The following is a 55,864-nucleotide window of genomic DNA, read 5'->3' on the forward strand; positions in this document are numbered from 1 at the left end:
TGGGCAGGCGGCGAACCGCGGTTCCCAGAGGATCGCTCACTCCAGTACTTCCCGGTACGCTGGTGGGCTTAACTTCCGTGTTCGGAATGGGTACGGGTGTTCCCCCACCGCTCTGGCCGCCTTTATGCCGACGCTCGGATTCGAACCGAGCCTCTCCGCTGAGAGACGCCTGTGTCGGTGGTTCCGATCTCGCGATCGGCCGACCGTGTATACGTGCGATCCAGTTACCGCCTGAACTCATGCGAGTGTGGTGTCAGTGCCGTATGATTGTGGCTTCGGTCTGTTAGTGCTCGTGGACTCAACACCTCGTTGCCTCGGTGCGTACATCCCGAGTCTATCGAACTCGTCTTCTACGAGTGACCTCAACGGTACTTCTTTTCCATGTGGGTTTCGAGCTTAGATGCGTTCAGCTCTTACCCCGTGTCGCGTGGCTACCCGGCATTGCGTTCTCACACAACCGGTACACCAGTGGCGACCAAACGTAGTTCCTCTCGTACTATACGTTCGTTCACGTCAAGTACCTTGACACCCCCAATAGATAGCAGCCGACCTGTCTCACGACGGTCTAAACCCAGCTCACGACCTCCTTTAATAGGCGAACAACCTCACCCTTGCCCGCTTCTGCACGGGCAGGATGGAGGGAACCGACATCGAGGTAGCAAGCCACCCGGTCGATATGTGCTCTTGCGGGTGACGACTCTGTTATCCCTAAGGTAGCTTTTCTGTCATCTACGGGCCCCATTCCGGAGCCTCGTAGGTTCGCTAGACCACGCTTTCGCGTCAGCGTCACTCGTTGGGAATGACACTGTCAGACCATCTTGTGCTCTTGCGCTCTTCGCCGGATTCCCGACCCGGCTGAGATGATCTTCGGGCGCGCTCGATATCTTTTCGAGCGCGTACCGCCCCAGTCAAACTGCCCGGCTACCGGTGTACTCCTCCCGGAGTGAGAGTCGCAGTCACCGACGGGTAGTATTTCAATGCTGACTCGGTGACCCGCTGGCGCGGGTACCTGTGTAACGTCTCCTACCTATGCTGCACATCGGCGACCACGTCTCAGCGACAGCCTGCAGTAAAGCTCTATAGGGTCTTCGCTTCCCCTTGGGGGTCTCCAGACTCCGCACTGGAACGTACAGTTCACCGGGTCCAACGTTGGGACAGTGGCGCTCTCGTTTATCCATTCATGCAAGCCGCTACTGAAGCGGCAAGGTACTACGCTACCTTAAGAGGGTCATAGTTACCCCCGCCGTTGACGGGTCCTTCGTCCTCTTGTACGAGGTGTTCAGATACCCGCACTGGGCAGGATTCAGTGACCGTACGAGTCCTTGCGGATTTGCGGTCACCTGTGTTGTTATTAGACAGTCGGAGCGCCCGAGTCACTGCGACCTGCTCCGTAGAGAGCAGGCATCCCTTCTTCCGAAGGTACGGGACTAACTTGCCGAATTCCCTAACGTCGGTTCTCCCGACAGGCCGTGGCTTTCGCTGCCAGAGCACCTGTGTCGGATCTCGGTACGGACATCGTGCTTGTCTTTTCACGGGCCCTATGTACGGCTGACTTGCGCTATCTCACGGTTCGCTCGCTTCGTGCCATGACGGCTTCCACGAGTTTCCATGATTCGACCGGGCGAAGGCCCGGCTCAGCGTTCCACACGGCGTCGACGTTTACTGCACGATGGCACTGGAATATTAACCAGTTTCCCGTTGATGCAGTCGAGTTGCGGTGCATCTTAGGACCGGCTGACCCTCGGCTGAGTGGCAGTGCCGAGGAACCCTTGCTCATCAGGCCGTCGAGGTTCTCACCCGACTATCGCTGCTACTGTGACCAGGATTGTCGTTTCTGAACGGTCCACGCGAGCTCTCGCCCGGGCTTCCATCCGAACAGAACGCCAACCTACGCGGTTGCCCTGTGACGGGCACGGCCAGGTCTCGGTGGTAGATTTGAGCCCCGATCATTTTGGGCGCCTCAAACCTCGGCCGGTAAGCTGTTACGCTTTTCTTAGAGGGTAGCTGCTTCTAAGCTCACCTCCCGGCTGTTTAGGGCTTGAGACCACCTTCGAATCGCACTTAATCTACACTTTGGGACCTTAACCCGGCTCTGGGTTGTTCCCCTCATGGTGCACAGGCTTACCCCGCACACCGGACTCCCTTCGTCTACGGCGCCTGCGGGTTTGGAGTTTGACAGGATGGCCGACTCCTCTCGGAGGCGGGTCATCCAATCGGTAGCTCTACCCCGCGGGCTACCTCGGAAGAGGTCATGCTTCGACATGTTTCGGTTGGAACCAGCTGTTGCCAGGCTCGATGGGCCTTTCACCCCTATGCGCAGATCACGAGAGGATATTGTAGAATACCACCTCTAACGGGCCTCCACGTGGCTTTCGCCACGCTTCACCCTGCCTGCGTATAGATCGCCTGGTTTCGGGTCGCACCCAATTGACTCCCCGCGCTTGAACACGGTGGCCCTCGCACGTATGTGCTGCGGCCGTATCGGTTTCCCTGCGCCTTCCTCGGTTCACGAGTTAGACTTGCCAATCAAGTGCACTCCCTGGGTCGTTTTTCAAAACGCACGACACGACGTCGGCTCGTCTCTCTTCCTACTGGAGGATCGCTCCTCGGTCGTTTTGAGAGACGCCTTGTACGCCCTGTCGCTCGATCGCCAGCTGATTTCAGGCCCTATTGCACCGCCCTTCTCGGGGTGCTTTTCAGCGTTCGCTCACGCTACTTGTTCGCTATCGGTCTCGAGGAGTGTTTAGCCTTCTCAGGGGATGCCTGAGTTGTTCACAGAGGATATCCGACCCCTGCTACTCTGGTATTGACGCCAACGGTACTGCACTCTCGTACGGGGTTGTCACCCTGTTTCACGCTCCGTTCCAGGAGACTTCTGAGAGTGGGTCGCGTTTTGGTTGTCAACCCGAACACCACATTGGTCCGAAGACCTTCGGTTTGGGCTGTGTCGCGTTCACTCGCGGTTACTGACGACATCGCGGTTGCGTTCTTTTCCTTCCCTTACTGAGATGTTTCAATTCAGGGAGTTCCCTATTGCGCAAAGCAATTGTAAACGGATTCCGATTCGGAAATCTCGTGTTCTTTCCCTCCATGCGGGTCCCACGAGCTTTTCGCAGCTTGGCACGTCCTTCGTCGGCTCTCGAGCCGAGCCATTCACCAGCTGGCACAGTAGCCAGTAGTGTTGTTGGACGGTTCCGAAAGGAACCTCCAACGGTGTCAAGTGACATAGTGTCACCCGACTGTATATGGTTCACTGACGTTCCACGAACTCGTATGAGTTCAGTGGACGTCTGGATCGCACGTATACACGGTCGTCATCGAATCTCCCTGGCGGGGAGTTCGTCGAACCCTTCCCATCCGCGGTTTCCCGGGATGGTGCATCGGTCGTCGTAACCCAACGGAATCGCGTCTCCCACTTAAGGGGACGGATTCACGCTGGGGGACATGGACTCACTGGGATTCGAACCCAGGGCATCCTCCTTGCAAGGGAGGCACTCTACCGCTGAGCTATGAGCCCACCTTCCCGTGTGGGAAGGCTCTGCGCTTGTGGTGTGTGAACCGTGGTAGTTCGTCGGTGTCCAGATCGGTGTCTGAACGGACACGTGACCATGCATGAGTAGTGACCGTCTTGAGAGACGGTCGAAAGGTGAGCTCGCCCAGAGGGCGAGTCTCGGGTCTGTGGAGGTGATCCAGCCGCAGATTCCCCTACGGCTACCTTGTTACGACTTAAGCCCCCTTGCGAAGCCCAGATTCGACTCGTGAAACGAGCCTCATCCGGACCTCACTCGGGTGCTTTGACGGGCGGTGTGTGCAAGGAGCAGGGACGTATTCACCGCGCGCTTATGACACGCGATTACTACCGAATCCAGCTTCATGTGGGCGAGTTGCAGCCCACAATCCGAACTACGATCGAGTTTCTGAGATTACCGTCTCCTTTCGGAGTAGGAACCCTTTGTCTCGACCATTGTAGCCCGCGTGTTGCCCAGCACATTCGGGGCATACTGACCTACCGTTGCCCGTTCCTTCCTCCGTGTTGGCCACGGCGGTCTCCCTACTGTCCCCAGCCACTTCGCAGTGCTGCTGGCAAGTAAGGATGCGGGTCTCGCTCGTTGCCTGACTTAACAGGACGCCTCACGGTACGAGCTGACGGCGGCCATGCACCTCCTCTCTGAAACTCGGATAAGGTCATCAACCTGATCGTCATTATTACAGTCGATGCTGGTGAGATGTCCGGCGTTGAGTCCAATTAAACCGCAGGCTCCTCCGGTTGTAGTGCTCCCCCGCCAATTCCTTTAAGTTTCATCCTTGCGGACGTACTTCCCAGGCGGCCTGCTTAGCGGCTTCCCTACGGCACAGCACCCACTCGTAGTGGGAGCCACACCTAGCAGGCATTGTTTACGGCTAGGACTACCCGGGTATCTAATCCGGTTCGAGACCCTAGCTTTCGTCCCTCACTGTCGGATCCGTTCTCGCGACGTGCTTTCGCCATCGGCGGTCCGTCCAGGATTACAGGATTTCACTCCTACCCCGGACGTACCCGTCGCGCCTTCCGGTCCCAAGCCACACAGTTTCCACCGGACGCCCACCCGTTGAGCGGGTGGATTTTCCGATGGACTTGTGCGGCCAGCTACGGACGCTTTAGGCCCAATAAGATCGGCCATCACTCGGGCTGCCGGTATTACCGCGGCGGCTGGCACCGGTCTTGCCCAGCCCTTATTCGTCCACCTCCCTACGGTGGACAAAAGCGTAGGCTCTATGCCTACGCACTTGGGATTCCCTTATCGCACTGTCGTGCAGTGTAAAGGTTTCGCGCCTGCTGCGCCCCGTAGGGCCCGGAATCTTGTCTCAGATTCCGTCTCCGGGTTCTCACTCTCATGACCCGTACCGATTATTGGCACGGTGGGCCGTTACCCCACCGTCTACCTAATCGGCCGCAGCCACATCCTTCGGCGCCGGAGCATTTAGCACAGTCCTCATTCCAGGTGGACTGTGGTATCTACTATTAGCCTCAGTTTCCCGAGGGTATTGTAGTCCGAAGGGTAGTTTGGCCACGTGTTACTGAGCTATTCGCCACGAGTCTGAACTCGTGCGACTAGCATGGCTAAATCGAATCCCAATAGCAATGGCCTCCGGCAGGATCAACCGGAATGTATAACCTCCGAACCTGGTTCCCGGCTCGGAGGGGGTGTTGGCGGGTTTTGACTCTCGGTGAGTCAAAACACCATTGCATGGTCTATGTGGTGTCCGGGTCAGCCAGCGATCTGGATGACACCGAACTACCACGGCTCACATCAGATTTCCTCTTACGCCGGAGCGCAGGGGGCGAAATCCTCATATCGGTGAGTCGGTCGAACCGACTCTGCGAAACCGGGCCGAATTGAACGGCCCGAATCCGCGGTGCGTTCTTTGCGTTTCAACCGAACGGGCTTATACACTTAAGCACGTCGGAACGCTTTGACCGGCCGCGGTGCGGCCGGCCGTTGTCCCCCACGCCGGGGGACCTTCGCATTCAACACGAACCCCGGCTTGTACTTAACCCCGTCGAACCATCGCCGCCACGTCATGCGGTTTCATTGAGAGAGGTTGCCACGACGGATCGCGAACTGAAGACATCCGGAGCCCGTCGAGGAGAGGTGGTTCGGTCGAACCGCAGGAACTGATTTGCGAGAAAGTGTTTTTTTTCTGTCACTGACTGAAGCGAGGCCGCGGGGGAGATTCAGCGACGGATCCCGTTGAGGTCGCTTCGCGAGCGTGGGGTTCGAGACGCCGTTTCGACCACGGATGAACGAGCGCTCCGACCGGGAAAAAGTAAAGTGAACTTCGACGGCGATAGTCCGCTCTCGGTGGAGAGATACTGCTCGTCTCGAACTGATTGCTAGTCACGTGCGTGCGCGAACAACGAAAGGAGTAGTAACACAGCAGCACAGTAGCAGTAACACGCAACTGTAATCGTCAGGACAGGGTTGAACCGCCCGGGCCCCGCGGATAAAAAGGAAAGTAGTGAGGAACACACCGCGAGCGAGCGGTTGTTTATACCACGGGCGTTTATAAGGGAGGGGGACGCATATAAAAGCGAACGATGACGAACCCTGCTGATTCGATCGAGATCCAGAACGTCGTTGCATCGACCGGTATCGGCCAAGAGCTCGACTTGGAAGCGCTCGCAGAGGACCTCCCGGGCGCCGATTTTAACCCGGACAACTTCCCCGGCCTCGTCTACCGGACTCAAGAGCCGAAGGCGGCCGCACTCATTTTCCGGTCGGGGAAGATAGTGTGCACGGGCGCAAAGAGCATCGATGACGTCCACGAAGCGCTCGGGATCATCTTCGAGAAGCTTCGCGGACTCCAGATCCCCGTTGAAGAGGATCCCGAAATAACGGTGCAGAACATCGTGTCAAGCGCCGACCTCGGTCACAACCTCAATCTCAACGCGCTGGCGATTGGGCTCGGCCTAGAGGACGTCGAGTACGAGCCGGAGCAGTTCCCTGGACTCGTCTATCGGATGGACGAGCCGGAAGTAGTCATCCTGTTGTTCGGCAGCGGGAAGATCGTCATCACCGGTGGGAAGCGAACAGACGACGCCGAGGAGGCCGTCGAGGAGATCGTCGAACGGATCGAGGGACTCGGCCTCCTCGGCTAAACGCTCGCTCGATCGGATCGGCTCGATCACGTCCAGACGATACGGCTCGATCACGCTCAAACGGCGAACGGAGGGCGGTAAGTCGTCGGATCCGCGGTGGTTACGCCGCGCTATCCTCTGTCAGTACCTCCTTGACGACGCTCGGATCCTCCAACAGTTGGTGTTTCGTGTAACTGCCCTCCGCGCTCCCGCCGCTGTGTTTCGACTGTTCGATGATGTCGAGGAACGCGTGTTCCTTGAGGAGGTCGCGGACGCGGCGGAGCGAGAGGCTGTCCGACCCCTCCTGCCGGCAGATGTTCTCGTAGATCTCGTACACGCGACTAGTTCGGAAGCCGTCCTGTCGCCCGTTCGAGAGAGACAGCAGCGCGAGCGCTTGGAGGACGTACCGGGAGTGCGGCGTCGATCCGCGTATGAGCTCGCGGAAGCGATCCGTTTCCGCGCGCTGGCGCGCCTGCGTGACGAACTCCTCGCGAACGGTGGGTTCGTCGTTCCCCTGTGCGATCTCGCCGGCGTATCTGAGGATGTCGATGGCCTTCCGTGCGTCTCCGTGCTCCCGTGCCGCGAGCGCAGCGGCGCGCGGAATGGTGGACGGATCCAGGACGTCGTCGTGGAAGGCGTCCGCCCGGGCTTGCATGATCTCTCGGAGTTGGTTCGCGTCGTACGGCGGAAACACGAACTCGCGTTCACAGAGGCTGGATTTGACTCGCTCGTCCATCCGGTCTTTGTACTGGATCTTGTTGCTGATCCCGACGACGCCGAGCTTGCAGTCGGTGATCTTCCCGGCCTCGCCCGCTCGGGAGAGCTGCATCAGGATCGCGTCGTCGTCGAGCTTGTCGATCTCGTCGAGGATGATGAGCACGACGTCGTATCGCTGGTCGAGGATGCGCCAGAGTCGCTTGTAGTAGGTCGACGTCGAGAGCCCCTTGTCGGGGACGTTGATCCCGGTCGCGTCGGGGTCGTTCACACCGTCGGCGATCGTCTGCACGGCCTGCGTCTCGGTCGTGTCCTGCGCGCAGTCGACGTACGCGAAGGTAGCGTTGACGCCCTCCTCGCCGGCGGTCGAAACGAGTCGCTTCGAGACGTACTTCGCGCAGAGAGACTTCCCCGTCCCCGTTTTCCCGTAAATGAGTACGTTGCTCGGGCTCTGGCCGAAGATGGCCGGATTGACAGCGTTCGCGAGATCGGCGATCTCGTCGTCCCGGCCGACGATACGACCCTCTCCGGGGAGATGACTGATCTCGAGGAGCTCCTTATTCGCGAATATCGGGTCCTCCCGAGTGAAGAGGTCGTCCGCTGCGTCCATGGGATCGACACCGGGTTTCCGGTGAAATGCGTTCCGCTTCGAGCGTGAGGCGAGAGGAGATCCATTGAGACACACACCGTGTTTCCGGTGAAATGCGGTAGGTGGGGTGGTGGTGTTGGGTGGGCGGGGAGCGGGGCGGTAACAGAGTGGGGGCAGCACGGTCGAAGGGGCTACCGCGGCGCTCGAATTCACCGGAAACGCGGTGTTCGATTTCTAACTCCCAGTGGCCGGAGACGAGCGGCTGGCCTTCGACGATAACGAGGGTATTCGACGATAGGACGCCGTTCGAGCCGACTGAGGTTTTGATGCCGAACTGGTTGCATTTCCGATGAAAGTCTCTCTACGATCGAGAGAATTCTCTCTACGATTGCTGCCAGTGGACTGTACTCAAAACGAGTTTATAATTCTTTATGGAAGTCGGTGGGTCTTTTTTCGAGCGAGGGATCGCTTTTCCGAGCGAGGGATCGCTTTTCCGAGCAGGGGTGGCAGAGGCTGGGAGTTGGGAGGACGGATCCGGACCCGCTCCGCCCCCACCCGCCAAGCCACCGTGTTTCACCGGAAACCCGGTGTGTCACTCCCTTCCTCGACGTGGTACCTCCGACTCGACCGAACCCACCAGTCGTCGATGTGACAACGCTCCCGAGACCGCGTCGTCGCGAACTCCTTCGAGTCCTCGTCGGTGAAGTCGAGAGGGCCGAGGGCTCGGCGACCAGAAGGATCAACGACTAGAGCGCCCAGCAGTCAGAGCGCTCAGCGATCAGAACGCTCAACGGTCGGAGGAATCGGCGCCGTCCGCCCCTGCCGGCCCGGAAGCCCGAGTACCGAGGTCGGGGTGAAGCAGCGCGAGGTCGGGATCCATCCCACCGAGCGTCGAGACCTCATAGGCGATGCGGTACGACTGGGTGAGAACCTGCACCGGCAACAGAAGCACGAGCAGGAGCGCAGACCCGGCGAGCACCGCGAGCGCGATTGCCGCCGCCCCGGCTGTGGTTCCAACCAGCGCGCCAAGTCCACCGAGAGCGACGGCCACGAGGAGGAGCACGAGGCCGGCGACCGTGGCCACGAGCGCGAAGGCGAACACGGCCGCGATCCCCGCGACGACCGAAAGCCCCAGCGAGACGACGAAGTGGACGAGAAGATAGACCACCAGTTCCGTCCACTCGGCGCGCAGCGTTGTCCAGAACCGACTCCATCCCCCGAGAACCCCGGTCTCCTCGACGATCATGGTCGGCACGACGAACTCGTAGGTGAAGCGAAGCGCGAGTACGGCGACTGCGACGAACGCGGCGCCGAGAACTCCCAGAACGACGGCCGTACCGACCGATAGCGACCCGAGCGTTCCGGCTACCGCGTCGACCGGCTCCCACCCGATCGGAGCGTCCCCAGCGACCGTAACGAACGCCGCGAGCGCGACGGGCGCCGCCGCTGCGATGCTCAGCGTCGCGGTAAACAGAAACAGCCCGATCGATTGGCGGAGCCGTGCGAGGAACGGCCGCCAGATCCGGACCTCGTTCGTGCGGATGGCGTCGTAGAAGACCAGCCGCAGTGACAGCGAGACGACCGAGACCGCGACGATCAGCAGGCCGATTCCGACCGCGACGACTGCGAGCGTCCCCGGATCGATCGACCCTACGGACCGCTCGATAGTCGCGGGGTTCGGACCGACGCCGCCGACGCCCGAATCCATCCCCCGAGGCGGCGCCACGTCGGTGTCGGAGACGAATGAAACCGGAACGTTCGCGCTCGCGCCGCTTCCGCCCATCAAGAGTACGAGGAGGGCGAGTTTCGCCCAGCGAACCAGGCTGAACGGGAACAGGAACCGACGCGTGGCGTCGACCGCGTCGTCGAGGGCGGCGACGGCGTGCCAACTCATGGCCGACAGTTCTCACGGATCTCTTATATAACGTGTTGCGAACCCTCGCCGAAGTGCCGCCGAAGCCCGGCCGGAACGCATGCGGAACGCCGCCGAGGCGTCGCCGACCACAGCCCTTTACGCCGGACGGTCCGAGGCTCCGAGTATGAAAGTCCGCGGCGAGCGAGAGTGCCAGGGGTGCGGCGCTCGGTGGTCGTACTACGAGACGGGAAGCGTCGAGTGCCCGGACTGCGGGAGCCTCCGAAGCGTCGGCGTCGACGACCGCACGGCCCACACTGACGCCCCCGCGTCCCTCGACCTCAGCCCACATAGTGCCCGGTTCGGAGACGCGAGCGGGACCCTGCCCGCGGAGGGGGTCGACGACCTCAAGTCGGATCTCCGCGAGTACGTCCGCAAGCGCGGGTTCGTTCGCGGCGGAGAGCTGCTCCCGCTCGACACCGTCTACCTCGCGGCCCGAGAGCTCCTGGAGGCGGTCGACTGCTACGACCGGCTCCGCGATCCGACCGACGCTGGCCGCGAGTACCTCCTCGATCTGCTGGCCGGAGCCGACGACGGCGACCGCCCCGCGACGGCGGACGTCCCCGAGCGACTGCGCGAGGCACGCGGGATGGCGGCGGCTCGCGCGGTCGACGAGTACCGGAGCGACCTCCTCGCGTTCCTCGACGAACTCGACGCCGATGGCGAAACGGACGACGCAGCCGTCGACGCCACCGAGGTCGAAACCGCCCCTGAGGTCGAAGCCGACTCCGAAATAATGAGCGACGAGGAAGCGCCCGCGCCGACGGTAACGGTCGCCGGCGACGACCCGCAGTCCCGGATCGCACCGGCCAGAGAGGTCCTCGGGCGCCTCCGCGACAGAGCGAAACGCGTCGAGGCGCTCAACGGCGACGTCCCCGCCGCGGACGCCGACGCGCTCGTCGACGCCGCCGACGCGCTCGGCGAGTACGTTCGGGTCGGGGACGCCGCGGCGCTCGAACGGGCTCGGTCGCAACTAGCCGACCGAGAGCCCTGACGCGCCGAACAGAGAGATCCGACGCGCCGAACAGAGAGACCCGACACGCCGAACAGAGAGACCCGACACGCCGAACACGTCGAAATCACGCGTGATACTCGCGGGGGCACATTCAACCGCCGCCCCATCGACTGCCGCTTATGACGCGGTTCGACGTCCACGACCACCGCCACGCGCTGAAACAGCTCAAGGACACGGGATCGACGCGACTCTGGAAGAATCGAAAGGACGTCCCGTGCCCGGTCTGTGACGCCCCGTTCGACCGACTGTTCACGACGCGGGAGATCGGAACGACATTCCCCGAGAACGACGGCGCTCGATTCTGTCTGCTCCGCGACGACCACGCGATCCACCTCTTCCGGCACTGAGCCCTCCGTCTCTCCCGGTACCGGCCCCTCAGTCGCTCGCGACCGGGTCGACGTCGGGTTCCGGCTCTTCGATGTAGCGTTCGGTCCACGTTCCTCGGGCGAACCAAGCGACCCCGATCACCGCGCCGAGGATGTTACCGAGTGCCATGCCGACCCAGACCCCCGTCTCGCCCCACCCGACGACGAAGACCAGGTAGCCCACGCTGGCGACGCGGCCGACCCAGAGCGTGAGGATCGAGATCACCATCGCGGTCTTCGTGTTACCGGCGCCGCGGAACGCGCCGAGGATCACCTGCGAGACGCCGATGAAGGCGAACTCGACCGAACGGATCCGAACGTACTCGCCGGCGTAGCCGACCGTCGCGGGCGCGTCCGGCACGTCGCCGAGGAAGGCGCCAACGATCGGTTCGGTGAACGCCACCGCGACGACCGCGACGAGGAACATCACGCCCGCACCGGTCCCGGCGGCGAGCTTGACCGACCGCGCGGCGCGATCAGCCCGGTCCGCACCGAGGTTCTGCCCCACCATCGTGTCGATCGCGCGCCCGAGCCCCATCGCGGGGAGGAACACGAGCGAGATGAGTCGGTTCCCGAGCCCGTAGGCCGCCACCACCGGCGGCGAGAACGTGACCACCATCGCCGTGAGGGTGATCATCGCGAGCGCGCTGGTCGTCTGCTCGACGCTGGAGGGGAGCCCGAGCCGGAAGATGTCGCGGATGAACCCCAGGTCGGGGACGAGGTGGCTCACCGTGACTGCGGGGCCCAGCCCGGTGCCGAACAGCAGCCAGATACCGATCGCGGTGGCGACTCCCCGAGAGAAGATCGTCGCTATCGCGGCTCCTTCGATCCCGTACCCGGTGAATCCGGTGGCCGCGAACAGCGTGGCCTCCAGCGCGACCGGGTCGACCGCGCCGACGACCGGGGCCCCCGCGAGCCATTCGAACAGCGGGTTGTCCGCGAACCCGAAGATGAGAAATGGGTCGAGAAGGACGTTCAGGACCACGGAGACGAGCATCACCGCCATCGGCGTCCGGGTGTCGCCGTAGCCGCGCATCAGCGCGGAGAAGACGAAGAAGCCGAACATCAGCGGGATGCCGGCGAAGATGACTTCCATGTAGTCGGCCGCGAGGGGGATCACCGTCGCCGCCGTGGCGGGGTCGCTCGGGAGGAGCTCCAGGGCCGGGCGCGTGTAGAAGTACCCCGCGACCCCGATGAACACCGAGAGCACGGAGACCGTGAAGATCGTCTGTCCCGCGACCAGCCCCGCCGACCGGTCGCCGTCTGCTCCCGTGTACTGCGCCACGAGAATGGCGCCCGCGGTGGTGAACCCGCCGGCGACGGCGATAAGCAGGAATATCAGCGGGAACGCGAGGCTGATCGCCCCGACCGCCTCCGCGGAGAGCCGGCCGAGGTAGAGCGTGTCGACCACGTTGTACGTCACCTGCAGCAGCTGGATGACGACGATGGGCCACGCCAGTTGGAACAGCGGCCGCACCAAGCTCCCCCCCGTGATCGATTCCTTGGGGACGCGTTCGTCGCCGTCGCCGGGCCCGTCACCGCCGGGGCTATCACTGCCGCCGGACCCGTCACCGCCGGGGCTATCACTGCCGCCGGGCCCGCCACCGTCAAGGCCGTCGCTGCCGCCAGAACCGTCGCCATCGGGGTCGTCGCCATTATGAGGGCCGTTTCCGTCGACCCCTGGAGGGGAATCCGGTCGGTCCTCGGAGGGCTCGTCGCTCACTGATTTATAAGTGAACGGCTCGGTCAATCAGGCTTCCGATTCCGGCGGTCCGCGTGGTGCGGTGGTCTCAGACGCCGTCGCCGCCCGTCGGCCGATCGCCTTCCGTGCTGTCGCTGACGGCTTTCTCACTGTCCGACCGGTCGTCTTCGAGGTCGTCGGCCGGGGAGTCGCCGTCGACTGTGCGGCCGCCCCGCGTGCCGTCGTCGACGGGGTTGTCACCCGCCCGCTCGCCGGCCGGGCGCCCGTCCTCCGGACCCCCCACCCGCGCGACGCCGGAGGTGTCGTCGAAGACGAGATGGCGGTGCGGGTACGCCATCTCGACGTCGGCGTCGGTGAGGCGCTCGCGGATCCGGGTGTTCACGTCCGACTGCACCTTCGCGAGCTTGTACGGCTTCTTCACCCAGTACCGGAGCCGGAGCAGGATCCCGTCGTCGCCGAACTCGTGGAGTCGGCAGTCCGGGCTGGCGACGTACCGCGCGACGCCGACGCGAATGTCCGGGCCGCCGTTGATGACGGCGTCGCAGTCTCGAGCCGCCCGCTCGATGAGCCGTCGAGCTTGTGGGATGTCGCTCTCGTATGTGACGAGCACGTCGATGGACCGCCGCGTGCGCTCGTCCTCCGCCGAGAAGTTGGTCACGTCGCGCTCGCGCATCGCCCCGTTGGGAACGACGAGGAACGTGTTGTCGAGGGTGAATATCTTGGTGTACCGGATCGTGATGTCCTCGACGAACCCCGTGGTCCCGTTCTCCAGCTCGATCATGTCGCCGATCTCGAACGGCTGGTCCGCGAGGATGAACACGCCGTTGATGAAGTTCCCGACGAGCGGAGCGAGGATGATACCGATCACGGCCGAGAACACCGCCGTCCCGACGAGCAGGTCGGTGAACTGGAAGCCGGCCGCTCGGAGCCCGAACAGCAGCGCGATGGCGATCGTCCCGACGCGGACACCGCGGACGATCGTCTGGGCGACGCTCTGTCTCGACACCCGCCGAGCCACCGGGCGGCCGATGAGCCGAACGAGGAACTTCGAGACGAGCACCCCCAGTCCGACCGAGAGGAGCACCAACGCCAGCCCCGAACCGGGGAGCGACGCCAAGCGGGAAACGACGTTCGTCACCGGGTCGAGGACCCGCCCCAGCATCGGACCGAGGAGCGTCCCCGATATCGACGCCGCGCCCGCGGGCTGTGCCATAGCAAGTCCGCCGTCGCCCACCGGAAAAAGGGTTTCTCCCTTCCTGCGGATTCGGGACGGCGTCGGGGAGACAAAGTCGGGACGGCGTCGGGGAGACAAAGTCGGGACAGTGTTCAGGAACTTGAGGTCGCGGACCGGGAAACCACTATCATCCCGCCGAGCGAACCCGGCACCATGTCCGAGACCCCGCCCGCGAACCCGTCGTTCAGCGTCGCGCACGATTCCGCGCCGAGCGACGTTCTCGTCGCCGGCTTCTCGTCGTTCGGCCTCGCCGGACTGACCGCCGTGGACTACCTCGTCAACGACCTCGACCTCGAGGAGACCGGACACGTCCGGATCGAGGGACTGCCGTCGATCACCCCGTTCGCGAAGGGGCGACCGCGCCATCCGATCCGACTGTACTCCGCGGACGACGTCGACGTCACCGTGCTCGTGGCCGAGCAGTTCGTTCCGCCCGCGCTCGGGAAACTACTCTCGACGGCGGTCCTCGACTGGACCGAGGGCGCCGGAGTCTCGGAGATCACGGTGTTGGCCGGGGTGCCGATCCCGCACGGTCCGGACGCTCACCGCACCTTCTACGTCGCGACGGACGACTACCGCGAGGCGCGCCTCGCGGACGAGACGGTCCCGCCGATGGAGGCGGGCTTCCTCGACGGGACGAACGCCTCGCTGCTCGAACGAGGGATGGACTCGTCGCTCGGCGTCGGCGTGCTCATCACGCCCGTCCACGCGCAGGCCCCGGACGTGGAGGCCACGGTGCGGCTCGTGGATACGGTGAACCAAACCTACGACCTCGGAGTCGACTCCGGGCCGCTGACGTCGTTCGCGGAGGAGGTTCGCAATCACTACGAGGGCCTCGCCGAGCGGATGGAGGAGCGCGAGCCGGAGGGCGGGTACGACCGGATGTACATGTGAGTGCGACCCAGCCGACCGGACGTACATGTGAGTGCGACCCAGCCGACCGGACGTACATGTGGGGGCGACCCAATCGACCGGATCGCCCAGGGGGATCCCGCTCTGAAAACGCGTGCAACTCGACTCATAGTAAAAACCTATATCGGAGGGGCGTATCGTACTCGATATGACCGACGACCTCCGCGACACCCTCGACCACGTCGGGGACCGGTTCAACCTCGGCGAGTACGAGATCGACGCCTACCTCGCGGTGTTGGAGCACGGCGAACTGACGGCGAGCGACATCGCCGACCGGACGGACATCCCGCAGCCGCGCGTGTACGACACGGTCCGGAGCCTCTCGGACCGCGGGCTCGTGGAGCTCCGCGAGTCGCGTCCGATGAAGATCGTCGCCGTCGACCCGGAAGACGCGTTCGGCGACCTCCGGTCGTCGTTCGCGGAGATGGTCGACGAACTCGAGGCGAGGTACACCGCTCCGACCCGGGAGACCGAGGCCGTCTCCCTCGTGAAGTCGCGCTCGACGATCCTGCGGTACCTGGAGGAGATAATCGCCGGCGCGGAGTTCGAGCTCGCCGTCTCGCTGACCCCCGGTCTGCTTCGCCGCTTCCGCGACGAACTCGCGGCGAAGGTGGCCGACGGCGTCAGCGTCGAACTCCTCGTCACTCCCGCCTCGAAGGCGCCGGACCCGGACGAGTTCGACTACCTCGAAGTGTCGACCATCGCACGGGCGCGACGCGGGATCACCACGCCCATCCTCGCGGTCGCCGACGGTGAGTACTCCGTTTACGCCACGCAGGACGCGCTCCGCGACGACCGCGAGCGATACGGGGTCATCTTCAACCGCTCAGCGCTCGGGTTCCTCGTCTCCGGCTTCTTCGGTACCGTGCTGTGGACGACGGCGGAGACTCTCGCCACCGACGGCGCAGCGCGCCCGTTCCCGCGCCGCTACGCGTCGATCCGCCGCGCCGTCAAGGACGTCAGGGAGTTCGGCGGCGAGGGGTTCTACGCCACCGTCGAGGGACGCGACATCGAGACCGGCGAGGCGGTCACCGTCAGCGGCCGCGTCGTCGACCTCGCGTTCGAGGAGTCCGAGGAGGTCGCCTCGCTGGTCGTCGAGACGACGTCCGGACGCGTCGAAATCGGGGGACGGGTCGCGTCTCTCGAAGACGTGGAGGGGCAGGAGATCGTCATCGGTCGCGGCGAGCCGCCGGCGCTGTAGGGCGGGATTCCTTTTTAACTCTCAGTCCGCGCAGTCGGTCCGATTTATTAATGATCCCGACGCCCGATCCGTATGGAGTACACGACGCTCGGCGACACGGGGACGACCGTCAGCGAACTGGCGCTCGGCTGTATGAGCTTCGGGAGCGAGCACGAGTGGATGCTCGACGAGGAGGAGGGCCGCGAGCTCGTCGAGCGCGCGATCGAGCTCGGGGTCACGTTCTTCGACACCGCGAACGTCTACTCGACCGGCGAGAGCGAGGCGATCCTCGGCGACGTCCTCGCGGAGTACGACCGCGACCGGTTCGTCGTCGCGACGAAGGTGTACGGCGAGATGGACGAGTCGAACCCGAACTCGGGCGGGCTCTCGCGGAAGGCGATCGAACAGGAGCTACAGCACAGCCTCGACCGGCTCGGGATGGACACGATAGATCTGTATCAGATCCACCGTTGGGACGACGACACGCCGATCGAGGAGACGCTGGCGACGCTCGACGACGCCGTCCGGCGCGGCGACGTGCGGTACGTCGGCGCCTCCTCGATGTGGGCCCACCAGTTCGCCGAGGCGCTCCACACGAGCGAGCGCGAGGGGTACGAACGCTTCGCCACGATGCAGAACCTCTACAACCTCGCGTACCGCGAGGAGGAGCGCGAGATGGTTCCCCTCTGCGAGAGGGAGGGGATCGGCATGATCCCGTGGAGCCCGGTCGGCGCCGGCTACCTCGCGCGGCCCTTCGAGCGCGACGACGCCACGCTCCGCGGGGAGCACGAGACCGAACTCGGGCGGCCGTACCGCGAGGGCGGCGGCGAGGAGATCAATCGGCGCGTCCAGGAGTTGGCCGACGAGAAGGGCGTGGAGATGGCGCAGATCGCGCTTCGGTGGGTGGCCGGCAAGGACATCGTCGACGCGCCGATCGTCGGCACGTCGAGCGTCGAACACCTAGAGGACGCGGTCGAGGCCCTCGACATCGACCTCTCCGGGTCGGACGTCGAGTGGCTGGAGGAGCCGTACGAGCCCGTCCGGGTCTCCGGCCACGAGTAGCTCGCGGCCGGAGTGGACTCCCGGCCGACGCCGAACGCCGATCCGCGGACCGCACCCCTGTGTCGGCGTAACACACTTAAGAGCCGACTCTGTACTGTCACTCAGTGGCATCCCGACAGGGCGGAGCGGGAGACGCGGAGTCATCCCGTTCCGGATCGACGGAGCGTCGGACTGCGTCCACGACCGCGCCGGCGGGGTCACGCCGGCGGGCGGGGAGGTCGGACACCCTTCCCTTCGACCCCGAGACGGGCGACTATCGACGGCAGTGCTCGCCGTCTCCGCGCCGGTCGTCCGTCGCGCGAACCGCGGAGGATCCGCCGGTCCGCGACCCCGGTCTCTACGCCCTCACCGATCACTTCCGCGACCGGCTGGAACAGCCGGGTCGCTACGTGTCGACCCGCACCGTGAGCGACGCGATCCGCCGCGGTCAGCTCCGCTGGAACCGGACCGACGGCTGGCGGTTCGCCCTCGTCGACGGGGGCATCCGGTTCGTCGTCGTCGTCGGCGACACGGAGACGAACTCTCCCGTCGTCGTCACCGGTTGGACCGAGGTGGCCAACCGCGAGGCGGCCCTCGACGCCCGCCGGTGGGACCCCGTGGACGTCGACACCATCGCCGTGCGGGCGGCGCTCAGCGAGTCGGCGTCGACGCCGATCCCCGACCGGATCCGCCCCCGGACCGTGACCCGACCGTTCGTGGTGGGCGATCACCGCCTGAAGACCGAGCCGGGCGAGCCGTACGTCCGGTGCGACGACTGCGGCTGCCGGTTCCGCTCGAAGGACGCGATCACCTCCCGCGGCTGTCACGGGCGCTCCGGTCGATAAGACCGCGCCCCGTCCGTCAGCCTCCTCGCTCCGAGCCGCGGACGCTACCCATTTCAGCGTCGCGGCCGAACCGTCGTCAATGACCGACGACCCCGAGGGGTCCGGCGCCGAGGACGGTTCCGCGGCCGCCGCCGACGTCTCGCTCGACCGCTTCCACGAGGCCCTCGAGGCCGAGGAGCGACCGATCGCGACCGCCAGCGAGGTCGCTCGTCGGCTCGGCACGACGCAGTCGGCCGCCCGCGACGCGCTGGCCGCGCTCGTCGACCGCGGCGACGTGGACCGGCTCGACGTCGAGAGCGACCCGGTCGTCTTCTACCCGACCGACTGGGGGCGGCTGGCGAGCCGCGAGCGCGTCGTCGCGTTTCCGAACCGCCGCGAGATCGTCGTCGACCGCCCGACGCAGTACACCCGCGCGCGGCTCTCGCAGTTCGCGTACCTCGTCGACACCACCGGGACGGAACCCGGCACCCGCGGGTACCTCTACCGGATCCGGCAGGAGGACGTGTGGGCCGCGCCGTTCGACGACGCCGACGCCCTCGTCGCGAGCCTCCGGTCGGTGCTCCCGCGTCGGTACGACCACCTCGAGGAGTGGATCCGCGACCAGTGGCGCCGTGCGCACCGGTTCCGCTTATACACCCACGAGGACGACTACGTCGTCTTGGCGGCCGCCTCCGAGAGCCTGATGGGCAACGTCGCGGACCAGCACCTCGACGACGACCACCTCCGCGCGCCGATCTCCGAGACGGAGGCGTGGGTGAACGAGGACGCCGTCGCCGAGGTCAAACGCGCCCTATACGACGCGGGCTACCCGGTCGAGGACGACCGCGACCTCGACGTGGGCGACCCGGTCGATATCGATCTCACCACCGACCTCCGGCCGTATCAGGAGACGTGGGTCGAGACGTTCCTCGAGCGTCGCTCCGGGGTGTACGTCGGCCCGCCGGGCTCCGGAAAGACCGTGGCCGCCATCGCGACCATCGCGGCCGTCGGCGGCGAGACGCTCATCTTGGTCCCCTCCCGCGAGCTCGCCGGCCAGTGGCGCGAGGAGCTGCTCGAACACTCGACGATAGACCCCGCCGACGTCGGACTGTACCACGGCGGGCAGAAGGAGATCCGGCCGATCACGATCGCGACCTACCAGATCGCTGGCATGGACCGCCACCGCTCCCTGTTCGACTCCCGGAAGTGGGGACTGATCTGCTTCGACGAGTGCCACCACGTTACCGCGCCGGTGTACAGCCGCACGGCGGAGCTCCAGAGCAAACACCGCCTCGGGCTCTCGGCTACTCCGGTCCGCGAGACCGGGAGCGAGGAGGAGATCTACACCCTGATCGGCCAGCCGATCGGCGCCGACTGGGACGCCCTCTTCGAGGCGGGGTTCGTCCAGGAGCCCGAGGTGGAGATCCGGTACGTCCCGTGGCGCGACGAGCTGGCGCAGAACGAGTACGCCAGCGCCGACGGTCGAGAGCGCCGCCGGGTCGCCGCGGAGAACCCCGCGAAGATCGAGGAGATCCGGTACCTGCTGGCCGCCCACCGAGACAAGAAGGCGCTCGTCTTCATCGAGTTCCTCGATCAGGGCGAGGCGATCGGGGACGCGCTCGGCGTGCCGTTCATCAGCGGCGAGACGCCGCACCGCGAGCGCACGGAGCTGTTCCGACGGTTCCGGGAAGAGGGCGGGGACGGCGACGAGCCCGGGGCGGACGGGGACGACCTCGACACTCTCGTCGTCTCCCGCGTCGGCGACGAGGGGATCGACCTCCCGAACGCCGAGGTCGCGATCGTCGCCAGCGGGCTCGGCGGCTCCCGCCGGCAGGGCTCCCAGCGCGCCGGCCGGACGATGCGCCCCTCCGGCTCCGCGCTCGTCTACGTGCTCGCCACTCGCGGCTCCAGCGAAGAGGAGTTCGCGCAGCGCCAGATGCGACACCTCGCGCGCAAGGGCGTGCGAGTGCGCGAGACGAACGTGGCGGAGTAGTCCGTGGCGGAGTCGTCCGTGGCGGCGTAGCCGCCGGTCGCGGAACGGTCGGAGACGGAACCGCCGACTCGCCGGCCCCGGCGGGGAACGCCGAGCACGGACGGGCCTATCTCGGTTCAGGCCGTCAGAGCGAGTCCGCCAGGCGCTCGGCCGCCTCCTCGATACTGTCCTCGTTCTCGATGAACCGGACCGGCGCGTTCTGGTCGCGCGCGTACTGGAGCGCGGCGGAGCGGTTGAGGTCCTGTTCGAAGGAGATCTTGCGCTCGGTCACCGCGTGCGAGTCGCGGTCGCCCGTCCGCCGGCGGTCGAGGATGGTCTCCGGACTCGCTTCCACGAGGACGAACGCGCTCGGCGAGACGTCGTGGAGCACCTCCGAGGGGAGCCCTTGGACGTAGCCGGCCTTCGTTTCGACCGCCAAGTGCGTCGAGAGGAGGACGTCCGCCTCCGCCGCCTCGTCGGCGACGAACTCGCCCGCGCGGCGCTGGAGCCGGCGCGTCTGCGACTGTGAGAGATCGCCCAGTTTCGCCCGTTCGGTCGTGAGCCCCATCGCGGCCGCCTGTTCGAGCATCACGTCGCCGAAGTTGATCAGTTTGTACCCGTCTCCGAGCCCGCGTCGGACGGCCTGACAGACGCTCGAGAGCCCGACGCCGTTGACTCCGGACACCAGCGTAACCGCCATCAGAAGCTCACCTCGGTGTCCTCGTCCTGCGGCATGGCGCCGCGGTCGTCGTAGTACCGGCGTCCGATAAACTGCGCCCCGACGAGCGACATCATCGTGTCGTAGAGGTCGTCTGCCGAGTGGAACTCCTCCATGTCGGACCGCTCGATCACCGCTCGGATCGTCGTGGCCTCTCCGTCCGGAGGCGACAGCTCCGTGCTACCCACCGTCTCTAGCACCGCCTTCCGTGAGGCCGGAAACTGTAGCTTCCGTGCGAACAGATCGCGAGTCTCTGGTAAGCGCATACATATCACATGACACTGTGTGGTAAAGTAGCTACGCGTGTGGTCCCGTCCGAGGGATCGCCGCGGCCGGCGCAACGCCGCTCGGAGCAGTGCGCTCTGATCGCACCGCACGGAGCGATAGGCTCTGATCGCACCGCACGGAGCGATACGCTCAGCGCAGCGCCCTTCGGAGGGTCGCTGCCCCGCGCTCGATCGACGCGATCGGATCGGCGGGGTCGTCGTGCTCGTAGACGAGCCACTCGACGTCGGCGTTCCGCGCGCTCGCGACGACCGCGTCGAGGTCCACGTCGCCCTCGCCGAGCGCGACCGACTCGCCGCGATCGGCGTCGACGTCGGTGACGTGGACGTGCGTGATCCGGCCGGCGTGTCGGTCGATCAGCTCGGCGGGGTCCGCCCCGCCGACGAGCGCCCAGCCGGCGTCGATCTCTAACTCGACCCGATCGTCGGTCCGGTCGATCAGTCGCTCGATAGCGGGGTCGCCGTCGAGGCTCGCGAACTCCTGGTCGTGGTTGTGGTACGCGAGCCGGACGCGCTGGGCGTCGAGGGCCGCCGCGAGGTCGTTCAGCCGCGTCGCGACCGCTTCGACCGCGGCCGCGCTCTCGAAGTGCGTCGGGTCGAGCCACGGGACGACGAGCGTGTCGACGCCGAGCCGGTCGTAGCGGTCGACGGTCTCGTCGAAGTCGTCTTCCAACGCCTCGGCCGGCGTGTCTTCCAACGCCTCGGCCGGCGTGTCTTCCAACGCCTCGATCGGGACGTGCGCGGAGGCGGCCTCCAGACCGTTCCGGTCGAGCGCCGCGAGCACCGCCTCGATCGGCGACTCGCCAACCCGGTAGGCGAACTCCACTCCGTCGTAGCCGGCCCCGCCCACGCGGTCGAGCAGCTCCGGGAGCGGAGCGTCGATCGAGCGCAGCGTGTACAGCTGGACCGCGATATCGATCATAGCTGTCGTTTCTCGGCCACCGATGTGTTGATTCGGATATCCCGCGGCCGCGACGCCGCCGACCGGCCGGCGGCCCCCGATGCCGCCGAAGGTTTGAACACGCGCTCCGTCGACCTCGCGGTATGGAGACTACCGACTCCCCGGGCGGTACGATCGCCGACGGGGTCGACGCGCCGACCGTCGCCGAAGCGGTCGTCGACCACATGCTCGACCGCGGGGTCGACGTCGCCTTCGGGATCCCCGGGAAGCAGACGCTCCCGCTCAACCGAGCGCTCGCCGATCGCGACGCGCGGTTCGTGGTCGCGCGCCACGAGACGGCAGTCACCCACCAGGCGTGGGGGTACGCCGAGACGAGCGAGCCGGGCGCGATGGCGGCGACGGTCGTCGTCCCCGGGCCGGGAGATATGAACGCGATGAACGGGCTGAAGAACGCCCTGAACGACTGCGTCCCCCTCCTCCACCTCGCCGTCGAGACGGAGCGCGAGGTGCGCGGCGGCGACGGAATCCACGAGACGCCGCCCGAGACGTACGACACGGTCGTCAAGGAGAACGTCCTCGTGGACTCGCCGGCGGGCGCCGTCCCCGCCGTCGCCGACGCGATTCGCGTCGCTCGCGAACACCCGCAGGGGCCGGTTCGTGTCGGGATCCCGAAGGACGTCCTCGCGAGCCGGACGCCGCAGCCCGCGGTCGGAGAGCGGTCGCCGAGCGCGCCGCCGGCCCCGCCCGCCGACGCCGTCGACCGCGCCGCGGAACTGCTCGCGGGGGCCGACGCCCCGGCGATCCTCGCGGGCGGCGGCGTGCGACGGGCCGGCGCGAGCGACGCGCTCCGGTCCGTCGCGGAGGCGCTCGACGCGCCGGTCGCGACCACGTACAAGGGGAAGGGAACGCTGCCGGAGACGCACGCGCTCTCCGCCGGCGTCCTCTGCGGCGGGTCGAGCACCGACCTCCGGGAACTGCTCGGCGCGGCCGACGTCGGGCTCGTCGTCGGGTCCGACCTCGACGCGGTCGCGACCGCCTCGTGGTCGGTCTCGATGCCGGACCGGCTCGTCCACGTCACCCTCGACGGAGACGACGTCGGATTCGGCTACGAGACGGAACTCGGGGTCGTCGCCGACGCGGACGCGTTCCTTCGTGCGCTCGACGATCGTCTCGACCAGGGCCGGGAGGCGGACCCCTCGCCGCCGGTCTCGTCGTCGCCGGCCTCGTCGTCGCCGGCGGCGGACGGGGCCGAACTCGACGGCGCCGAGCGGGCCGGTGCGGTCAGGTCGGCCGACGAGGAGCGGTTCGCGACGCTCGCCGACGGGCGGGCCCCCGACGACCCGCTCCGGTCCGTCGAAGTCCTCCGGGAGGTCCGGGAGGCGCTCCCGGACGAGACCGTCGTCACGGCGGACGCGGGCGGGTTCCGGCTCTGGACGCTCGTCTCCTTCCCGGCGTCGGGGCCTCGATCGTACGTCAACCCGGGGTCGTGGGCGACGATGGGCACCGGGCTCCCGTCGGCGATCGGCGCGAGGCTCGCCAACCCCGACCGCGACGCCGTCGCGCTCACCGGGGACGGCGGACTCATGATGTGCGTTCACGAGCTACACACGCTCGCCGCCGAGGACCTCGACGTGACGGTGGTCGCGCTCAACAACGACGACTACGCGATCATCAGCGAGGAGGCGTCGCGCTCGTACGACTTTCCCGAAAGCGCCTACGGGTGGGCGGACGCGGGCCTCGACCTGGTCGCCGTCGCGTCCGGGATGGGCGTCCCCGCGGAGCGGGTGACCGACCTCGACGCGGTCGGGGACGCGGTCGACGCGGCCCGGCGCCGCGACGGCCCCGCGCTGGTCGAGGTCGTGACTGACGCGGCGGAGCCGCAGGCGAGCGAGTGGATGACGCGGGACCGCCCCGTCGACGAGGAGCGATAGCCGAAGGGACGCGAACGGCCGCCAGTCCCGTCGATGGTCCCCGTCAGAACGTTTCACGCCTCGCGTTTCGGGTATCTGAAGCGAGATATATACGGGCGGGACGGCGACGGTCCGCATGCGCAATCCGTGGGTCCACGACGACGTGCCGGAGGCGGCCGGCTCCGGGTACGGCGGGCGAGTGCAGCTGCTCGGTGCGGTCGTCTGGGGGGCGCTCCTGTGCGGCGTCGGCGGGACCGCGCTCCTCGTCGGGACCGGGACGGTCGAACCGGCGCTCGCGGCGTCGCTGCGGTCGGCCGTCACCTACGTTCTCGCCGGGGCGGCGTCGGTGCTCCTGTTGCCTCTCGTCTTGCGGCTTCTCGCCGTCTCGCGGCTGCTCGCTGCGGTCGCCTTCCTCGCCGGCGCGTGGCTGGTCGGGGGGTTCGTCTGGAGCCGCGAGTCCGAGCGTATCCTCGGGACCCTCCCGGGCGAGGGAGGTCTCGGCCCGGGCGCGGAGTCGTTCGGTGGTCTGTTCGAACTGGCGGAGACGCTCTTCGCGCTCCTCTGAACCGCCCGCGCCCCGGACTGCCGGCGATCGCGACCGGGTGAGTCGGAGCGTGAACCTTAACAACATTCGTTGTGAATTCGGCGTATGACTCACGCGAACGACATCGCCGTCGGCATCGTCGGCCTCGGCGGGATCGGGAAGCACCACGCGACGAAGCTGACGGAACGCGGCGCGAACCTCGTCGGCGGCATGGACATCGACGCCGACGCCCGGCGGCGGTTCCACGAGGAGTTCGACGTCCACGCGTACGAGAGCGAGACGGACCTGTACGAGGACTGCGACGCCGTCCTGATCACGACGCCGAACCGCTTCCACGAGGAGTACGCCGTCTCGGCGCTGAAGGCCGGCCTCGACGTGCTCTTGGAGAAGCCGCTCGCACACACGGTCGAGAGCGCCGAGCGCATCGCCGCGGCCGCCCGCGACGCCGAGGGGTTCTGCATGGTCGGGTTCAACAACCGGTTCGCGGAGCCCGTCCAGGTGATCAAAGGCTACCAGGACGAGGGGCGGTTCGGCGAGACGACCCACGTCGAGGCGAACTACGTCCGCCGCCGGGGAGTCCCCGGCCGCGGCTCGTGGTTCACGTCGGGCGACGTCGCCGGGGGCGGCGCGCTCATCGACATCGGCGTCCACGCCGTCGACCTGGCGCTGTACTTCCTCGACCACCCGGAGGTCGTCGAGGTGTCGGGCGAGACGCGCTCCGAGTTCGGGAGCCGGGACGACTACGCGTTCGTCCACATGTGGGGCGACGACAACGGCGCCGAGGGGTTCGACGTCGAGGACTCGGCGTCGGCGTTCATCCGCGACGCCGACGGCAACACGGTGTCGCTGGAGGTCGCGTGGGCGACGAACCGACCGACGAACGACGAGTTCGTGATCCGCGGGACGGAGGCGGGCGCGACGTTCGACCGCGGCAGCGACGAGCTCACGATCCACGAGGCGCGCTCCTTCGACGGCGACAGCCACCACTTCTCCGACACCGAGGTCGAGACCCGCGAGGGCGACAGCCACGGGGCCGAGCAGTCGGCGTTCCTCGAAGCGGTCGCCGCGGGCGAGGCGCCCGCGATCAACACGATCGACGAGGCGCTCTCCGTCCAGCGCGTCATCGACGCAATCTACCGATCCTCGGAGCGCGGCGAGGCCGTCCGGCTGGACTGAGGCCGGCCCGGTCCCGCCCTCGGCCCGAGTCCCCGCCGTCTCCGGCTCCCGCTATCCGAACCTATTCGGTTCTCCGGTTCCTCCTCGGAAGCAATCCGTGACACGCGACGCCGGCCCGACCCCGCCCTCCGAACGCATCGTCAGCCTCGACGCGCTCAGAGGGTTCGCCCTGCTCGGAATCCTGCTCATCAACGTCTGGGTGTTCGCGATGCCGGAGGCGTCGCTGTTGAACCCCACCGTGTACGCCGATTCCACCGTCTACGGCGACTTCACAGGCGCGAACTACTGGGCGTGGTTCGCCGGCCACGTGTTCGCGCAGTCGAAGCTCATCACGCTGTTCTCGGCGCTGTTCGGCGCCGGAGTCCTGCTGTTCGTCGGGAGCAAAGAGGAGAAGGGACAGGACGCGGTCCGGCTCCACTACCGGCGGACCGCGGTGCTCATCGCGGTCGGACTCGCGCACGCGTACCTGCTGTGGTACGGCGACATCCTCGTCGCCTACGGCTTCACCGGGCTGTTCCTGATCACGGTCCGCGACACGGACGCGAAACGGCTGGCGGCGCTCGGCGGACTCTTCCTGCTGTTCGTTCCCGTCACGGAGCTGTTCGCCGCGGTCAGCATCGGCGGCGACGCGATCGCGTCTCAGTGGGCGCCGAGCGAGGCCGCCCTGCGCCAGGAGGTGGCGACCTACCGGAGCGGCTGGCTCGAACAGATGGACCACCGCGTCTCCGCCTCCTTCCAGCGACAGACGTCCGGCTTCATCGGGTCCAGCTTCTGGCGCGTCGGCGGCGTGATGCTGCTCGGAATGGCGCTGTACCGCTGGGGCGTGCTCACCGGCGAGCGCTCGGCGCGGTTTTATAAGCGGCTCGTCGCCGGCGGGGTCGTCGGCGTCGCGGTCGTCGTCGCCGGCGTCGCCTACATCGAGGCGAACGACTGGAGCGCGGGCGCGGCGCTGTACTGGCGTCAGTTCAACTACTGGGGGAGCCTCCTCGTCGCCGGGGGCTACGTCGGGCTCGTCATGCTGTACGCGAAGCGGCGGCCCGACGGTCCGGTGACGAGGACCTTCGCCGCGGTCGGCCGGACCGCGTTCACCAACTACCTCCTCCAGACAGTGCTCGCGACCTCGATCTTCTACGGCCACGGCCTCGGCCTGTTCGGCTCCGTGAACCGCGTCGAACAGTACGGGATCGTCCTCGCCATCTGGGTCGTGCAGGTGGTGCTGTCGGTGGCGTGGCTCAACTACTACCGATACGGCCCCGTGGAGTGGGTCTGGCGGACGCTGACGTACGGGGAGCGGCAGCCGCTGAAGAATCCGAACTAATCGAATTTCGCTGGCCGTCATTTTCCCGGTTCGATCGTAGTCTGTGTATATGTCGTTGCCGTCGTTGGCACGACGAACCCCTCCGGCGGCTCGGTTATAAATAATCGAACACGCGTCGACGGTGAAGGCATCCAAGGCTCCAGCCGTGAGGCGCGCCCCGCACCGCAACCGCAGCCTCACGCCTCCCCAGCCTCGCCGCTGGCACCCTCCGCTTCGCTTCGGGAGCCAGCGACTCCCTCGCGCGCGCTCTCGCCGGCGGCTACGCCGCCGGCTGTCAGAGGGACCTTCGGTCCCTCGCTACTCGCGGCCTCCGGCCGCTCAAAAAGCACGCGCCACCGCACGCTTATTAAAATAAGCCGTCAGTCAGGACACGTCGACGACTCGGTTCGACAGCGTCCCGACGCCCTCGTAGGTGATCTCGACGCGCTCGCCCGGTTCGACGAGCCCGGGGTTCGCCGGGCTCCCGAAGGCGACGCAGTCGCCGGGCTCGAAGGTGAACCGCTCCGAGAGGTACGAGACGATCTCGTGGGGACCGAACAGCATCAGCTCGGTGTTCGCGTCCTGACGCTGCTCCCCGCCGACCGTCGTCGAGATGTCGAGGTTCGTCGGGTCGACGTCGGTCTCGATCCACGGGCCGAGGGGCGCTGAGCCGTCGAACGCCTTCCGCGCGGTCCGCCCCTGCTGGTCGAGCGCGTCGACGTCGTTCATCACCGTGTAGCCGCGGACGACCTCGGGAACGTCCTCGGGGGCGACATCCCGGCAGCGCTCGTCGATGACGGCGACCAGCTCGCCGGCGTACGTCAGCTCGTCGGTCCACTCGGGGTACGCGATCGACTCGCCGTGCGCGAGCAGGCTCGCCGGCGGTTTGATGAAGAAGTCGGGCTCCTCGGGCCGCTCGTACTCCATCTGATCGAGTGTCTCGACGTAGTTCCGTCCGACGCAGTAGAGCGCGCTCGGGTCGCAGGGCGGGAGGAGCCGCCCGTCGCGACCGACCTCGTAGCGGCCGTCGTCGTCGACGATCGTCCCGTCCTCGTAGCGTCCGGAGACCGGTCCGTCCGGCGTGAGCAGGCGTGCGAGTCGCATGGCGGCACGTCCACGCGGGGGCGTCGAAAAGGCGTCGGTCGCGGTCAGTCGTCGTCACGGTCGATCGCGGTCAGTCGTCGTCGCGGTCGATCGCGGTCAGTCGTCGTCGGTCGCGGTCCCGATCACCACGCCAGACCGGATCTCCAGCGCGGTCTCGAACTCCTCGCGCCGCGTCCGACCCGAGCCCGCCCGCTCGACAGCCGTCTCGTGGGCGCGGGCGACGGCGTCGCGCTCGCGGTCAGTGAGTCCCAGCCGCTCCCCCACGCTCTCCCAGTGGTCGGGCTCCACAAGGAACGTCTCGCGGTCAGGCTCGGTCGCGATGCGCTCGTATCGCCGCCTGTACTCGGCGATCCGCGGACCTAGGTCCGCCTGCACGCGGGCGAGGAGGGAGGGGAGCCGCTCGGCGGGGACGCTGGCGAGCGCCGCCGTCTTGACCAGCGCGGTCCCGTCGATCGGGTAGTCGCCGTTCGGCGACGTCGACCCCGTCCCGGGTGACTCCTCGTCGCCGGCCATCAGCCTCCGGCCCGCATCGCCTTCTGACGGTACTTCGGGAGGAGTTCGGCCAGCGCGTCCGGGTCGCCGACGAACTCGGCGGTCACTTCGGTGAGTCGAATCGCAGCCGCGGCCGTCACCGTCTCGGCGCTGAGCGCGACGCGCCACCCGTCGCCATCCACGCGGGTCGCCTCGGCCGGGTCGTCCGTGCCCACGAGCGTCCCGCCGAGGTTGACGAGGTAGTGGGCCGCGAGCCGCCGGGAAATCCCGCGGTACGCGACCGTCTCGCGCTCCCAGCCCTCCTCCGCGGGCGGGGGACCGTCGACGGGCTCGGTCCCGCCGCTCGCCTCGCCGTCGGGGGTCATGCGCCGCCCGCGACCGGCGGGAACACCGAGAGCCGGTCGCCGTCCTCCAACGCCGTCTCCAGCCCGTCGAGGTGAAGCACCTCGCGGCCGTTCTTGAGCACGTTGATCTGGGGGGCGAGGCCGCCGTCGACGACCAGGCGACCGTTCATCCCCTCGTACTCCGCTTCTAGCTCCCGCAACACGTCTCCGACGCTCGACCCGTCGGCGAACTCCGCCTCGACGATTTTCCCGCCGGCGGCCTCGCGAAACGTCGCGAAGAACCGCAGTTCCAGTTCCATATGCGCGTAATCGGTCCGGACCGACATAAAACGGTCCCGAGAAGCGGGGAGGAACCACACCGCTCGTGCGATGTGGTACCATAGCTTTAGGTTCCACCGGTCCGTCCGATCACTCGGAAATGTCAATCAAGGCGTACGATTACGCGGTCGTCGGCGCCGGGTCGGCGGGCTGCGTGGTCGCGCGGCGGCTAGTTGAGCGGGGGAACGACGTGATTTTACTCGAAGCGGGGGCACCCGACGAGAACCACGAGGAGCGGATCAACACACCGGTCCGCTTTCCGGAGCTGTTCAAGTCCGAGGCCGACTGGGAGTACTACACGGAGCCGCAGCCGGAGATGAACGACCGCCGGCTGTACCATCCCCGCGGGAAGACCCTCGGGGGGTCGAGCTCGCTGAACGCGATGATCTACAACCGGGGCGTTCCCTGGGACTACGACAACTGGGCGTCGATGGGGAACGACGGCTGGAGCCACGACGAGATGCTCGACGCGTTCAAACGGAGCGAGGACTTCGTCGGCACCGGAGACGAGGAGTTCCACGGGACGGGGGGACCGCTGACCGTCGACGACCTGTCCGACCCGCACCCGGCCTCCGAGGCGTTCGTAGACGCGGCCGAGGAGTGCGGCATCGAGCGGAACGCCGACATCAACGGGCGACGGCAGACCGGTGCGGGACTGTACCACGTGACGCAGCGGGACGGGAAGCGGTGCAGCAGCGCCGCGGCGTTCATCAAACCGGTACTGGACCGCGCCGGGCTGACCGTCGAGACCCGCGCACACGTCACCGGTATCCGGTTCGACGACGCGAACCGCGCCGAGGGCGTCGACTACCGACGCGACGGCGAGACGCACGAGGTCGACGTCGCGGAGGAGGTGGTGCTCAGCGCGGGGGCGTACGACACGCCGCAGCTACTGATGTGCTCCGGCGTGGGGCCGGCAGAGCACCTTCGCGACCACGACGTCGACGTGGTCGCCGACCGACCGGGCGTCGGCCGTAACCTCCAGGACCACCTGTTCAGCTTCGTCGTGTACGATCGGACCGACGACGAGCCGCCGGCGCCGACGTCGAACATCGGGGAGGGCGCCGGGTACACCTACGTCGACGACGACGAGCCGGCGCCGGACCTCCAGTTCCACTTCTGTCCGACGTACTACATGAACCACGGCTTCGACAACCCCGACGGGCTCGGGTTCTCGATCGGCGCGACGCAAGTGCGGCCCGAGAGCAGGGGGCGGGTCGAGCTCGCCTCCGACGATCCCACCGATGACCCCGTCGTCGATCCGCGGTACCTCTCGGCCGAGCCGGACCTCGAGGTCCTCCGCGAGGGCGTCAAGCGGGCCCGTGAGATCGCTCGGGCCGACGCCCTCGACCCGTATCGCGGCGCGGAGGTCTGGCCGGGCGAGGACGTCGAGACAGACGCGGAGATCGAGGAACACGTGCGCGAGACCGCTCACACGGTGTACCACCCGGTCGGGACGTGTCGGATGGGGGACGACGAGTCGGCGGTCGTCGACGATCGGCTCCGTGTGCACGGCGTGGACGGCGTCCGGGTCGCCGACACGTCGGTGATGCCGACGATTCCGAGCGGCAACACCAACGCGCCCGCGATCGCCGTCGGCGAGCGGGCGGCGTCGCTGCTCGAGGCCTGACCGGCCGGTTCGCCCGGCGGGACCGCGTTCGGAAGGGGACTACAGGTCCGAGAGCCGGATCCCGTCCTCGACGAGCCGGAAATTCCGCTCGCGACCCAGCTCGTCGCCGAGCCACTCGTGTTCGTACAGCTGTCCGATCAGTTCCACGTAGAGGTTCCGCCACGCGATGGCGTAGATCGGGGACTGCCCCCACGCGCGCAGTTCCGGAACGAACTCGTGGTACGTGCTCGCCTGCGTCTCCATTCGCTCGACCGCGTCGGCGACGACCTCGGCCGCCTCCGCGGGCTCGGCGCCCTCGATCTCCTCGTTGATCCGCGACTGAATGCCGGCGATGGCGCGACGCATGTCCTGTTCGGCGGTCTCGTCCTCCTCGGGGAGCGACTCGACGACCCCTCGCGGCACGCCGAGCTCTATCTCTGGCATACCGAATCGTCCGGCGGCGACGCTCAAAAAACCCGCTCACCGATCCGCCGCTCGACGGGGGCCTCCACGAGCCACCGACCGGTGAGCGTCCCGACCCGATCACGCGCGGCCGCCGGGTCGGTCGATACCGACTCGTCTCCCCGCTGCGGCCCGTAGGCGCCGAACCCGGCGTGATTGACCCCGTCGAGCTCGATCACCCGGGCGTCGTCGGGCAGGTTCGACCGGCTCTCGCGCTCGCGGTCCGCGTCGATCACCCCGTCGGCGCCCCCGAGCACCGAGAGGACCCGCAGCCCGCTCTCTGAGACGTCGCTGTCGCAGTAGGCGGCGTGGAGGACGAGCCCGTCGAGGTCGACGGCGTTGGCCGCCGCGTACCGACAGGCCATCGCGCCGCCGAGCGAGTGGCCGCCGACGTACCACGACTCGACCGCCGGGAGCGCCGCCCGCGCGTCGTCGGCCCGGTTCGGTCCGAGCACCGCGAGGTTCAGCGGCACGTCGACGATCACGACGGCGACGTCTCGCCCCGCGACCGTCGCCGCGGCGGTCGGGACGTAACTCTCCGGGTTCACGCGCGCGCCGGGATAGTAGGCGAGTCCGACCGTCTCCGCGGTCACCGGCCCGCTCCGAACGACCGTCAGCCCGTCGAGCCGCTCGACGGTGACGGCCGACGAGGACTCGACCGCGTTCACCGCCGCCTCCTCCGGGCCCGCGCCGACCGCGAAGTAGAGCCCGGCACCGGTCGCGAGAACCGCCGCACCCAGCGCGATCACCGCGACGGCGACGGCGACGGTGCGGCGGGCGGGGAGCCGACCCGTGTCGTCTCCCTCGGGGCTCACGGGGTCGGCGCGGCCTTCTGGAGGGCCGTCTCCGCGATGTTGCCGCCGTAGTCGGCCGACCGGAGGACGGAGTCGACGACGAGCCCGAGCAGCTGCGCGCGGGCCGGGTCCAGGTCGCGGAGGAGTTCGTCGATCGCGCGCACCCGTTCGTCGATCGCCCTGACGCCCGTGCGAGCGTCGTTCGCCAGCCGCGTCGCCTCGTCGCTGTCGTCGGCGAACAGCGCGTCCATCGCGGTGTCGATCACCTCGACCGCGTCGCCGTGGAGGTCGTTGACCGCCTCGACGACCTCGTCGGGAAGCGGCTCGTCGATGCTGAGCGTCAGGTGGCCGATCTTCGTCGCGTGGTCGCCGATCCGCTCCAGCTGGCGGGCGCTGGAGTGGTAGTCGAAACACTCCTCGCGCGGGAGGCCGAGCTCTTCGGCCGCCTTCGGCGTGCGAAGCGTCGCGCGGAAGATCCGGGAGACGACGAGCCAGAGCCGATCGAGGTCGTCGTCGCGGCCGATCACGTCGCGGGCGAGGTCGTGGTCGAGATCGGAGAGCGCGGCGAGCGCGTCCTCCAGCATCGACAGCGATATCAGCCGCATCCGGGTGACGGCGTTGTGGATCGACAGCTCCGAGGAGTCGAGCAGGTCCTGGATGACGACCCGGTCGCGCGTCTCCTCTAACACCTCCAGGCCGACGAGGCTCTGGACCGCCTCGCGGATGGCGGAGCGCTGCTCAGTGGAGATCCCGGCGCCCTCCAGTTCGATCACGTCGAACCCGCTGACGTACATCGTCGTCACCGCCCGGGTGAGCGCCTGCCCCGAGAGGTCGGTGACGTCGAGCGTCCCGCGGGTGCGCTCCTCCTCCGACCGCGGCGTGAGGAACAGCGAGTCGCCGTCGGGGAAGAACTCGATCTCGGTGCCGGCCTCCACGCCGTTTTCCGTCGCCCACGTCTTCGGGATCGAGACCGTGTACGTCGAGCCGCCGGTGACCTGCACCTTCCTCGTTTCCATGTATACAGATCGCACACGATATCCCTTAAGTTTATTCAAAATATATACTCCGTATGCGCCTCGAAAATCCGGCATAAGTCGTATCTCAGCGGCCTTAATTCGGATAGAAGCCGCGGACGAGACCTAACTATCGGTTGTCTTATAAATATTATATATGTCTATATATTTATTCCGCGGGCCGCGCGGGACGCCGACGTTCGAGGGTGAACCCCGGGCTTGAGGCGGCGGGGCGCCGATCGTTGCGTCATGCCAGTCGCGACTGTCGGCGAGACGGCGTCCCACGAGGTACAGGTCACGGAGGAGGCGATCGACGCGTTCGCCGAGCTCTCGGGCGACGAGAACCCGATCCACCTCGACGACACGTACGCCGCGGAGACGATGTTCGGCGGGCGCGTAGCCCACGGGATACTGTCTGCGGCGGCGGTCTCCGCGGCGCTCGCGTCGCTCCCGGGCGACATCGTCTACCTCGAACAGGAGCTGTCGTTCGAAGCGCCAGTGCGCCCGGGCGAAACGGTCAGGGCCGCCGTCGAGGTCGTCGAGGACCTCGGCGGCGACCGACTGCGGGTGCGGACGGAGGCGTTCGTGGACGCGCGCGAGGAGCGCGTCCTCGACGGGGAAGCGACGATACTCTCGGTGGCCCACGAGGACGACTGACCGCGCGGACCGACGCCCCGACGCACAGCGGGCCCGCTACCCGTGCCAGCGGAGCACCGTCGCCGCCCACGTGTACCCGGTGCCCGCGGCGAGGAAGCAGACGAGGTCGCCGTCTGCAAGCCGACCGTCGGCCAGCCCCTCCTCGACGGCGAGCGCCTGATCGACGCTCTGGACGTGGCCGTACTCGTCGAGGTAGTAGCCGTCCCGCTCGGGGTCGAGCCCGAGCTCCTCCAGCACCAGGTCGTGGAAGGACCGCTTCATGTGCGTGAGCGCGACGAAGTCGAGGTCGGTCCGCTCGAACCCCGACCGCGACAGCGCCTCGTCGGCGACGGAGCGGAACGCCGGCAGCGAGACCGGGCCCAGTCGCTCCTTCATCCCGTCGGGGTCGGGGACCTGCAGCGCGTGGAGCCCCTCGCGCACCGTCGCCTCGCTCGGCGGGCGCTTCGACCCGCCAGCGGGCATCACGACGTCGTCGGCGAAGGAGCCGTCCGTCTCGGCCGCGCTCTCGTGGACCGTCGCGCGGGCGCGGTCGCCGGGGTCGGCCTCGACGACGAACGCGCTCGCGCCGCTCCCGAAGTTGAACATGAACGACGCGTCCTCGTCCTCGTAGTCGACGAGGTCCTCCTCCCGGCTCGCCGAGACGAGCAGCGCGGTGTCGGTCTCCTCGACCGCGAGCTGAGCCGCCGCCTGCCGGAGCGCTATCGGGGCGCCGGCACATAGCGTGTAGCTCTCGGTGGCGTAGGCGTTCTCGGCGCCCAACGCCTCGGCTATCGCGGCCGCGGCCGACCACACCACGTGGTCTTTGAACTCCGAGCCGTGGTAGAGGAGGAGGTCGACCGCGGTCGGGTCGACGTCGGCGTCCGCGAGCGCCTCGCGGGCCGCCTGCTCGGCCATGTCCGTCGCGTGGTCCCCGTCTCGCGGGCAGACGTGCTTCTCGGTCACGCCCATCTTCTCGACGACGACCTCCTCGGGGATCCCGCTGATCTCGGCGATCTCCGCGCCGGTGATCGTGTCGGGCGGCACGTACGTCCCGAGGCCGGTGATTCCGACCGTCATCGGCGGTACCTCCGTAGCCGCTCCGGCAGGCGCTTGCCGACGGTCCCCCCGAGCCGGTCGCGCACCGTGCCGAGGATCCCGTTGGGGACGAACAGCACGAAGAGCACGAAGACGATCCCGAGGTAAAGCGGCGCTCGTCCGGCCAGAGCGGTGTTGACGAACAGCTCGACGCTGAGCCCGAAGACGTCGGTCTCGAGGACGGTCGCCGGGACCCCTTCACGGATGTAGGTCGCGAGACCGCCGCTCTCGGTCGAGAGCACGTCCTCTAGCCACTGGTGGAACGCCGTGCCGAACAGCGGTCCCGCCAGCGTGCCGAACCCGCCGATGATCGTCGTGATCAGCGCGTCGGCGGTGACGAGGAAGAAGTAGGAGTTGTCCGGCGACACCGACCGGGCGTACGCGGCGAAGATCCCGCCGGCGACCGCCCCGAAGAAGCCGCTGATCGCGAACGCGGCCAGTTTGAACCGGTAGGTCGGATAGCCGACGGCGCGGGCGCGCTCCTCGTTCTCGCGGATGGCGACCATCACCCGCCCGAACGGCGAGTGGAGGATCCGCTGCATCGCGAAGTACGAGGCTAAGACGACGGCGCCCAGCGCGTAGTAGGAGACCACCGTCGCGGAGACGTCGATCCCCAGGCCGAGTAGATTCTCGACGCTGGTGCCGGTGAGCCGTCCGACCCGGAGGCTCAGCGCGTCGACGTACGGGACGCCGATCGCGAGCCCGTCGCCCCCGATCGTCGCCCCCTCTTGGGGGTTCGTGGAGACGTACCCCCACGAGCGGATCAGCTCGTAGATCACCTGCGCGAACCCGAGCGTGATCATCGCGAAGTACACCCCCGTGAGCCGGAACGAGACCGAGCCGATGACCAGCGCCAGCAGCGCCGCGAGCAGCGCGCCGAGCAGCAGCGTGATCATGAACGGCGTCCCGCCCGGGATCCCGGGGATCTGCCCGTTCGCCGCGAGCACGACGAAGTACGCCCCGGTGCCGTAGAACGCGGCGTGGCCGAACGAGAGGTAGCCCGTGTAGCCGCTGACGAAGTCGAAGCTCATCGCGAACAGCCCCATGTACAACACGGCGATCATGAACGTGATCCCCGGGAGGAACGCCGCCGTCTCGGCCGCCAGCGGCGACGACTCCAGCGCGCCGTTGACCGGCGGGTACAGGAAGAAGACGAGGACGACGGCGGCGTGGACCGCGTGGTCCCGGGCGTAGTCGGCGAGGGTCACGGCGCGGTCGACATCGCTGACTTCCGCGTCGTCGCGCCCGGCGTCGGCCCCCGCGTCGTCGGCGGAGGAGTCGGGGTCGCTAATGGCCGCCCACCTCCTCGACGCCGTAGAGGCCCTGCGGCCTGACGATCAGCATGCCGACTAACAGCAGGAAGATCGTCACCTCGGAGAGGCCGGAGAAGGTGACGACGCCGGTCGTGAACAGCCACGTCGTCACCGAGTCCGCGATGCCAACGATCCCCGCGGCGACGACGGTGCCGCGGAAGCTCCCGAGCCCGCCGATGATCACGACGACGAACGCGTACAGGAGCACGTCGATGCTCAGCAGGACGCTCGGCCCCCAGATCGGGTCCCACATCAGCAGGACCCCGCCGACCGCGGCGAGGCCCGTCCCGACGCCGAAGACGACGGTGAACGCCCGGCGGACGTCGATCCCGAGCGCCTGCACCATCTCGGTGTCCTCGCTCCCGGCCCGGATGTATAATCCGTACAGCGTCCGGGTGAGGAACAGCCAGACGGCGACGAGGACGACGCCGCCGATCAGCACCTCGAACAGGTAGAGCCGCCGCACTGCGATCCCGAGGAAGTCGGTCCGTCCCAGCAGCACGTCCGGCGCGGTACCCATCGGCGCCTGCCACTGCGGGTCCGGCTGGATGCCCCGCAGCGTCAACACGATCCGCGCGACCTCCTCGATGATCAGCGAGACGCCGAACGTCAGCAGGATCTGGTAGGTCGGCGTGCGGTCGTAGATCGGTCGGATCAGCTTCAGCTCGATGAGACTGCCCGCCGCGGTGGTGACGGCGAAGACGATCGCCATCGCGGCGAAGAAGACGCCGATCGTCGCGAGCGTCCCCGTCCCGGAGCCGACGACCAGAACGAGCACGAGCCCGCCGAGGTACGCGCCGACCATCGTGACGGCGCCGTGGGCGAAGTTGAGCACGCCCATCAGCCCGAACACGAGTGTGAGCCCCACCGCGATGGTGAAGTAGACGGCGGCCTTGCCGAGCCCTTCGACGAGGACGCGGACCGCGGTCCGGAGCCCGTCGGCGGCGCCGCCCGTCGCGAGCAGCGGGGCCGGGTCCGCGACGCCGAGGGAGAGCGCGGTCGCGCTCATGCGGTGAGGTACCTCCGGATGCGCTCGTCCTCGCTCGTGACGCCGTCGGTGTCGCCCTCCTCGACGACGACGCCGTGGTCGACGAGGTAAAACCGGTCGGCCAGGTCCATCGCGAGCCGGAAGTTCTGCTCGACGAGTACCATCGTCGTGTCCGCGGAGGCCGCGCGGAGCGCCTCGACGACGTCGCTCACGATCTGCGGCGCGAGCCCCTCGCTGGGCTCGTCGACGAGCAGCAGGTCGTTGTCGCCGAGCATCCCGCGGGCGATCGCGAGCATCTGCTGTTGGCCGCCGCTGAGGTCGCCGGCCTCCTTGTCGGCGAACCGCTCAAGGGCCGGGAAGAGGTCGTACGCCTCCCCTATCCGGGCGTCCGGGTCGGCGGCGGCGTGGGCGGCGACGCGGAGGTTCTCCGCGACGGTCAGGTGCGCGAACACCCGCCGGTCCTCCGGCACCCACCCCATTCCGCCGCCGGCGATCTCGTGGGGCTCGCGGCCGGTGACGTCCTCGCCTTTGAATCGGACCGTCCCGCGCCGCGGCGGCGTCAGCCCGAGCGCGGTCCGTAGCGTCGTCGTCTTGCCGACCCCGTTGCGACCGACGAGCGCGACGATCTCGTCGTCTTCGACGGTCAGGTCGAGCCCCTGCAGGATGTGGCTCTCGCCGTAGTACGTGTGGACGCCCTCGAACTCCAACACGCTCACCGGCCGCCACCTCCGCGGTTCGGCGTTCGCCCAGACGCTCGGCCCCGTTCGGCCGGCGGGGCTCGCCCTGTCGGCCGGTCGACGCGACGACCGCCGTCGGTCGCCGCCGCGGAGCCGTCGCCGTCGGTCCCGCCGCTCTGCTCCTCGCCTGTGGCGTCGCCCTCGCGGCCGTAGCCGCCGAGATACGCCTCCCTGACGGCCGGGTCGTTCCGGACCGACTCGGGCGGGCCGTCGGCGATGAGCTCGCCGCGGTGGAGCACCGCGATTCGGTCGGAGATGCCCATCACCACGTCCATGTTGTGTTCGATCAGCATCACGGAGTGGTCGGCGGCGACGTCCTCGATCAGCGCGACCACGTCGTCGACCCCCTCGCTGGAGACCCCGGCGGTCGGCTCGTCGAGCAGGAGCAGGTCCGGGTCGCCGGCGAGCGCGACGCCGACCTCCAGGCTCCGTTTCTCGCCGTGACTGAGGTTCTCCGCGACGGCGTCGGCCGCTCCATCGAGTCCGATCCGGTCGAGGATTTGGTGGGCCTCCTCGTAATGCGCGTCGAACGACCGAACGTTGCGCCAGAGCTTCCAGGCGTCGCCGCCCCGCGCCGCCTGCGCCGCGATCCGGACGTTTTCCAGCACCGTGAGCGTCGGGAAGAGGTTCGTGATCTGGTACGACCGGTGGATCCCGGCCAGCGCCGTCTCGTGAGGCGAGGCGTCCGTTATGTCGCGGGTGCCGACCCCGCCGTCTCCGCCCTCGCCGGCCTGGCCGCCCTCGCCGGCTCCCGCGCCCGGTGCGAACCGGATCGCGCCGTCGGACGGCTCCAACACTCCAGTGAGGAGGTTGAAGAACGTCGTCTTCCCGGCGCCGTTCGGGCCGATGAGCGAGCAGAGCTCGCCGGACTCCAGCGCGAAGTCGACCCCGTCGACCGCCGTGATCCCGCCGAACCGCTTCGTCAGCCCGTCGGTTTCGAGCAGCATCACAGCGAGCAGCTGGCGTCCTCCTCGGGGACCATGACGTCCTCGGCGTCGAGCCGTTCGAGCGGCTCGCCGGGCATGATGGGCGCGTCCCACGTCTCGGCGAACTCGTCGCTCGTGGGGACCGGCCAGGCGACGGTCATCTGGGAGGCGCCTTGGTTGTTGTGGCCCTGGAAGGTGTAGCCGTCGGCGCCCTTCGGCGTGTCGGCGACGGTCATCCCGCGCAGCGCCTCCGCGACGTCGGCGCCGTCCGTCGACCCGGACTCCGTGACGGCCTGCGAGAGGGCGGAGGCGGCGGTGAACGTCCCCGAGCTGAACAGGTCGGGGACGATGTCGTACGCGTCGATGTGCATCTGTCGGAACTCCTCGTTGATCGGGTTCTCGTACTGGTTCCAGTGGTACCGGCTGGTGAACGGACCGAGCCCGGCGTCCTTGATGTCCTGCTCGGTGAAGCCCTCGCCGAGCGCCGACTCGATCGTGCCGCCGATGAGCTGGGTCGTCAGCAGCGCCGCGAACCCGCCGAACACCTGCACGTCGAACGAGATCGCCGAGGTGAGGAACTGCGGCAGCGTCGACGCCGTGAACCCGCCGACGACGCCGGACGCGCCGTTCGAGACGGCCTCCTCGAAGAGCCCGTCGAACTCGGAGTAGCCGACCTCGACGAACCGCGGCTCCAGCACCTCGACGCCCTGACTCTCGAGGACCGCGGTGTAGTTCTCCGCGACGCTCTGTCCGAAGGCGTTGTCGGACGCGAACACCGCGACCGTGTCGATGTCGAAGTTCTCGGCGACGTACGTGCCGCCCGCACGCGCGTCCATCGCGGTGTGCTCGCTCGCGCGGAACGCCAGCGGGTGACAGAACTCCTCGTTCACCGTGATGCCCGCGTCGGCCGCGGGACCGATGAGGTACGGGACCTCGGACTCGTCGACGACGGTGTCGATCAGGCGCCGCGCGCTGTCCGAGGACGTGCCCCCGAAGAGGACGTCGACGTCCTCGTCGAGCACGAGGTTCGTCGCGACGTTCTGTGCGGTGTCGGGGCTGAACTGGGTGTCCTCGACGATGATCTCGTAGGTCGGGCCGTCGTCCGTCTCCAGCGTGTAGGTGCCCGGCGTGAGCTCCTCGATCGGATCGACGTCGTGTTTGTACGCCAGCCCGGAGTAGAACCCCATGAGGCTGATCTGGCCGTAGTACTGGAGGTCACCGGAGGTCGGCTGCAGCGCCCCGATCCGGAGCGTCTCCCCGGAGAGGTCTCCGCCGTCGCCTCCGTCCTCTCCGTCGCCGGATCCCCCGTCTTCGCCGTCGCCGGAGCCGCCGTCGCCGCCGTCGCCGCTCCCGCCGTCGCTCCCGTCGCCGCCGTTTCCGGAGCAGCCGGCGAGTCCTGCGAGTCCGACTCCGCCGACCGCGGCGCCAGTTCGTCGAAGATACGACCGTCGCGTGGTTACGTCTCGCATACGCATACCGATGAGACACACCGGCAAAAGGGGCCGAGTTAAGATGTTAACAAGCGACGCGAAACCGCGAGGGATCAGGCGAAAACGCTCGCTCACGCGGAGAATCAAGGGGCCGGGCGAGTCACGGACTCAGTCGACCGCAGTCGCCCGGCTCAGTTCATCCGGTCGAGCGCCTGCACGACGCTACGGAGCAGTTTCTTCTCGCCGCGGCGCATGTTCTTCGAGACCGCCGCCGTCGACACGTCGAACTCGTCGGCGAGCGTCGAGAGGGTCGCCTCTCGCGGCGACTCGAAGTAGCCGGCGTCCGCCGCCGTCTCGATGGTCTCGCGCTCGACGTCGGTGAGGTCGCGGCAGGCCTCCAACATCGTGGAGGCCGCGTTCGCGTTGCGCATGGTGTCGAACAGCGACTCCATCGACAGCTCCGAGCGGTCCTCGACCACGAACTCGTTGCCCTTCTCCAAGTCGTGTAGCGCCGCCTCCGTGGTCTCGTCGTCGTCGAAGCCGACCTGCCACTGCTCGGAGCCGTCGGCGATCCGGAACGGGCCCGTGATGTAGCCGCCGTGGTCGGTGATCGTCGACATCGCGTTCGTCTCCTCGATGACCGTCCGGATGATCGCGGTGTCGTCCCGCTTCGAGAACAGGCGGTACTCGGCCATGTTCTCGTGGTCGCGGAGCCTCTGCAGGCCCTCGCTCAGCTCGTAGCGGTCGGACGACTCGACGAGCAGTCGGGTCTCCAGCTGTTCGGCCGCCGTGTCGAGCTGCCAATGCATCGCGGAGAACCCGACGTCGTGGTCCGCGGAGGTGTCGATGAACGGGCAGTCGAACTGCTCCATATCCATCGTGACGTCGATCATGGCCTCCCCTTATCTCCCACATATATAACGGTTGTTCCTGTGGGACGCCCGCCACGTCGTGAGACGGCCGAAAACGGCGGGATAGCGCCCGACAGCTCGTTCCCGGCACGCTCGGCTCGGTCGCGTCGGACCGTCACTCCCCGAACCGCTCCTCGATCGCCGCCCGGTCGATCTTCGACGGGCCCGACGTCGGCATCTCCTCGACGAACGCGAGCCCCTTCGGCACCGCGTACCGGGCGACGCGGGAGGCGAGGTGCGAGCGCAGGTCGTCGAGCGTCAGCGACTCGTCGCCCACGACCACCGCCTTCCCGACGGTCCCCCACTCCTCGCTCGGAATCCCGATCACGACGGCCTCCTCGATCTCGGGGTGATCCGTGAGCGCGTCCTCGACTCGCGGCGGGTAGACGTTCTCCCCGCCGGAGACGAACATGTTCTTCTTGCGACCCTCGATGTGGTAGTAGCCGTCCGCGTCGACGCGGGCCAGATCGCCCGTCGAGACCCAGTCGCCGAACGTCTCGGCCGTCTCCTCGTCGTCGTTCCAGTAGCGGTCCGCCGCCGCGGGGCCGGCCAATTCAAGCTCGCCGACGGTCCCGTCCGGGACCGGGCCGTCCTCGTCGACCACGCGCGCGTCGACCGCGAGCGCGGGCACGCCGACGCTGGCGGTCTTCTCCGGCGGGAAGCCGTCGGGCATCGCGAAGTTGTTCGGGCCGCACTCCGTGAGCCCGTACCCCTGCGATATTTCCACGCCGCGGTCGCGCCACGCGTCGATGACGCTCTCGCGGCACGGCCCGCCCCCGCTCTTGACGAACCGCAGGGAGGAGAGATCGGTGTCGGCCCACTCGTCGTGGCGCGCCATCATCCGGAGCACCGCGGGGACCGCGACGAGCGTCGTCGCGCGTTCGCGCTCGACGTCGGCGAGGACGCGGCCGGGATCGACCTCGGGGCTCAACAGGATCCGCGCCCCCATCTGGAGGAAGGGGACGGTGAGCACGTTCCACCCGCCGGTGTGGAACATCGGGAACACCATCGGCGTCACGTCGTCCTCGCGGAGCCCCCACGCCGTGATCGTGTTGAACGCGTTCCAGCGGATCGCGCCGTGGCTGATCACCGTCTCCTTCGGCGTGCCCGTCGAACCGCCGGTGTGGAGGAAGAGGTGCGGGTCGGCGAGCGAGACGGCGGCGGTCTCGACCGGCGAACCGTCGTCGGGGAGGTCAGCCCCGAGCGTGCGCCACGCGTTGTCCGCGTCGGTCGCGATCGCGCGCACCGGGGGCTCGACGTCGGCGCGCTCCAAGGCGTCGACCACGTCGCCCTCGAACGGCGTCTCGGCCGCGAGGAGCGCGGGGTCGACGTCGCCGAGGACCGCCGCGAGCTCGCGCTCCGCGAGCCGGTGGGAGAGTGGGGCCAACACCGCCCCGACCTTCGCCGTCGCGAAGAACAGGTCGAGCAGCTCCACGCGATTCCGCGAGACGACGGCCACGCGGTCGCCCTTCCCGACGCCGACCTCGCGGAGGAACCGCGCGGTGCGGTTGGCGCGCTCGTCGAGGTCGGCGTACGTGTACTCCTCGCCCGCGGCCGTGTCCGTGACGGCGACGCGGTCGGGCGAGAGTCGCGCTCGGCGCGCCGACAGCGACCCCACCCACTCGTACGCCCGGTCGCCGTGCGGGTGCGGCCGGGGGTCGTCGGCTCCCTCCCCGCCACTCCGCGGATCGTTCCCGGCCATCTCAGGCGACCCCGTCGAGGAACGACCGGATCCTGTCGTCGACGGCGTCCCGCTCCTCGATGAAGAAAAGGTGGGGCCCGCCCTCGATCCGTTCGACCGTCGCGTGCCGGATGAGTTCGGCCAGACGGTCCGCGTTCTCGACCGGGAGCACCCGGTCGGCGGTGCCGTGGACCACCAGCGTCGGGACCGACAGCTCGCCGAGCCGGTCGGACGCGTCGAACGCGGCGACCGCGGCGGCCTGCGCCTCCCGGCCCGCGGGCGTCGCGTCGCCCGACAGCCGCCAGTCGACGATCCGATCGACGAGCTCCGGCTCGCGCTCGTAGAACCCGTCGCTCACCGCGGGCTCCATCAGGTACCGGATCCGCTCCCGCGGGTCCGCGTCCTCGGGCGCGGAGAAGATGTGATCTTGAACCTCGGGCGGCGTCTCGGCCGCGCCCTCGCCGCCTGGCGAGGTGCAAAGCAGGGTCAGCGAGGCGACCCGCTCGTCGGTCAGCGCGAGCTCCTGCGCGATCATGCCGCCCATCGAGGCGCCGCAGACGTGCACCCGGTCGACGCCGCGGTCGTCGAGCACGGCCCGCGCGTCGGCCGCCATCTCGGCGATCGCGTACGGCCCCTCCGGGACGTCGGAGTCGCCGGTCCCGCGGTTGTCGGGACGGAGCACCTCGTACCCGTCCGCGAGGTCCTCGGTCAGCCACCGCCACATCCAGCGACCGTACCCCAGCCCCTCTAAGAGGAGGACCGTCGCGCCGTCGCTTTTCCCGTCGACGGCGTAATTTATCGCGACGCCGTCGCGTGTCGCTCTCGGCATACCAGTACAGACGGGGTCGCGCCGCATCAACCCGCACGTTAACGTTTCAACCACCCCACCGGTGTCAAGCGGACTCAACGCGCCGACCGCTCTCGACGGCGGGGCGGAATCCGGGGACGAAGCCCCTGTCGAGGCGTCCCACGGTGACGGGAGTTGAGAAGAGTTAAATCGGATGCGGCACAAGCGGAAATCGCGCTCGGTTGGTGTAGTCCGGCCAATCATGTTGGCCTTTCGACGGATGCGGCGCATCGGTGCGCCGGTTCGGAAGTCAGCCGACGACCAGGGTTCAAATCCCTGACCGAGCACTTCTCGCGAAACCGCTCCGGCAGCGACGGGTCCGTTCGGCCACCGCCGCTCCGAAGGGGAAGAATCACCACGCTCGCCGACGAGTCCCCGATATGAGCGACGACCCCGAAGGCGACGACCCGCGCTTCGAGACCCGCGCGATCCACGCGGGACAGGAGCCCGACCCCGAGACCGGCGCGCTGATGACGCCGATCCACGCGAACTCCACGTACGAGCAGGACGGACCGGGCGACCACCGCGGCTACGAGTACAGCCGGACCGGGAACCCGACGCGGACCGACTTGGAGGCGAACCTCGCGTCGCTGGAGTCGGGGAGCCACGCGCGCTGCTTCTCCTCGGGCATGGGCGCGATCAACACCGTCCTGAACCTGCTGTCGGCGGGCGACCACGTCGTCGCCGGCGACGACGTGTACGGCGGCACCCACCGCATCCTCACGCAGGTGTACGACGAGTACGACGTCGACACCACCTTCGTCGACACCACCGACCACGACGCCGTGCGGGACGCGGTACGGGAGGAGACGGAGCTGGTTTGGGTCGAGACGCCGACGAACCCCCTGATGAACGTCAACGACATCGGCGCGCTCGCGGACATCGCCCACGCCAACGACGCGCTCTGTGCGGTCGACAACACGTTCGCGACCCCGTACCTCCAGCGTCCGCTCGAACACGGCGCCGACGTCGTCTGCCAGTCGCTGACGAAGTACCTCGGCGGCCACTCCGACACGATCGGCGGCGCGCTCATCGTCGACGACGAGGGACTCGACGAGCGACTCGGCTTCTACCAGAACTCGGTGGGCGCGACCCCCGGCCCGTTCGACTGCTTCCTCGTGCTCCGCGGGACGAAGACGCTCCCGGTGCGGATGGACCGCCACTGCGAGAACGCCGCGGCGCTCGCGGAGTGGCTCGAGTCCCACGACGACGTGAGCCGCGTCTACTACCCCGGCCTGGAGAGCCACCCGGACCACGAGCTCGCCGCAGAGCAGATGGACGCGTTCGGCGGCATGCTCTCCTTCGAGTTCGACGGGAGCCTCGATCAGGCGTCGACCGTCGTGAGCGAGACCGAGGTGTTCACCCTCGCGGAGTCGCTCGGCGGGGTCGAGAGCCTCATCGAGCAGCCGGCCGCGATGACCCACGCCGCGATCCCGCGCGAGGAGCGTCTCGCGGCGGGGCTCACGGACGGACTCATCCGCGTCTCCGTCGGCCTCGAACACGTCGACGACATGAAGGCGGACCTGCAGGCCGCGTTCGACGCGGCCCTAGAGTAACCGAACTCCGCCGCGGCCGCGCCCCACAACGGCCGCGCCCCACAACGGCCTCGCCCCGCACCGGCCACCTTCCGGACCGGCCACCTTCCGGACCGGCCGCCGCGCGCCCCGAATCCGGCACCCTTCGCCGCACGGGCACCCTTTATAACGGTCGCGCCGAGTGGCGTCGCCATGAGCGATCCAGACGTCCTCGTGCTGCGACAGACGATCCACGGATCGGACGCGTCGGACCTCGTCGCGTCGCTCCGCGAGCGACTCCCCGACCGCGAGATCGCGCTGGCGCGGACGCCGGCGGAGGAGCGCGAGCTGATCGCGAACGCCCGCGCCGCGGTGGGGCTCCACATCGACGAGGAGCTGTTGGCGGCCGCCGAGGAGCTCGAACTGTTCGCCTGCGTGTTCGCCGGGACCGGGCACCTCCCGCGCGAGGCGCTCGCGGACCGCGGCGTCGCCGTGACGAACGCCTCCGGCGTCCACGGCCCGAACATCGCCGAGTACGTCGTCGGGTCGATGATCACGCACGCCCGCCGGTGGCCGCGCGCGCACCGCCAGCAGGCGGACCGCGAGTGGCGCACCTACGAGACGACCGAGGTGTACGGCTCGACGGTCGCCGTCGTCGGGCTCGGCGCCATCGGGCAGACGGTCCTCGAACGGCTGGCGTCGTTCGACGTCGAGGCGGTCGGCGTCCGGTACTCGCCCGAGAAGGGCGGCCCGGCCGACGCGGTGTACGGCTTCGACGAGTTCCACGAGGGGATCGCCGACGCCGAGTACGTGGTGCTCGCGTGCCCGCTCACCGAGACGACGCGGGGGATCGTCGACACGGAGGCGCTCAAAACGATGCGCTCCGACGCCGTCCTGATAAACGTGGCGCGCGGGCCGATCGTCGACACCGACGCCTTGGTCTCCTCGCTCAGGAACAGCCGGATTAGAGGGGCCGCCCTCGACGTGACCGACCCCGAACCCCTCCCGGAGGACCACCCGCTGTGGGGGCTCGGGAACGCCACGATCACCCCGCACAACGCCGGCCACACGCCGCACTACTACGACCGCGTCGCCGACATCCTCGCCGGCAACCTCACCCGGCTCGATGACGGCGAGGAGCTTGAGAATCGGGTAGTATAAGATACTCGGACGGCGGACCGCGGCGTCGACATCGGGGACCGCGGCGTCGACATCGGGGACCGCGGCGTCGACATCGGGGACCGCGGCGTCGACATCGGGGACCGCGGCGCCGGTCTACTCGTCGACGGCGACCTGCTCGATCTCGACCGTGTCGCGGGGCTCGTCGCGTCGGTCGGTCGGGACGGCGCCGATCTCTTCGACGACGTCCATCCCGTCGATGACCTGGCCGAAGACGGCGTGCTTGCCGTCGAGGTGCGGGGTCGCGTCAAGCGTGATGAAGAACTGCGAGCCGTTCGTGTTCGGGCCGGAGTTCGCCATCGAGAGGATCCCCGGACCGTCGTGGGTGAGGTCGTCGTGGAACTCGTCGTCGAACTGGTAGCCGGGGCCGCCGCGGCCGTTCTCCTGCGGGTCGCCGCCCTGGATCATGAAGTCCTCGATGACGCGGTGGAAGACGTTCCCCTCGTACAGCGAGTCGCCGCGGACCTCGCCGCTCTCGGGGTCTTCCCACGTGTTGGTGTCGCGCGCGGGGTCGGCGTCCGCGGCGGGGTCGTGACGCGCCAGTCCGAGGAAGTTCTCGACCGTCTTCGGGGCGCGGTCGGCGAACAGCTCGACGACGACGTCGCCGTGGTTCGTCTGGAGCGTCACCTGCGGGTTGTCGGGGTTGGAAACCTCTCGTGCCATGTCGCCGTGAAGGGACGCGCGTCGGAAAACCCTACCCATCCCCGCCGCCGCGTCCCCGACCGCGAACACCGCGTTTATAAACGGACGTCGCCGACGCGTCGACATGGGTTCGACCACCGTCCTGACCGCCGCCGCGCTTCTCGTCGGGGTGACGGTCGGCGCGCTGTTCGCGTTCCTCCGCGTCCCGATCCCCGCCCCGCCGGAGTTACCGGGCGTGATGGCGATCGTCGGGATCTATCTCGGCTTCAAACTCGTCGGCTACGTCGATGTGGGCTTCGACCTGCTCGACGCGCTCGGGCTGTAACGGTCCGCCCTCACCCGTCGCTTCGGCCGCCTCCACCCGTCGCTTCGGCCGCCTCCACCCGCCGATCCGTCCCGCTCGCGGGTCGACTGCGCCGCTCGCTCGAACGGCCGGTATCGTTTTGCACCCGGCCCGAGCAGTGCCGGGTATGTACGACGACATCCTCCTCCCGGTCGCGCCCGGCGGCGAGTCGAACGACGCCGTCCCGCACGCCGCCAGCCTCGCCGAGCGCTACGACGCCACCGTCCACGTCGTCTCCGCGGTCGACACGCTGGCGCAGACGCTCGGCGGGCCGCAGGCCGGAGCGTTCGCCGAACGGATCGAGGACGCCGCGCGAAAGCGCGTCGAGACGGTGACCGCGGAGCTCGATGACGCGGGGGTCGACGTCGTCGGCGACGTCAGGCAGGGCGAGCCGATCGACATCATCGAGGCCGCCATCGAGGACACCGGCGCCGACATCGTCGTGATGCCGAGCCACACTCGCAGCGGCCTCCGGCGAGTCCTCCTCGGAAGCGTCACCGAGAAGATAGTCCGGGTCTCTTCCGTTCCCGTCGTCACCGTGCCGATGGCCGTGGACGGCGACGACGCGACGACGGGCGAGGATGCGACGACGGGCGACGCCGACGGGGGCGACGACCGGTCCGCAGACGGGACGTGACCGCCGCCGCGACGACTCGCGCGTTCCGGGTCGCGTACGACGGCCGCGAGTACGCCGGCTTCCAGCGCCAGCCCCACGCGACGACCGTCGAAGGCACCCTCCTCCGGGCGCTCGCGGAACACGGACTGCTCGATCGCGGGGACGGGCCGACGCACGCGACGCCGCCGGGCTACGCCGCGGCGGGCCGCACCGACGCCGGGGTCTCCGCGGTCGCGCAGACGGTCGCGTTCGAGGCGCCGACGTGGCTCACGCCGCGGGCGTTCAACGGGCACCTCCCGGGATCGGTGCGCGTCTGGGCGGCCGCGGACGTCCGGGACGGGTTCCACGCGACGCACGACGCGGTCCGGCGGACGTACCGGTACCACCTCTACGCGCCCGCGGCGGGTGCCTCCTCGCCGGCCCCCGACGGGGCCGTGGACGACGGACGCGTCCGCGACGCCCTCGGTCGGCTCTCGGGCCGCCACGACTTCCACAACCTGACGAGCGACGACGCGGGGACCGTCCGGAACCTGACCGCGACCGCGTCCCGGGACGGCGACCTGCTCGTGGTCGAAGTCGCCGCCGACGGCTTCCCGCGCGCGCTGGTCCGCCGGCTCGTCGCCGCGGTCCGGGCGGTCGGACGGGGCCACACCGAGCCGTCGCGGATCGACCGCCTGCTCGACGCGGAGCCGGTGCCGGGGGAACTCGGCGTCGGCCCCGCGCCGCCCGAGCCGCTGGTGCTGTGGGACGTCGCGTACGACGGGGTCGCCTTCGACGTCGACCGGGAGGCCGCCGAGAGCGCCGGCGTCGCCTTCGGAGAGCGGTACCAGACGGCCCGTCACGCCGCCGCCGCGACGGGGGCGATCCGGGACCGGATCGCGTCGGGGGACCGCGTCGAGTCCGCGGAGCGCCGCGACGGCGACGCCTCTTAGTCGGCCGCGCTCACCTCGGCGGCGTCGGCGGACGGGGTCTCCATCCCGTCGACGCGCAGGAGGAGGGTGTTGCCGTCGACGTTCGTGGCGTCGACGGTCCCCGAGAGGCGCAGCCCGGCGGCCGGCGTCGGACCGACGGTGACGTGATCGCCGGCCTCGAAGGGACCGACCGGACCGCGGATCACCAACTCAGCGCGGCAGAGTTCGGGGTTGGCGACGCTGGAGAGGTCGATCTCCTCGACGTTCACGCCCTCTACCGGGTCGCCATCGACGGCGACCGGCGTGGTCTCGGCGTCGTCCATCCGCTCGACGCCGAGAGTCTCGTAGGCGCCGTCGGTGGGGACGTACCCGCCGTCGGGCCCCGGGACGCCCTCGACCAGCCGGAGGTCCCGAAGGCTCTGCATCCGGTTCCGGACCGTGCCGGCTTTGCGATCGATCGACTCGGCGATGTCACCCCCGGAGACCGGGAGATCGGCGTTTTCCGCGAGGTTCACGAGCGCGGTCAAGACGCGTTTCTGACTCGTCGTGAGCTGTATCGTCGGCATACACGAACCCAACAAATTGATATGAATAAACGTTTGCTTCTACGCACCTTATATTCTTGATACAGTAATTGAGCGCCGAGTAATCCCACAAACATATGTTATTAGTGCCAAAATGCATAGAGAACAGAACTCCTGCTACTCCATATGAGACACAATCTGCGTATCAGCTATCTTTCGCTGTATGACCCCGAATTTCTTTATCAGTATTCCGTATTTACACTGGTATCTGAGATAATTCTCACAATACCTTATATAGTTGGCACCGTGGATATTTACCCGTCCGTTCGGAAGCGGGAGCCGAACATGAATCGTCGAACCGACGGTCGACCGCGGTCGGGTCCCCGCCGAGCTGCGGTCCCGGACCGCGCCACGCCGTGGAACCGCGGAGCGACGACGGGGACGACCGGAGGCCCGAACGATGAGTGATCGGGGGTCTCCCGCCTTCGAGGGCGACTCGTTAGACGGGCGCGCCGCGAGTTCGGTCCGGTCGGACGCTCGCGACGAGACGGCTGCGACCGACGGACCGCACGCCGGCGAGTCCGTTCCCGACGACGTCACCGGCGACGGGGACCGTCGCCTCCGCGACCCCGGTGACGAGCGCGAGCGGGTCCGCTCGTTCCTGGAGTCGCGGGTCGCGGCCGCCGGTGCCGAGGGGGTCGTGGTCAACATGAGCGGCGGGCTCGACTCCACGGTGACCGCGGCGCTGGCCGTCGAGGCGCTCGGCGCCGACCGCGTGTACGGGCTGATACTCCCGTGTAATAAGGTCGGCGCGCACCACGCTCGCGACGCCGAGGCACTGGCCGAGGCGCTCGGGATCGATCACGACACGGTCCACCTCCATTCGCTGTTCGCGCAGCTCGGCGCGGTCGCGCCCGACAGATTCGACCTCCACGACGAACCGGTCCTGTCCGGCAACGCCGTCGCCCGGCTCCGGATGACGCTCGCGTACCTCGCCGCGAACGCGACGGACCGCCTCGTCTGCGGGACGGCCAACCGGAGCGAGCTGCTGCTCGGCTACTTCACGAAACACGGCGACGGCGGTGCGGACGTGCACCCGATCGGGCACCTGTACAAGACCGAGGTCCGCGCCCTCGCGTCCGAGCTCGACGTCCCCGAGTTCGTCGTCGAGAAGCCGCCGACCGCGGGATTCCTCCCCGGACAGCGCGACGCCGACGATCTGGGCGCCCCGTACGAGGTCATCGACCGCGTGCTCCGGCTCGGCGTCGACCGCGGGCTCGGCGCCGCGGCGATCGCGGAGCGGCTGTCGGACGGCGAGGAGGACGACGTTGACGTCGACGAGGAGGGCGGCGTCGACGTCGACGAGGAGACCGTCGCCGACCTTCTCGACCGACACCGGGCCACGGCTCACAAGCGCACGACGCCGACCGTGCCGACCGGGCGCGGGCCGTAGCCCCCTCCGTCGCTCCCTCCGTACCGCACGACTGACGCGCGCTACTCCCAGCCGTCGGGCCAGAGGTCGGCCGCGCGCATCCCCGTCTCGAAGTCGGCGTCGCGGAACTCGGCGACGAGTTCCTCGCGGTCGAGCCGGGGCACGTCGCGCTCGGCGGCCGCGAACTCGCAGACGAGCAGCGCCGTCAGCATCGCGTGCTCCCGGACGTTCCGGTCGTCGACCTTGTCTCGCGTGTCCGCGTGCGTGTGACCCCAGCCGCGGCCGCGGTCGCCGGAGTCGCTGTGAAGCTGGAGCGCCGGCACCCCGCGGCGGACGAACGGCCACTGGTCGGAGAACGGGTGCGGCTCCGCGTCCACCGCGATCGGCTGGCGGGTCGCCGTCGACACCGACCTCGCGACCGACGCGGCCGCGTCGGAGGCGTGCGCGAGCGCGACGAGGTCCCGGTGGCGCCCCGCGCCGTCGACGTTGATCACGCCCCGTATCCGGTCGAGGTCGACCGTCTCGGCCAGGTGCTCCGCGCCGAGGAGCCCGACCTCCTCGGCGCCGACGGCGACGACGTCGACGCCGATCGGGAGCTCCGCTTCGGTCAGGATCCCCGCCGCGGTCGCCACGGTCGCGATCCCGCAGCCGTTGTCGAGCGCCCCCTCCGCGATGTCGTGGCCGTCGTAGTGGGCGAGCAACAGGAGCCGCTCGTCCGTGTCGGGCCCGACGCGGCCGACGACGTTCCGGCTCTCGCCGGGCTCGGTCGTCGCCTCGACGGTGAGCTCGGCCTCGGCGGCCGCGTCGCTCGCGACGTGCGTCCCGCCCGCGCCGCCTCCGCCGGCCGCGTACTCCCGGAGCCACGCGCCGGACTCCTTGGAGACGCCGACCGCGACAGCGTCGGCCTCCCCGCCGAACGTCAGCGAGCCCGTCGGCGGGAGCTGCCCGTCGAGGTGGTTGACGAAGACGAAGCCGACCGCGCCCGCCTCGATTGCGTACCCGAACTTCTCCATCCGGTGGACGAACCGACCGTCCGGCGTCGTCGTCGAGGCGACGGCGATCCGCCCCTCGACGTCGCGCTCGTCGATCTCGGCGGGGGTGCCGTACCCCACGTCGACGAGCTCCCCGGAGACTTCGCCGGCGGGCGAGTACGGGAGCGCGATCGACTCGAACTCGCGGACCGAGCCCTCGCCGTTCCGGTTCGGGACCCGAACGCGAAGCGACGCGCGTCCGCGCTCCCACGCGTCCAGTTCGAAGGGCTCGGTGTCGACGTCGGCGAGCCCCGCGCGCTCGAACGCCGCCGCGACGACCCCCGCCGCCCGGCGCTCCCCGTCGCTGCCGGCCATGCGGCTCCCGATCGCGGTGAGGTCGGTGAGGAAGCGCCACGGTTCGTCGTCCGTCCACGTCCGGCCGAGCGCGGGGGCGAGCGCGGCGCGTCGCTCGCGGACGCGCTCGACGGCCTCCGCGTCGGCGGACACGTCGGCTTCGGTCGGCTGCGAGTGCATGCTACAGACTGCCCCGGCAGCCTGTTAAGCATGTGGCTCCCGGCACCGGAAACGCTATGTTAAAGTGTGGTCGTCGGATAATTCCGGGCGAGCACCGTTGGTCCAGTGGTAGGACATTAGCTTCCCAAGCTAATAGCCCGGGTTCAATTCCCGGACGGTGCATTTCTCGAACGTAGTGAGAGAAATCACCGGACGGAATTGAACCCTATCAGTCGCGCGCAGCGACCGGCGCGACGCGAGCGGCGGCACGGGGCGGACGGAACGCGCGCCCGACTAGAAGATGTTCGCCTGCCCGTAGACGGAGATGCCGGTGTCAGTGATCTCGTACGGCTTCGTCTCCCGCGAGTGGTTCGCGTCGCGGATCTTCTGGATCTCGACGGCGAGCCGCGTCTCGCGGAAGTCAGAGCCGCGGATGTACTGGAGCACGAACACCGCGTCGGTGAGGTACTCGACGATCCCGTGCCGGGAGGCGTAGGGGTTCTCCTCGCTGGCCTCCGAGGTCAACAGCGTCGTCACGCCGGCCTCCTTCAGCGACCGGGTGAAGCCGAACACCTCAGAGCGCCGCTTCGCCGGGTGGTCGTACATCATCTCCAGCAGCGAGACGGAGTCGAGCACCAGCCGGTCGGCGTCGAAGTCGGCGATGAGGCGGATGAGGTCGTTCCGGATCGAGGCCAGCGAGTTCGCCATCTCGATGGGGTCGATGGCGACGACGGCGAGGCGCCCCTCGTCGGCGTGGTCGCGGAACGTCCACCCCTTCTCCGACGCGGTCGAGAGGATCGACTCGCGCGTCTGCTCTAACGTGATGTACACGCCCTTGCCCCCGGATTCGAGCGCCTCGTTGAGGAACTGGAGCGCGAACGTCGTCTTCCCCGTCCCCGCCCCGCCGATGACGGAGAGCAGGGAGCGACGCGGGACGCCGCCGAGGATCATCTCGTCGAGTCCCTCGATGCCCACGTCGGTGCGCTCGATCGAGGACTCGAACTCGTCGGGGTCGACGTCGAATCCGGGCTCGGCGCCGCCGGCGCCGCCGGCACCGCCCGCGCCGTCACCGCCGCCGAACTCGCCGAAGCCGTCGGATCCGCCCGGAGCGCGGTTTCGATACCCGCCGAACGGGTCGTCCTCGCCGAAGGACCCGCCGCCGAACGGGTCGTCGCCGTCCGGCCCGGTGGCGCCGCCGAGCGGATCCCCCGCGCTCTCGTCCGCACCGGACGGGTCCGGGTCACCGAAAGCGTCCCCGCCGAAGTCGTCGTCACCGAGGTCGTCGCCGCCGCCGAAATCGTCCTCACTGAACTCCTCGCCGCCGAAGTCCTCGCCGCCGCCGAAGTCGTCGCCGCCGCCGAAGTCCTCGCCGGTCGCCTCGCCCGGCGATCCAGGCTCACCGAACTCTCTTCCGCCGAACGGATCGTCGTCACCGAACGATCCCCCGCCGAGTGAGTCGCTCTCAGCGCCGCCGTCGTCACCGCCTTCCGGGCCAGTCTCGTCGGTCTCGTCCGTCCCGTCGCGGACTCCGCCGAACGGGTCGTCCCCCTCCCCGCGGTCCGGAGCCTCGTCGCTACCGGATTCGTCGCCCACCGCCTCGGCGTCGTCGCCCACCGCCTCGGCATCGTCGGTCTCGGCGTCGTCGCCCACCGCCTCGGCGTCGTCGGTCTCGGCGTCTTCGCTCCCGAGATCGTCGGCCTCGGCGTCTCCCGAGCGGTCGGACTCGTCGTCGAGGTCGCGCAGCGCGCGCTCGAACCAGTCGTCCTCTTCGCTCATCGTTTCAGCCGGCCGTGGGCGGTCGACATGTCCTTGGCAACGCGGCCGGCCGGCTTGAAACTTTCCGGAAGCCGGGGCCGAAGTCCGCATCCTTTTGTCCGGTGGCGAGAATCGGTGGCGCATGGAGGTCGGCATCGTGGCGCGGAAGGGAAGCGAGCGCGCGGCGAGCCTCGCCGCGGAGCTGCGCGACGCCGTCGTCGCCGCGGGCGCGTCCGTCTGGCTCGACGCGGAGACGGCCGACGCGCTCGGCGAGGGTGACCGCGGCCGCTCGGTCGACGCCCTCGACGACGCGGACCTCGCCGTCGCGGTCGGCGGCGACGGGACGTTTCTCTTCGTCGCGCGCAACGCCGGCGACACGCCCATCGTCGGCGTCAACCTCGGGGAGGTGGGCTTCCTCAACGCGGTTCCCCCGTCGGACGCCGAAGCGGCCGTGCTCGCCGAGGTCGACGCGTTCGGTCGCGGCGAACTGGACGTGCGGGAGGCGCCGCGGCTCGCGGCGCACGCGGGCGACTGGACGTCGGTGCCGGCGGCGAACGAGGTCGTGATCCAGAGCGACCGCCGCGGTCCCGGGGCCGGCGTCGACTACGAGGTCCGCGTCGACGGGAGCCGCTACGCGGGCGGCCACGCGGACGGCGTCCTCGTCGCGACCCCAACCGGGTCGACGGCGTACAACCTCTCCGAGCGCGGCCCGCTCGTCGGCCCGGGCGTGAGCGGGATCATCGTGAACGAGATGGCCGCCGAGTCGGGGATGCCGCCGCTCGTCGTCGACGTCGACGCCGCGGTCACGGTCGCGGTCGAGGGCGTCGACGAGGCGACCGTCGTCAGCGACGGGCGGAACGTGACGACCCTAGAGGCGCCGGTCGAGGTGACCGTCGAGCGGACGACGCCCCCGATGCGGATCGCCGGCCCCCCGTCGGACTTCTTCGAGGCGCTAGGGAAGCTCTCCTGAGCGGGCGTCTCACCCGCGACCGCTCCCTCGACGCGAAAGCTTCAACCGACCGCCGGTCGCATCCGCGCTCGATGGAGGTTCCCCTCGGACTGGCGCCGTTCGCCGGACAGTCCCGCGGCGAACACGCCGCCGTGCTCGCGGGGGGCGCGGTCGCGTGCCTGATCGGTTACGTCGGCGCCGCGGCCCTGCTTTTCGGCGTCGGCGCGCTCGATCACGGCGAACCCGCGGGACCGCGCCGCGTCGCGTCCGGGTTCGCGTCGCTCGCCTGTTGGGGATTCTACACCGCCGCGTTCGTGCGCGGCAAGGGCGGTCCGGTGACCGACGCCCTCGCTTACCCGGTCGCGACGGTGACGCTGATACCGTTCGCGTTTCGGTGGATCGCGTTCGGCCCGGCTTGGGGCGCGGTCCGCGACCGGATCGGGTTCCTCGTCTTCCAACCCGGGCTGTTCCTCGACGCGGCGGCCCTGATCGCCCCGGGCGTCGCCTTCGGCGCCGGGCTCCTCGCGCTCTGGGCGAGCGTCCTCGGCGAGGACGCGGTCGAGGAGTGGCAGCGGGAGCACCTCCCGGAGGAGTTCCGGCGGGCGTTCGCCGACGAGTGAGTCGGCGGCGGGAGAGGCGGTCCGCCGCGGACGGCCGCGACCGCGCGACTGCGGGACGACGCCGGCCCACAAAGCGTTTATGCCGCGGAGCGAACCGTTGGGCGTGAACCGCCGGTTCGCGCTGTTCGGATACCTCGTCGCGGGCCTCGCCGTCGCCTGCGCGGCCGTCGCCGCTTGGATCGCGTCGCCCGAGGCCGCCGTCGCACGGCTCGCGTTGCTCGCCGACGACCCGGTCCGGTTCGGGGTCGCGCTGCTCGCGCTGACCGCCGTCAGGCCGCTGTTAGCG

Annotated in this window: 50 protein-coding genes, 3 tRNA genes and 3 rRNA genes (1 of these 56 cut by a window edge); 25 read left to right on the forward strand and 31 right to left on the reverse strand. The window is 68.5% G+C overall.

Going from position 1 to position 55,864, the window contains the following annotated elements:
* Positions 1-2: 2 nt before the first annotated feature.
* From rrf to DJ81_RS11820, 4 genes are all read right to left on the reverse strand, one after another.
* Positions 3-124: ribosomal RNA gene (gene rrf / locus DJ81_RS11805) — 5S ribosomal RNA — on the reverse strand.
* A 140-nt stretch (positions 125-264) separates the two neighbouring features.
* Positions 265-3,181 (reverse strand): 23S ribosomal RNA (locus DJ81_RS11810).
* 264 nt (positions 3,182-3,445) lie between these two features.
* Positions 3,446-3,517 (reverse strand) — tRNA-Ala (locus DJ81_RS11815).
* 162 nt (positions 3,518-3,679) lie between these two features.
* Positions 3,680-5,149, reverse strand: a 16S ribosomal RNA gene (locus tag DJ81_RS11820).
* Together the 16S, 23S and 5S rRNA genes with 1 tRNA gene alongside form the textbook arrangement of a ribosomal RNA operon.
* A gap of 930 nt (positions 5,150-6,079) precedes the next feature.
* Here DJ81_RS11820 and DJ81_RS11825 point away from each other — a divergent pair.
* Positions 6,080-6,640, forward strand: coding sequence for a TATA-box-binding protein (locus tag DJ81_RS11825; RefSeq protein ID WP_015910251.1), 561 nt, complete (start codon positions 6,080-6,082; stop codon positions 6,638-6,640).
* Positions 6,641-6,740: 100 nt separating this feature from the next.
* Here the strand turns inward: DJ81_RS11825 and DJ81_RS11830 are convergent, their stop codons facing one another.
* On the reverse strand, positions 6,741-7,943 hold the full coding sequence (locus tag DJ81_RS11830) for a Cdc6/Cdc18 family protein (protein WP_094589857.1): 1,203 nt from the start codon (positions 7,941-7,943) through the stop codon (positions 6,741-6,743).
* A 766-nt stretch (positions 7,944-8,709) separates the two neighbouring features.
* Positions 8,710-9,816, reverse strand: coding sequence for a hypothetical protein (locus DJ81_RS11835; protein ID WP_094589859.1), 1,107 nt, complete (start codon positions 9,814-9,816; stop codon positions 8,710-8,712).
* A gap of 145 nt (positions 9,817-9,961) precedes the next feature.
* Between DJ81_RS11835 and DJ81_RS11840 the strand changes: the two genes are divergently transcribed.
* Together DJ81_RS11840 and DJ81_RS11845 are read left to right on the forward strand one after the other, a co-directional pair.
* Positions 9,962-10,828 (forward strand): hypothetical protein, encoded by an 867-nt coding sequence (locus tag DJ81_RS11840; protein ID WP_094589860.1) that lies wholly within the window; start codon positions 9,962-9,964, stop codon positions 10,826-10,828.
* Between the two features lie 140 nt (positions 10,829-10,968).
* On the forward strand, positions 10,969-11,196 hold the full coding sequence (locus tag DJ81_RS11845; protein ID WP_094525295.1) for a flagella cluster protein: 228 nt from the start codon (positions 10,969-10,971) through the stop codon (positions 11,194-11,196).
* A gap of 28 nt (positions 11,197-11,224) precedes the next feature.
* Here the strand turns inward: DJ81_RS11845 and DJ81_RS11850 are convergent, their stop codons facing one another.
* Together DJ81_RS11850 and DJ81_RS11855 are read right to left on the reverse strand one after the other, a co-directional pair.
* Positions 11,225-12,937 carry an MATE family efflux transporter gene (locus tag DJ81_RS11850; protein WP_094589862.1) on the reverse strand — a complete coding sequence of 571 codons (1,713 nt, stop codon included), beginning with the start codon at positions 12,935-12,937 and terminating at the stop codon, positions 11,225-11,227.
* A gap of 67 nt (positions 12,938-13,004) precedes the next feature.
* Positions 13,005-14,129 (reverse strand): mechanosensitive ion channel family protein, encoded by a 1,125-nt coding sequence (locus DJ81_RS11855; RefSeq protein WP_094526442.1) that lies wholly within the window; start codon positions 14,127-14,129, stop codon positions 13,005-13,007.
* 174 nt (positions 14,130-14,303) lie between these two features.
* On the opposite strand from DJ81_RS11855, the gene DJ81_RS11860 reads away from it, so the two are divergent.
* The 5 genes from DJ81_RS11860 (at position 14,304) to DJ81_RS11880 (ending at position 20,100) form a co-directional block, all read left to right on the forward strand.
* The gene (locus DJ81_RS11860) at positions 14,304-15,044 is read left to right on the forward strand and encodes a proteasome assembly chaperone family protein (RefSeq protein WP_094526443.1); all 741 of its coding nucleotides are present in this window, start codon (positions 14,304-14,306) and stop codon (positions 15,042-15,044) included.
* Between the two features lie 166 nt (positions 15,045-15,210).
* Complete coding sequence (gene trmB / locus DJ81_RS11865) at positions 15,211-16,263, forward strand: HTH-type sugar sensing transcriptional regulator TrmB (protein WP_094524851.1); 1,053 nt, start codon at positions 15,211-15,213, stop codon at positions 16,261-16,263.
* A 72-nt stretch (positions 16,264-16,335) separates the two neighbouring features.
* Positions 16,336-17,304 (forward strand): aldo/keto reductase, encoded by a 969-nt coding sequence (locus tag DJ81_RS11870; RefSeq protein WP_094526444.1) that lies wholly within the window; start codon positions 16,336-16,338, stop codon positions 17,302-17,304.
* A gap of 104 nt (positions 17,305-17,408) precedes the next feature.
* The gene (locus DJ81_RS11875) at positions 17,409-18,128 is read left to right on the forward strand and encodes a hypothetical protein (RefSeq protein WP_094589864.1); all 720 of its coding nucleotides are present in this window, start codon (positions 17,409-17,411) and stop codon (positions 18,126-18,128) included.
* Between the two features lie 79 nt (positions 18,129-18,207).
* Positions 18,208-20,100 carry a DEAD/DEAH box helicase family protein gene (locus DJ81_RS11880; RefSeq protein ID WP_249269128.1) on the forward strand — a complete coding sequence of 631 codons (1,893 nt, stop codon included), beginning with the start codon at positions 18,208-18,210 and terminating at the stop codon, positions 20,098-20,100.
* Between the two features lie 124 nt (positions 20,101-20,224).
* Here the strand turns inward: DJ81_RS11880 and DJ81_RS11885 are convergent, their stop codons facing one another.
* The 3 genes from DJ81_RS11885 to DJ81_RS11895 all read right to left on the reverse strand — a co-directional run bounded on the left by DJ81_RS11885 (position 20,225) and on the right by DJ81_RS11895 (position 22,003).
* Entirely contained in the window at positions 20,225-20,779 is a 555-nt protein-coding gene (locus DJ81_RS11885; RefSeq protein ID WP_094526445.1) for an adenylate kinase, read from the reverse strand.
* On the reverse strand, positions 20,779-21,063 hold the full coding sequence (locus DJ81_RS11890; RefSeq protein ID WP_094522914.1) for a hypothetical protein: 285 nt from the start codon (positions 21,061-21,063) through the stop codon (positions 20,779-20,781). Before DJ81_RS11890 ends, DJ81_RS11885 begins: the two co-directional genes overlap by 1 nt.
* Before the next feature lie 151 nt (positions 21,064-21,214).
* Positions 21,215-22,003, reverse strand: coding sequence for a sugar phosphate isomerase/epimerase (locus DJ81_RS11895; RefSeq protein ID WP_094589866.1), 789 nt, complete (start codon positions 22,001-22,003; stop codon positions 21,215-21,217).
* Between the two features lie 122 nt (positions 22,004-22,125).
* Between DJ81_RS11895 and DJ81_RS11900 the strand changes: the two genes are divergently transcribed.
* From DJ81_RS11900 to DJ81_RS11915, 4 genes are all read left to right on the forward strand, one after another.
* On the forward strand, positions 22,126-23,913 hold the full coding sequence (locus tag DJ81_RS11900) for a thiamine pyrophosphate-binding protein (protein WP_094589868.1): 1,788 nt from the start codon (positions 22,126-22,128) through the stop codon (positions 23,911-23,913).
* A 115-nt stretch (positions 23,914-24,028) separates the two neighbouring features.
* On the forward strand, positions 24,029-24,457 hold the full coding sequence (locus DJ81_RS11905; protein ID WP_094526448.1) for a hypothetical protein: 429 nt from the start codon (positions 24,029-24,031) through the stop codon (positions 24,455-24,457).
* 84 nt (positions 24,458-24,541) lie between these two features.
* Positions 24,542-25,612, forward strand: coding sequence for a Gfo/Idh/MocA family protein (locus DJ81_RS11910; protein WP_094589870.1), 1,071 nt, complete (start codon positions 24,542-24,544; stop codon positions 25,610-25,612).
* A gap of 97 nt (positions 25,613-25,709) precedes the next feature.
* On the forward strand, positions 25,710-26,930 hold the full coding sequence (locus DJ81_RS11915; RefSeq protein ID WP_094589872.1) for a DUF418 domain-containing protein: 1,221 nt from the start codon (positions 25,710-25,712) through the stop codon (positions 26,928-26,930).
* A gap of 363 nt (positions 26,931-27,293) precedes the next feature.
* On the opposite strand, the gene DJ81_RS11920 is transcribed toward DJ81_RS11915, so the two are convergent.
* The 4 genes from DJ81_RS11920 to DJ81_RS11935 all read right to left on the reverse strand — a co-directional run bounded on the left by DJ81_RS11920 (position 27,294) and on the right by DJ81_RS11935 (position 29,148).
* A complete protein-coding gene (locus tag DJ81_RS11920) occupies positions 27,294-28,013 on the reverse strand; it encodes a fumarylacetoacetate hydrolase family protein (RefSeq protein ID WP_094589874.1) in 720 nt (239 codons plus the stop codon).
* A 96-nt stretch (positions 28,014-28,109) separates the two neighbouring features.
* On the reverse strand, positions 28,110-28,526 hold the full coding sequence (locus DJ81_RS11925) for a hypothetical protein (protein WP_094589876.1): 417 nt from the start codon (positions 28,524-28,526) through the stop codon (positions 28,110-28,112).
* Positions 28,526-28,870 (reverse strand): hypothetical protein, encoded by a 345-nt coding sequence (locus DJ81_RS11930; protein ID WP_094524139.1) that lies wholly within the window; start codon positions 28,868-28,870, stop codon positions 28,526-28,528. Before DJ81_RS11930 ends, DJ81_RS11925 begins: the two co-directional genes overlap by 1 nt.
* Positions 28,867-29,148, reverse strand: a complete 282-nt coding sequence (locus DJ81_RS11935; protein ID WP_094524140.1) for a ubiquitin-like small modifier protein 1 — start codon at positions 29,146-29,148, stop codon at positions 28,867-28,869. The genes DJ81_RS11930 and DJ81_RS11935 overlap by 4 nt, the downstream gene beginning before the upstream one ends.
* 119 nt (positions 29,149-29,267) lie before the next feature.
* Here DJ81_RS11935 and DJ81_RS11940 point away from each other — a divergent pair, with 119 nt between their 5' ends.
* The gene (locus tag DJ81_RS11940; protein ID WP_094589878.1) at positions 29,268-30,797 is read left to right on the forward strand and encodes a GMC family oxidoreductase; all 1,530 of its coding nucleotides are present in this window, start codon (positions 29,268-29,270) and stop codon (positions 30,795-30,797) included.
* A 39-nt stretch (positions 30,798-30,836) separates the two neighbouring features.
* On the opposite strand, the gene DJ81_RS11945 is transcribed toward DJ81_RS11940, so the two are convergent.
* From DJ81_RS11945 to DJ81_RS11955, 3 genes are read right to left on the reverse strand one after another with little or no spacing between them, the layout of a single operon-like run.
* Complete coding sequence (locus DJ81_RS11945) at positions 30,837-31,220, reverse strand: hypothetical protein (RefSeq protein WP_094558008.1); 384 nt, start codon at positions 31,218-31,220, stop codon at positions 30,837-30,839.
* 23 nt (positions 31,221-31,243) lie between these two features.
* On the reverse strand, positions 31,244-32,053 hold the full coding sequence (locus DJ81_RS11950; protein WP_212589841.1) for an alpha/beta hydrolase: 810 nt from the start codon (positions 32,051-32,053) through the stop codon (positions 31,244-31,246).
* The gene (locus DJ81_RS11955; RefSeq protein WP_094526455.1) at positions 32,050-33,048 is read right to left on the reverse strand and encodes a phosphate uptake regulator PhoU; all 999 of its coding nucleotides are present in this window, start codon (positions 33,046-33,048) and stop codon (positions 32,050-32,052) included. The genes DJ81_RS11950 and DJ81_RS11955 overlap by 4 nt, the downstream gene beginning before the upstream one ends.
* Before the next feature lie 246 nt (positions 33,049-33,294).
* On the opposite strand from DJ81_RS11955, the gene DJ81_RS11960 reads away from it, so the two are divergent.
* Entirely contained in the window at positions 33,295-33,702 is a 408-nt protein-coding gene (locus DJ81_RS11960; RefSeq protein ID WP_094589880.1) for a MaoC/PaaZ C-terminal domain-containing protein, read from the forward strand.
* Between the two features lie 36 nt (positions 33,703-33,738).
* Here DJ81_RS11960 and DJ81_RS11965 read toward each other — a convergent pair whose 3' ends face one another.
* From DJ81_RS11965 to DJ81_RS12005, 9 genes are all read right to left on the reverse strand, one after another.
* Positions 33,739-34,758, reverse strand: coding sequence for a 3-oxoacyl-ACP synthase (locus DJ81_RS11965; RefSeq protein WP_094589882.1), 1,020 nt, complete (start codon positions 34,756-34,758; stop codon positions 33,739-33,741).
* Complete coding sequence (locus tag DJ81_RS11970; protein WP_094526458.1) at positions 34,755-35,984, reverse strand: branched-chain amino acid ABC transporter permease; 1,230 nt, start codon at positions 35,982-35,984, stop codon at positions 34,755-34,757. The genes DJ81_RS11965 and DJ81_RS11970 overlap by 4 nt, the downstream gene beginning before the upstream one ends.
* A 79-nt stretch (positions 35,985-36,063) precedes the next feature.
* On the reverse strand, positions 36,064-37,098 hold the full coding sequence (locus DJ81_RS11975) for a branched-chain amino acid ABC transporter permease (protein ID WP_094524147.1): 1,035 nt from the start codon (positions 37,096-37,098) through the stop codon (positions 36,064-36,066).
* Positions 37,095-37,793: an ABC transporter ATP-binding protein gene (locus DJ81_RS11980; RefSeq protein WP_094524148.1), complete on the reverse strand. Its 699-nt coding sequence runs from the start codon at positions 37,791-37,793 to the stop codon at positions 37,095-37,097. The genes DJ81_RS11975 and DJ81_RS11980 overlap by 4 nt, the downstream gene beginning before the upstream one ends.
* Positions 37,790-38,761 carry an ABC transporter ATP-binding protein gene (locus tag DJ81_RS11985; RefSeq protein ID WP_094589884.1) on the reverse strand — a complete coding sequence of 324 codons (972 nt, stop codon included), beginning with the start codon at positions 38,759-38,761 and terminating at the stop codon, positions 37,790-37,792. The genes DJ81_RS11980 and DJ81_RS11985 overlap by 4 nt, the downstream gene beginning before the upstream one ends.
* Positions 38,761-40,209 carry an ABC transporter substrate-binding protein gene (locus DJ81_RS11990; RefSeq protein ID WP_094524150.1) on the reverse strand — a complete coding sequence of 483 codons (1,449 nt, stop codon included), beginning with the start codon at positions 40,207-40,209 and terminating at the stop codon, positions 38,761-38,763. The genes DJ81_RS11985 and DJ81_RS11990 overlap by 1 nt, the downstream gene beginning before the upstream one ends.
* A 152-nt stretch (positions 40,210-40,361) precedes the next feature.
* Positions 40,362-41,063, reverse strand: coding sequence for a helix-turn-helix domain-containing protein (locus tag DJ81_RS11995; RefSeq protein ID WP_094524151.1), 702 nt, complete (start codon positions 41,061-41,063; stop codon positions 40,362-40,364).
* A 133-nt stretch (positions 41,064-41,196) separates the two neighbouring features.
* A complete protein-coding gene (locus tag DJ81_RS12000; protein WP_094524152.1) occupies positions 41,197-42,783 on the reverse strand; it encodes an AMP-binding protein in 1,587 nt (528 codons plus the stop codon).
* Position 42,784: 1 nt separating this feature from the next.
* Complete coding sequence (locus DJ81_RS12005; protein ID WP_094524153.1) at positions 42,785-43,591, reverse strand: alpha/beta fold hydrolase; 807 nt, start codon at positions 43,589-43,591, stop codon at positions 42,785-42,787.
* 194 nt (positions 43,592-43,785) lie between these two features.
* On the opposite strand from DJ81_RS12005, the gene DJ81_RS12010 reads away from it, so the two are divergent.
* From DJ81_RS12010 to DJ81_RS12020, 3 genes are all read left to right on the forward strand, one after another.
* Positions 43,786-43,896, forward strand: a tRNA-Glu gene (locus DJ81_RS12010).
* 93 nt (positions 43,897-43,989) lie between these two features.
* Complete coding sequence (locus DJ81_RS12015; RefSeq protein WP_094589886.1) at positions 43,990-45,165, forward strand: cystathionine gamma-synthase; 1,176 nt, start codon at positions 43,990-43,992, stop codon at positions 45,163-45,165.
* Between the two features lie 171 nt (positions 45,166-45,336).
* Positions 45,337-46,284 (forward strand): D-2-hydroxyacid dehydrogenase, encoded by a 948-nt coding sequence (locus DJ81_RS12020; RefSeq protein WP_094589888.1) that lies wholly within the window; start codon positions 45,337-45,339, stop codon positions 46,282-46,284.
* A gap of 114 nt (positions 46,285-46,398) precedes the next feature.
* On the opposite strand, the gene DJ81_RS12025 is transcribed toward DJ81_RS12020, so the two are convergent.
* Positions 46,399-46,965 (reverse strand): peptidylprolyl isomerase, encoded by a 567-nt coding sequence (locus DJ81_RS12025; RefSeq protein ID WP_094524156.1) that lies wholly within the window; start codon positions 46,963-46,965, stop codon positions 46,399-46,401.
* Positions 46,966-47,068: 103 nt separating this feature from the next.
* On the opposite strand from DJ81_RS12025, the gene DJ81_RS12030 reads away from it, so the two are divergent.
* The 3 genes from DJ81_RS12030 (at position 47,069) to truA (ending at position 48,835) form a co-directional block, all read left to right on the forward strand.
* Positions 47,069-47,269, forward strand: a complete 201-nt coding sequence (locus DJ81_RS12030) for a XapX domain-containing protein (RefSeq protein WP_094589890.1) — start codon at positions 47,069-47,071, stop codon at positions 47,267-47,269.
* Between the two features lie 145 nt (positions 47,270-47,414).
* Entirely contained in the window at positions 47,415-47,924 is a 510-nt protein-coding gene (locus DJ81_RS12035) for a universal stress protein (RefSeq protein WP_094558014.1), read from the forward strand.
* Complete coding sequence (truA, locus tag DJ81_RS12040; RefSeq protein ID WP_094589892.1) at positions 47,921-48,835, forward strand: tRNA pseudouridine(38-40) synthase TruA; 915 nt, start codon at positions 47,921-47,923, stop codon at positions 48,833-48,835. The genes DJ81_RS12035 and truA overlap by 4 nt, the downstream gene beginning before the upstream one ends.
* Here truA and DJ81_RS12045 read toward each other — a convergent pair.
* Positions 48,832-49,380 carry an Rrf2 family transcriptional regulator gene (locus DJ81_RS12045; protein WP_094589894.1) on the reverse strand — a complete coding sequence of 183 codons (549 nt, stop codon included), beginning with the start codon at positions 49,378-49,380 and terminating at the stop codon, positions 48,832-48,834. The two genes, truA and DJ81_RS12045, sit on opposite strands and share 4 nt — an antisense overlap.
* 418 nt (positions 49,381-49,798) lie before the next feature.
* Between DJ81_RS12045 and nadE the strand changes: the two genes are divergently transcribed.
* Positions 49,799-50,791 carry an NAD(+) synthase gene (nadE, locus tag DJ81_RS12050; protein WP_094589896.1) on the forward strand — a complete coding sequence of 331 codons (993 nt, stop codon included), beginning with the start codon at positions 49,799-49,801 and terminating at the stop codon, positions 50,789-50,791.
* Positions 50,792-50,832: 41 nt separating this feature from the next.
* Here nadE and DJ81_RS12055 read toward each other — a convergent pair whose 3' ends face one another.
* Positions 50,833-52,275, reverse strand: a complete 1,443-nt coding sequence (locus tag DJ81_RS12055) for a M28 family metallopeptidase (protein ID WP_094589898.1) — start codon at positions 52,273-52,275, stop codon at positions 50,833-50,835.
* A 91-nt stretch (positions 52,276-52,366) separates the two neighbouring features.
* On the opposite strand from DJ81_RS12055, the gene DJ81_RS12060 reads away from it, so the two are divergent.
* Positions 52,367-52,437, forward strand: a tRNA-Gly gene (locus DJ81_RS12060).
* Between the two features lie 111 nt (positions 52,438-52,548).
* Here the strand turns inward: DJ81_RS12060 and DJ81_RS12065 are convergent.
* The gene (locus DJ81_RS12065) at positions 52,549-54,030 is read right to left on the reverse strand and encodes a KaiC domain-containing protein (protein WP_094589900.1); all 1,482 of its coding nucleotides are present in this window, start codon (positions 54,028-54,030) and stop codon (positions 52,549-52,551) included.
* Positions 54,031-54,151: 121 nt separating this feature from the next.
* On the opposite strand from DJ81_RS12065, the gene DJ81_RS12070 reads away from it, so the two are divergent.
* The 3 genes from DJ81_RS12070 to DJ81_RS12080 form a co-directional block, all read left to right on the forward strand.
* On the forward strand, positions 54,152-54,979 hold the full coding sequence (locus tag DJ81_RS12070) for an NAD(+)/NADH kinase (RefSeq protein WP_094523768.1): 828 nt from the start codon (positions 54,152-54,154) through the stop codon (positions 54,977-54,979).
* Between the two features lie 71 nt (positions 54,980-55,050).
* On the forward strand, positions 55,051-55,578 hold the full coding sequence (locus DJ81_RS12075) for a hypothetical protein (protein WP_094589902.1): 528 nt from the start codon (positions 55,051-55,053) through the stop codon (positions 55,576-55,578).
* Positions 55,579-55,681: 103 nt separating this feature from the next.
* On the forward strand, positions 55,682-55,864 hold the start of the coding sequence (locus tag DJ81_RS12080; RefSeq protein WP_094523766.1) for a TVP38/TMEM64 family protein. 495 nt of this gene lie beyond the right edge of the window; 183 of the gene's 678 nt are visible here — the first part of the coding sequence; its start codon is at positions 55,682-55,684; the stop codon falls past the right edge of the window.

The organism is Halorubrum sp. Hd13, from assembly GCF_002252755.1.
In the GTDB taxonomy this organism is placed as follows: domain Archaea; phylum Halobacteriota; class Halobacteria; order Halobacteriales; family Haloferacaceae; genus Halorubrum.

Bases quoted from the DNA above. Each gene is read 5' to 3' on its own strand.
- DJ81_RS11825 (WP_015910251.1), top strand. From the start codon at position 6,080: ATGACGAACCCTGCTGATTCGATCGAGATCCAGAACGTCGTTGCATCG.
- DJ81_RS11830 (WP_094589857.1), bottom strand. From the start codon at position 7,943: ATGGACGCAGCGGACGACCTCTTCACTCGGGAGGACCCGATATTCGCG.
- DJ81_RS11835 (WP_094589859.1), bottom strand. From the start codon at position 9,816: ATGAGTTGGCACGCCGTCGCCGCCCTCGACGACGCGGTCGACGCCACG.
- DJ81_RS11840 (WP_094589860.1), top strand. From the start codon at position 9,962: ATGAAAGTCCGCGGCGAGCGAGAGTGCCAGGGGTGCGGCGCTCGGTGG.
- DJ81_RS11845 (WP_094525295.1), top strand. From the start codon at position 10,969: ATGACGCGGTTCGACGTCCACGACCACCGCCACGCGCTGAAACAGCTC.
- DJ81_RS11855 (WP_094526442.1), bottom strand. From the start codon at position 14,129: ATGGCACAGCCCGCGGGCGCGGCGTCGATATCGGGGACGCTCCTCGGT.
- DJ81_RS11860 (WP_094526443.1), top strand. From the start codon at position 14,304: ATGTCCGAGACCCCGCCCGCGAACCCGTCGTTCAGCGTCGCGCACGAT.
- trmB (WP_094524851.1), top strand. From the start codon at position 15,211: ATGACCGACGACCTCCGCGACACCCTCGACCACGTCGGGGACCGGTTC.
- DJ81_RS11870 (WP_094526444.1), top strand. From the start codon at position 16,336: ATGGAGTACACGACGCTCGGCGACACGGGGACGACCGTCAGCGAACTG.
- DJ81_RS11880 (WP_249269128.1), top strand. From the start codon at position 18,208: ATGACCGACGACCCCGAGGGGTCCGGCGCCGAGGACGGTTCCGCGGCC.
- DJ81_RS11885 (WP_094526445.1), bottom strand. From the start codon at position 20,779: ATGGCGGTTACGCTGGTGTCCGGAGTCAACGGCGTCGGGCTCTCGAGC.
- DJ81_RS11890 (WP_094522914.1), bottom strand. From the start codon at position 21,063: ATGCGCTTACCAGAGACTCGCGATCTGTTCGCACGGAAGCTACAGTTT.
- DJ81_RS11895 (WP_094589866.1), bottom strand. From the start codon at position 22,003: ATGATCGATATCGCGGTCCAGCTGTACACGCTGCGCTCGATCGACGCT.
- DJ81_RS11900 (WP_094589868.1), top strand. From the start codon at position 22,126: ATGGAGACTACCGACTCCCCGGGCGGTACGATCGCCGACGGGGTCGAC.
- DJ81_RS11905 (WP_094526448.1), top strand. From the start codon at position 24,029: ATGCGCAATCCGTGGGTCCACGACGACGTGCCGGAGGCGGCCGGCTCC.
- DJ81_RS11910 (WP_094589870.1), top strand. From the start codon at position 24,542: ATGACTCACGCGAACGACATCGCCGTCGGCATCGTCGGCCTCGGCGGG.
- DJ81_RS11920 (WP_094589874.1), bottom strand. From the start codon at position 28,013: ATGCGACTCGCACGCCTGCTCACGCCGGACGGACCGGTCTCCGGACGC.
- DJ81_RS11925 (WP_094589876.1), bottom strand. From the start codon at position 28,526: ATGGCCGGCGACGAGGAGTCACCCGGGACGGGGTCGACGTCGCCGAAC.
- DJ81_RS11930 (WP_094524139.1), bottom strand. From the start codon at position 28,870: ATGACCCCCGACGGCGAGGCGAGCGGCGGGACCGAGCCCGTCGACGGT.
- DJ81_RS11935 (WP_094524140.1), bottom strand. From the start codon at position 29,148: ATGGAACTGGAACTGCGGTTCTTCGCGACGTTTCGCGAGGCCGCCGGC.
- DJ81_RS11940 (WP_094589878.1), top strand. From the start codon at position 29,268: ATGTCAATCAAGGCGTACGATTACGCGGTCGTCGGCGCCGGGTCGGCG.
- DJ81_RS11945 (WP_094558008.1), bottom strand. From the start codon at position 31,220: ATGCCAGAGATAGAGCTCGGCGTGCCGCGAGGGGTCGTCGAGTCGCTC.
- DJ81_RS11955 (WP_094526455.1), bottom strand. From the start codon at position 33,048: ATGGAAACGAGGAAGGTGCAGGTCACCGGCGGCTCGACGTACACGGTC.
- DJ81_RS11960 (WP_094589880.1), top strand. From the start codon at position 33,295: ATGCCAGTCGCGACTGTCGGCGAGACGGCGTCCCACGAGGTACAGGTC.
- DJ81_RS11965 (WP_094589882.1), bottom strand. From the start codon at position 34,758: ATGACGGTCGGAATCACCGGCCTCGGGACGTACGTGCCGCCCGACACG.
- DJ81_RS11975 (WP_094524147.1), bottom strand. From the start codon at position 37,098: ATGAGCGCGACCGCGCTCTCCCTCGGCGTCGCGGACCCGGCCCCGCTG.
- DJ81_RS11985 (WP_094589884.1), bottom strand. From the start codon at position 38,761: ATGCTGCTCGAAACCGACGGGCTGACGAAGCGGTTCGGCGGGATCACG.
- DJ81_RS11990 (WP_094524150.1), bottom strand. From the start codon at position 40,209: ATGCGAGACGTAACCACGCGACGGTCGTATCTTCGACGAACTGGCGCC.
- DJ81_RS11995 (WP_094524151.1), bottom strand. From the start codon at position 41,063: ATGATCGACGTCACGATGGATATGGAGCAGTTCGACTGCCCGTTCATC.
- DJ81_RS12000 (WP_094524152.1), bottom strand. From the start codon at position 42,783: ATGGCCGGGAACGATCCGCGGAGTGGCGGGGAGGGAGCCGACGACCCC.
- DJ81_RS12005 (WP_094524153.1), bottom strand. From the start codon at position 43,591: ATGCCGAGAGCGACACGCGACGGCGTCGCGATAAATTACGCCGTCGAC.
- DJ81_RS12015 (WP_094589886.1), top strand. From the start codon at position 43,990: ATGAGCGACGACCCCGAAGGCGACGACCCGCGCTTCGAGACCCGCGCG.
- DJ81_RS12020 (WP_094589888.1), top strand. From the start codon at position 45,337: ATGAGCGATCCAGACGTCCTCGTGCTGCGACAGACGATCCACGGATCG.
- DJ81_RS12025 (WP_094524156.1), bottom strand. From the start codon at position 46,965: ATGGCACGAGAGGTTTCCAACCCCGACAACCCGCAGGTGACGCTCCAG.
- DJ81_RS12030 (WP_094589890.1), top strand. From the start codon at position 47,069: ATGGGTTCGACCACCGTCCTGACCGCCGCCGCGCTTCTCGTCGGGGTG.
- DJ81_RS12035 (WP_094558014.1), top strand. From the start codon at position 47,415: ATGTACGACGACATCCTCCTCCCGGTCGCGCCCGGCGGCGAGTCGAAC.
- DJ81_RS12045 (WP_094589894.1), bottom strand. From the start codon at position 49,380: ATGCCGACGATACAGCTCACGACGAGTCAGAAACGCGTCTTGACCGCG.
- nadE (WP_094589896.1), top strand. From the start codon at position 49,799: ATGAGTGATCGGGGGTCTCCCGCCTTCGAGGGCGACTCGTTAGACGGG.
- DJ81_RS12055 (WP_094589898.1), bottom strand. From the start codon at position 52,275: ATGCACTCGCAGCCGACCGAAGCCGACGTGTCCGCCGACGCGGAGGCC.
- DJ81_RS12065 (WP_094589900.1), bottom strand. From the start codon at position 54,030: ATGAGCGAAGAGGACGACTGGTTCGAGCGCGCGCTGCGCGACCTCGAC.
- DJ81_RS12070 (WP_094523768.1), top strand. From the start codon at position 54,152: ATGGAGGTCGGCATCGTGGCGCGGAAGGGAAGCGAGCGCGCGGCGAGC.
- DJ81_RS12075 (WP_094589902.1), top strand. From the start codon at position 55,051: ATGGAGGTTCCCCTCGGACTGGCGCCGTTCGCCGGACAGTCCCGCGGC.